This is a genomic window from Paraburkholderia sp. UYCP14C, from assembly GCF_004197395.1.
In the GTDB taxonomy this organism is placed as follows: domain Bacteria; phylum Pseudomonadota; class Gammaproteobacteria; order Burkholderiales; family Burkholderiaceae; genus Paraburkholderia.
In genome coordinates this window covers 1-45,866 of the sequence record NZ_SELS01000061.1, presented here as the reverse complement: position 1 = coordinate 45,866, position 45,866 = coordinate 1, and the positions used below count along the sequence as shown (strand labels likewise).

Genomic DNA, 45,866 nt, shown 5'->3' with positions numbered 1-45,866 from the left:
CGAAGCCCGTCAGGAAAGGCTGATGAAGCTGGCCGCCTGAGCTGCAAAAGCTTGTCCAGACAACCGGAGCCGATACACTCAAAAAATGGCATAAAGCCTGCTGCCCGCGAGGAAGGCCGGGCGCGCGGTCTTGCTCGACCCTGATCGTTCATCAATCGATGAGCCACGCTGGTGCTCCTTTGACTGTCGCGAAGAGGAGAAACAGCAGGGCGATCGCGAGAAGGGGGACACCATAGAGCGCCACCGGGAAAAACAGCGCGAGTTGGAGGATCGATCCGCCCGCGCCATACGACACGTTTGTGTCTCGAATGTTTTCGTAGATCAGCCAGACGACCGCCGCAAGGCCCATTGTCATGAGGACCACGCCGCCCGACGTCGGCTCATGATGCAGGAAGGCTATGCCCCACGCGATGTAGCCCCACCAGAGCAGATTGATGCCAATGGCCGCAAGCCAGAATCCGCGTGCGGTGAAAAAGCGGTAGCCGAACCGGCGCCGGCAGTGACGGCTGAAGAGCTGGATGCCCCTGGCAATTCCGGCGACAGTGCCAAGGATAATCGCAAGTTTTAGAAACTCCATGGAATGTTCTCCCGGATATTTAATGCGATCGTATTGCTTGCTTGCGCCGTTCAGTAGACCTGGCGGGTAGCAAGGGCGAGATGAAGTGGTCGTTCTTTTCAAGAATAGATGACCATGCCGCGACCGCAACAATCCCTATTTATGATCATTTTCTGAATCGTTGCTTGTCAATTTTCCTTGCCGGAGCTGAACTTTTATCAGCAACGAAACTGCTTGAACTTACCCCGAAAAACGAATCCTTAGCTGTGCGTTAAACTCAAATAAGGAGAGTCAAAAAGATGAGCAGACAACGCGGGCGCGCTACACGCTGAATTCAAGCTGGAAGCGGTTTGGCTGGTCAACGCCCGTTAGAGCGCTGCGAGGGTGGGCGCCCGCGACCGACGGACTGCGCAATCTGACGGGCCGTGTCGATGACGACGGCACCGCGCCGATCTGGGCGATCACGTCGACTGTGAGCGGCAATGGCGATCTGGAGCCGATTCGCGCAGTGCGCACGAAGCGTCATGCTCCAAATCGAGCGGCGCACCGATCGACTGAGCACCTAGGTTCGCGCCCTGCTCACGCGACGTCATTCCGACGTGGTGGCTTGTGCGTTGGCCAATAAATTGGCGAGGATCGCCTGGGCCATCCCCGCCAAAGGCACACACTACCAAGGCGAACAGGCTGTAGCAGCCTGACGCCGCCACGTCGCTCATATCGTCCGTACCAAGTCACTCCTGGTTTTGCGACGCGAGACACGTGAAGACATAAACGGCTCAACGGCCGGGCAAGTAACCTGTCAATGAAAACAGCACTCCGATGCTGCGGCTTTTTTGAGGCTTGTCCGGCGCGGCTCTCATCATGGGGCGGGAACAAGTTTCCATCACGACCCCGGATAGATTTACGCTAGCCCAATTTATGTCAACACCGACTCGCCTGCCAAGGTCAGGCTGACCATAGATTTTCGTTTGCCTCAAACATCGACCGCCGCTGTTCGCCAAAAGCCAACAGGTGGGACGGCTCCGTTTGTCCGGGCCGAACTAGGCGCGTAGCCAGATCGAACTTGCTAGCCAATAAATTCCTTGGAATCTCCGATTTATCCCATTCGATTCATGGACTTATCGGTATGGAATCACTGCTCTAGCATCCATTGGCACGCCGGTCGCATAAGGTGTCGCGAGCGCCCCTACCTCGATCGCCCAACAAGTTTTTGGCGATAACATGCGCAGCCCGATCATCAAAGCGCCGACCAACGTCAATGCTCCCGTGAACGTTGATCTGACGAACATCAACAAGACGGTGAACAAGTACAGCAGCTACGGCTACCCCGTGCTGTACTAATCGGCTTCCGGCAGCAAGAGGAAAGGGACGGGAGTTTGTTTCCTTCTACTGTCTCTGAGCCAGCCTTGGTCGACGCCGAGATGGCTCAGAGAGAGGTCCGCTTCTCCGGCGCGGCCTCTCTCCTTAGAGATGGGTCGGCCCACTTCGGTGGGCCTCTTTTTGGTGCGCCGAGCATGCGCAACAGCGTGGGGGTGCGAGTCCCCTGTCCAACCTGATGGTGGTGAAGGACTAGCGAAACGCAAGAGCGTCGTCGGGAGGCGGAGTCTGAAGGAAGCGTGTAGCAAAGCCACGACCTGACGAACAGAAACCAGATGCGAGGCCTATCTGGTCCCCAGCTGTAGAGGGGCTTCCCTTGTCGAACATGGCGATGTTGATTCTACTGAGACGCATGTCGCGGCATGGGATCATGGTCCATGGATTCCGGTCGACGTTCCGCGACTGGATCGCCGAATGCAAGGAATACCCGAATTCGCTAGCGGAAGAAGCTCTGGCGCACATCATCACTCCGCAGACGGTGGCGGCCTATCGGCGTCGCGACCAGCTTGAACGGCGGCGCCTGATGATGGAAGACTGGGGCGCGTACTGCGCCGGTGACAATCCGCATGCCGCCTCAATCAGGTCGGCAACCCCGCGGACGTTTGCAGCGTACGCTGACACCGTTTTCGTATCGACATCGTGTATAACGTTCTCGCTGAAACGTTGGTCCGCTTCGCTTGCCCCGCACAAGAGAAACGGGCCGTTTGTCACGGAATGGAAAGCCGTACTTCATCTAAGTATTGAGACGGGGAGGCAAAGAAAGGTGGCGGCGCGCATCGATAACAAAGACAATCCGACAATCGAGACAACCGCAGATGAACTGGCGGGCGTGTCGGTGCTGTGGTGATCCGGGACCGATTGGCATAACCCGATTCTGCGGCGGCCAACGTGGGACGGCCCGTGCGCAGGCGTAATGTGCGCTTCCGGGGGCAGACAAATGCTTTTGCGCGACGGACGCACGCATCGCGAGGAGAAGGAGAATGCTAATTCCCAAGTCTGACCGGCGAATCCGAAGTCAGTTCCTTCTGCATGCGTGGCTGCTCGCGGCCGTGGGCGTCGCAATGATGCTTGTCGGCATCTATTTCATTTTTGCGCGCCCCCCCTTGCTGCCCGAAGACGTGCGTTATTTGGCTGTGTCGACTGCGCAGTTGCAGGCTGCCGTGCCCCGCCTTATGCTGTGGCTCCGATGGGTCTTCACGGTTCTTGGTGGATACATTGCCGCCACGGGCGTTCTCTTCGTACACCTTGCTGCGGGTGCCTTCGCCGACAGAAAGCGATATGCAATTGTGGTGGCCGCGGTGGCCGGCGCTCTTTCGATCGGCATGATGAGCGTTGTCAATCTCATCATTGACTCGGATTCCAAGCAGGCCCTTCTGGTCCTCACTGCAATATGGGGTGTCGCGCTTGTCTGCGCGTGCCACCGGAAGGGGGCCGCCGTCCGTTGATTTGAGTGATTCGTTTCGGGAGCCGTCAAGATTCGGACGTTTACGTATGCCAACGATACCGTCGCGATGAAATCCCAGGCAAGACATGCAGAGTCGGCTAACTCGGCTCATTCGCGCTGTCACACTCAATCGCCCGAATTTTCTTACGCCTTACGCGCGCGATCGCGAAGCAAGACAAATTCGATACTTGAGGCAGAATTGGGATAGGGGCGGCCCTCGCGCCCCGACCCCTCCGACATACACGGACGCCCCCGTTTTGCAACGCCTTCGTGAACGATCGGCCGGCGGGTTGAGATTGCGGCCATACATCCGGACTGTTGAGGAGGCGACAGCAACGCCTCTGTCCCTGATGGAATCTGCTGATCGGGCTCTAATCACCACCTCGCGCTCGAAGCGCCTGTGGGAAGGCAGAGTATTCCGATCCCGGTCGAACCTATCTTGCCATCACGTCACGATTGCCCAAGCAACCTCCTGAGGGCCTTAACTGAACCCGATCGGATTACCCGGCGTCCGTGGACGGCGCGTAATCCGACCGGAACGCAGTGCCTTGCGTGAGCAGAGCCCAGGCAATGCGCGCGTTCCTGTTGGCGACTGCCACCACGGCGACGTTCTTGTGACGGCGCGTCAGCAGGCGTCGAAGCCAGCCCGAGAACGCATCATCCTTGTTGACGCAATATCGGACGACAGCCCGCGCTCCGTGCACCATCAACGTACGCAAGTAGGTATCGCCGCGCTTCGTGATGCCCAGCAGCGTTGGCTTGCCTCCACTCGAATGCTGTCGTGGTACGAGGCCTAGCCAGACCGCCGGTTGCCGGGCGTTGCTGAAGGATCTGGCGTCGCCGATTGACGCAACCAGGGCACTGGCTGTGATCGGACCGATGCCAGGAATCGCCGCCAGCCTGCGGCTGGCATCATTCGCGTGATGCCAGGCTTTGATCTGCGTCTCGAGCTCTTCGACCTTGAGCGACAAGCTACCTGGCTAGCACATCGTCGATGGATTCCGGGTTGAACTCGAAGACCACAGTCGGATCCGGCTGCGCCAGATTTTCATCCTTGTCGCAGTAGTCAAGTCTGGACAGTATGTGGCGAATCAGATTCAGGCGTGCCCGCTTCTTGTCATCGGCATGGATAATGTGCCATGGCGCAAGAGGTGTATGAGTGCGCAATAACATGGCGTTGCGGGCTTTGGAATAGGCCTTCCAGTATTTTACGGCGACTTCGTCGATCGGACTGATCTTCCATTGTTTGAGCGGGTCGTGTCTACGTGCCTCGAGGCGTCTCGACTGCTCGCGCCTTGTGATATCCAGGTAGTACTTGAGTAACCTGATGCCTGACTCGACCAGCATGGCCTCGAACTGCGGAACCGACCGCAAAAATTCCTCATGTTGTTCAGGGGTACAGAAGCCCATTACATGCTCCACGCCGGCCCGGTTGTACCAGCTCCGGTTGAAGAGTACGAGCTCCTCGGCGACGGGTAGATGCGGCACGTAGCGCTGGAAGTACCATGCGCCGAGATCTCGATCCGAGGGACGGCCAAGTGCCACGACCCGAGTCTCGCGTGGACTCAGGTGTTCGACGACACGCTTGATCGCCCCGTCCTTTCCGGCTGCGTCCCGGCCCTCGAGCAGAACGAGAATCTTGTCGCGACAGCCGATGAAGTGGCGCTGCAGCTTCACGAGTTCCACCTGCAAGAGGTGCAACTGCAGTTCGTATTCGTCGTGCGGGATGCTCTCTCGCGTGTGGGACGGACTATCTTCGTCGGAGTCAGACCGACGGGACGATGCAGTCACATGCACTTGCTTGCTGCTCATGACAACACACTCCAGTCGCGAGATGCAGGCGACCCGAGCCGGCGTGTCCCTGGTCCATCAGGGTTGCATCCGAGCGTGGGCTTTCGCGGCATTGCCGTGCAGACAGGAGCCTCATGCTTGGGGCTGGCCATTAGCCAACTGCGGGACGGCCGTGACGAGCTGTCTTCATTCACGACGTCAACATCCGTGATGGTGTCGATGCATGCCGCCGCCGGCAAACTTCTGCGGATCGCTGTTGAACTCCGCCCGTGACTCTTCAGACTCGAAGTAGTACGTGCGTCCATCGAATATCGAGGTAAGCGCGTGAGTGCGGTCGACAGAGTGTCCGTTGACCGGGTCGCGTGGAGAGCCTGCTTCTTGGGAAGGATGCTCGTGAGGTTCTCGACGATGTCCGCCCATGCCGCAACTCATGCCGCCGCGTCGCATCAGAACGAGGACGCCAAGTGCGAGCACGATCCACAACCAGTTTTGTGTTAGCCATGCCATCATGCTTCTCCACGATATAACACGTTGCAAACCCAGGCGAAAAGCGTCCCCACGGCAAATCCCCACACCACGAACACGACAAACGGGTAGACAAACATACTCAGTGAGAAAGGCACGCCGGTATCGAGCTTGCGGAAGTCGAGGCCGTGAAACAGTGCATTCAGGAAGTCAATACCGAGCGCGGGCCACGTCGCATATAGCGCGGCACAGACCGTGTAGCCGGTCGCGAGGGTCAACGCAAGGGCAACCCCCAATTTCCAGTATGGCTTCATGTTCATGATCGGCTCCAGCACAGTCTGCGGCGCATCAATTAGGGCGCAGATTGCCTTCATTACACCCACATCGTAGCGCCGCAGAACGGGCATAGATTGATTGAGATCAAGTGGCAATACAGACGAAATCGTTGGCCTCCAAGACACTTCTTTGAGCTACGTCAAGTGATGCTGATGCTGCGGCTTGCAGCATCGAGAGCATGGCGGTGGCAATCGTGCATCGCCGGATAGGCAGCCCGGGCAGCGTGGCGTGATCGGCAGGACATGGGCGCCCGGCGCAGTATTGGGAGTCGGCATTTGCGCGACAGGGACGGTACAAAATGCGAAATATCGGGTTCATCGTGACAATGCTGGCGCTGCTGACCCTTTCTGGCTGTGGCTATAACCGCATCCAGGCGGAGGATGAACAGGTCAAGGCAAGCTGGTCGGAAGTCGTCAACCAGTACCAGCGCCGTGCGGATCTCGTGCCGAACCTGGTCAACACGGTGAAAGGCTACGCCCAGCAGGAGCGGGACGTATTGACACGCGTCACCGAGGCGCGCGCGCGGGTGGGCGCGATACAGGTGACTCCGGAGGTGCTCGACAATCCGGAAGAGTTCGCGAAGTTTCAGGCCGCACAGGCGCAGTTGACCACCTCGCTTTCGCGCCTTCTGGTTGTCTCCGAAAATTATCCTCAGCTGAAGTCCGACGCCAACTTCAGGGATCTGCAGGCGCAGCTGGAAGGTACCGAAAACCGCATTGCCGTCGCGCGGAACCGGTACATCAAGGCTGTCCAGGAATACAACACAAGCGTTCGCTCGTTTCCGGATGACCTCACCGCCATGGCGTTTGGGTATAAGGAGAAACCGAATTTCTCCGTCGCCAACGAAGCGGAAATCGCCAGACCTCCACGCGTCGAGTTCGGCACGACGCAAGAGGGGCGTCCGGCGGCTGCGGGAGCCACCAATTGAACGTGCTGGAGAAAGTCTCATTGGCGCTGATTGCAGCGTTCGCGCTATGCGTGACGTTGCAGGCATGCGCTGAGGTCGTGGTACCGCCTTTGACGGCGCGTGTGACGGACCAGACGGGCACGCTCACCGCTGGGCAGGTGGGCGAGCTGGAGCAGACGCTGCAGGCTTTCGAGAACAGAAAAGGCACCCAGATCGCAGTGCTGATCGTTTCGACGACCGGCGAAGAGACGATTGAGCAGTACTCGCTGAGGGTCGTTGAGCAATGGAAACTCGGACGCAAGCAAGTGGACGACGGAGCGCTTCTCATCGTGGCGAAGGACGACCGTGCCTTACGCATCGAGGTCGGCTATGGTCTTGAGGGTGCGCTCAACGATGCCACCAGTAACCGGATCATCCGCGAAATCATCGTGCCGCGATTCAAGCAAGGCAATTTCTATGACGGTATTGCGGCGGGCGTGGACCAGATGATCCGGGTCGCCGACGGTGAACCGTTGCCGCCCCCGCAGACCCGTGCACGCGGTGGCTCTCCGGACGTCTGGAAGCTCGCCCCGGTGATTTTCATGCTCGCGGTCGCGCTTGCCGGTGTTCTGCGTTCTGCCTTCGGCAGATTGCCAGGCTCGGTGATCGCGGGTGGCGGGGCGGCACTGATCGCATGGCTGCTGGTCACCGGGATTGCCGTAGTCGTGGCTGCAGGCGTGATCGCATTCCTGTTCACGCTCTTTGGCACTGGCATGGGCGCATACGTCGGGACGTATGGCATCGGCCACCATCGCGGCGGCTTTGGAAGAGGCGGGCGCGGAGGGTTTGGCGGCGGCGGTGGCAGCTTCGGTGGCGGCGGCGCATCGGGCAGGTGGTGAGCATGGACATCAGGCGAATCGTCAGGCACCTCGTTACGACCCACTGGATGGTCGGGCGTGCGTTTCCGCCCCACACTCGCGCAGCAATCGGGCAGGCAATCAAGGCCTGCGATGCCGGTCACGCCGGCGCAGTCTGCTTTGCGGTTGAAGGCGCGCTTCACAGCGCAGCGCTCTTGCGCGGGCAGTCCGCACGCGAACGCGCGATCGAAGTGTTCTCGCAATTGCGGGTCTGGGATACCGGGCACAACAACGGCGTGCTGATCTACGTGCTGCTCGCCGATCACGCTGTCGAAATCGTTGCGGACCGGGGCGTCCACGAAAAGGTCGGGGAACCCGGGTGGCGGGCGATCTGCATATCAATGGAGGTCGCGTTTCGCCACGGCGCCTATCGCGACGGCGCGGTGAAAGGGATACAGGCAGTGGCTCAACACCTGACGAAACACTATCCGGTCATTGGACCGAATCGCGACGAACTGCCTGACGCGCCGGTGATCCTGTAGCCCCGTGCACGTGTCGGTCCGGGACGTCTGTACACGCTGCGGCGCCGGATCCATGGTGCTTGACATGGATCAACAGTGGCGTTTCGCGTGCGCGTAACCTGGGATGGACGAAGCCGGACGCACTCAAATCCCACAACCTGTGGAGACGACAATGGAACATGGCAACCACGATCACAAGGCGAGCGGCTTCGGGTTGCCGCGCGCCAACATCGTGCTGATCGGGTTCATCGCAATCGGCGGCTTTTATCTGGTGACGGAACATCGCGCGCATCTTTTGGGCTGGCTACCATTTCTGCTTATCCTCGCGTGTCCCCTGATGCACCTGTTCATGCATCACGGGCATGAACATGGAGATTCGGGTGAGTCCATCGACAAAGACGAAGCGGGACAGAACCGGAATACCGGTACCCATCATCATTGACGACAGTGTTCGCTCCTGGAGTTCCACATGCACGACAATCCTCCCGCCTACGGCCTGTGGTTGCTGGTTATCGTCAATTCGGCCTTTTTCATCTTCTTTGCCTTTACCTTCTTCAAGCCGAAGACCAAACGGGACTGGCGCTCGCTCGGCGCGTTCTCGGCTTTCATCGTGGCGCTCTTTACAGAGATGTATGGATTTCCGCTGACGATTTACCTGCTGTCGGGCTGGTTGCAAACGCGCTATCCACAGGTCGACTGGTTCTCCCACGACGCGGGGCACCTGCTCGAAGAGATGGTCGGCTGGCGAGCCAACCCGCACTTTGGCCCGTTTCATCTGTTGAGCTTTGTATTCATCGGTGGCGGCTTCTGGCTCATTGCAGCCGGCTGGCAAGTGCTGTACCGCGCGCAACGCACTCATGTCATCGCCACGACGGGTATCTATGCCTGGATGCGCCACCCGCAATATGTAGGCTTCGTGCTGGTCATGTTCGGCTTCCTGCTGCAATGGCCGACGCTGCTCACGCTCGCCATGTTTCCTGTGCTCGTATTCATGTACACGCGGCTCGCGCGTGCGGAGGAACGGGAATCCATCGCTGAGTTTGGTGACGCTTACCGTCGCTATATGGACGAGGTGCCGGCTTTCATCCCCCGCTTCGGCACGCATCACGGCGGCCCCACACGTGGTCCGGCCGGGAGGAACTGAAAAGGAGCCGGATCATGGAATTCAAACGCGAACACCAGATCAATCTCCTCTATGTTCTCGCCGCGATGATCGGGGTGCTGGTAATCCAGAGCCTGATATCTCAACCCGATCACGTCCGGACGATCCCGTACAGCGAGTTTCAGCAGCTTGCGAGCCGGGGCAAGGTGATGGACCTCGTTGTTGGCCCCACCCGGATCACGGGGAGCTACAAGGACGCGCCAAAGGGCGCGCCGCAACACTTTTCGACGCTGCGGGTCGATCCCGCGCTTGCGCAATCGTTGTCCAGCGAGAAGCTGACGTTCTCCGGCGAGCCGGAGCCGGGCATGTGGCCGACCATACTCGGCTGGCTGATGCCCACCATTGGCTTTGTGCTCGTGTGGATGTTCCTGATCCGCCCGATGTCGATGGGTCCCGGCGCGGACGGCATGATGTCGATCGGCAAGAGCAAGGCAAAGATCTACGTCGAGAAGGACACCAGCGTAACATTCGCGGACGTCGCCGGTGTGGATGAGGCGAAGGAGGAGCTCAGGGAGGTCGTGTCGTTTCTCAAGGATCCCCGCAGCTATGGCCGCCTGGGCGCGCGCGTGCCCAAAGGCGTGTTGCTGGTTGGTCCCCCGGGCACCGGGAAGACGCTGCTGGCGCGCGCGGTGGCGGGTGAGGCGGGCGTGGCATTCTTTTCGATTTCCGGCTCCGAGTTTGTCGAGATGTTCGTTGGTGTAGGAGCCGCGCGCGTGCGTGATCTGTTCGACCAGGCACACAAACATGCGCCGGCCATCGTATTTATCGACGAATTAGACTCTCTTGGCCGCGCACGGGGAAGCATGTTTCCGGGCGGCGGCGGTCACGATGAGAAGGAACAGACGCTGAACCAGTTGCTTGCCGAACTCGACGGCTTTGACCCTTCCGTCGGCGTCGTGCTGCTCGCGGCGACCAACCGGCCCGAGATTCTCGACCCCGCACTGCTGCGGGCAGGCCGGTTTGACCGGCAGGTGCTTGTCGACCGGCCGGACAAGAAGGGGCGTTCTGAAATCCTCGAAGTCCACCTGAAGAAGATCAAGCTCGCGTCCGGCGTGCCGGTCGCAGACATCGCCGCGCTCACGCCAGGTTTCTCAGGCGCCGATCTGGCGAACCTGGTCAACGAGGCGGCGATCCTGGCGACCCGCCGCAACGCCAACAGCGTATCGCTGGAGGACTTCACGCAGGCCATCGAGCGGATCGTAGCTGGCCTCGAGAAGCGCAACCGGCTGCTGATCCCGCACGAACGTGAGGTGGTGGCGCACCACGAGATGGGACACGCGCTGGTCGCGATGGCACTGCCCGGTGTTGATCCGGTCCAGAAAATATCGATCATCCCGCGGGGCATTGCCGCCCTTGGCTACACAATGCAACGCCCGATCGAGGATCGTTTCCTGATGGACCGGGGCGAACTGATGAACCGCATGATTGTGCTGCTTGGCGGTCGGGCGGCGGAACGGCTGGTCTTCGCGGAAGTATCAACGGGGGCCGCCGACGATCTCGCCAAAGCGACAGGCATCGCGCGAAGCATGGTGGCGCGTTTCGGCATGGATCCCACGCTCGGGCAGGTTACCTACGAGCCGGAGACCAGCTCAGCGCTCGGCATGTCCACCGACGCGGAGTGGCGTCCGCGCCAGTATGGCGAACAGACGGCAACGGCCATTGATATGGCAGTGCGCGAGCTGATCGACACCGCTTTCGAGCGAGCCTTGTCGATCCTGCAGGCGAACCGTGTATTGCTTGACGAGGCGGCAAAGGATCTGCTCGCGAAAGAGACCCTGTCCGGCGACGATCTTCAGGCGCTGGCGGCAAGGCTAGGCGGCAAAGGCGCAGTCGTGGCAGCACTTCAATTCGGCGCGTCTGACGCTGTCGAAGCCAGTAGCGGGGCAACCGCTGGATGACGACGGGACAGGGGGCAATCAGATGAAGGCGCTCATCTTCCTGATGGCGTTGCTGGCAACGGCAGTCGCCGCTGGTCAGGGCAATGCGGGCCAGCACCTGTTGATCGGCGATACCGACGTGTACTACGGCCTCACTTCATCGGCAGCGGTCGGCGCTCACGACGCATCTCACCCAGAGGCATCGATGCACGGAGGAGTGTCAGGAAACCGGCACAAGTATCATCTCGTCGTCGCGCTTTTCGATCATTTGACACAGGAGCGCATTTCGGACGCCAGCGTGACCGCAGCAGTCCGGGAGATCGGCTTGGGCGAAACGCGCCGCAAACTCGAGCCGATGGGCAGCGGGGACACGATCAGCTATGGAGCGTACTTCGAAATGAGCGGCGCCGGCCCCTATCGTGTCAAGCTCAATGTGCGCCGGCCGGACCGGCCTGGAACGGTCTCGGGCGAGTTCGAATACCGGTTGCAGTAGATTGCCGGCGCAGTAACTGACGATACGGCACAGCACAAGCATGCACATGGCACGGCACGCAGCGGTTCGCTGCCGCGCGCCAGCGCGGGTAGCACAACTGGGGAGAATGGGCCTTGAGCAGGCAGCAGAGCCGATACGGCGGACCATCTTCTGATCGCGGCGTCGCAACTGCGCGAAGGCAATCGTTCGTGAGCGCGAGGCCCATCCAGCGGACACTGCGATGGCAGGTATTTTGCCCCCTGCTGCTCGCCATGTTCTCGATTGCCGTGGGGTATGGCTTCCTGTTGCCAATTCTGCCGCCGTACTGGTACGGATCGCGGCAACGGCGGATCCAGCAACCTTGTCGCGGCACACCGGTCTGCTCACTGGGACCTATACGCTGTCGCTTTTTCGGCCTGTAGAGGCGCCGTCAGGGGCGTAACGCGTCGAAACGTGACCGGTGCCGTGTGAGTGCGTCGTCAGCATCCGTGATGCCGTGCATGCTCGGAGGAAGAGTCTTGCGGTTTCACGTATTGACTTGGGTTCGCCAGGAATTTTTCGTGGCACGACGCGGAACAGAAATGGTAGGTCTGCTCATGAACGACCTCCGTTGCTGCCGCTTTTTCCGTATCGATCTGCATGCCGCAGACCGGATCAGTGGTTCTCTTCTTCGCTAGCTCCTTTCGCTTCAGTCGATTTCCGATGCCTTTGAAGACTCTTTGATGACGGGGGGCATGCAAATGACCTGACTAACTGTGGCGTCAAAGCGGGTGCGACTGTTTGATCTGGGCTAACGATTTGCGTCAGGGCAGTGAGAACGAAAGCACGGCAAGGTATCCAGGATATGCTCCGTCGCGACTGCACTGCTCACGCCCGTTATCCGAATCTGGCCGCTAGCCTGTACCGATCCGGCACGCAGGCTTCCTCGAACTGGCGGCTTCGCCCGGTCAGACAACCAGGTGGTCCTCGGTTGCGGCTCGCGGCGCGTAGTGTTCCCTCAATGCATCACTGCTGCTCACGTCACCTGACAGCGGTCAGTATTGAGCGTGCCCACTGAAAAACTCATCCCGCCGGCGCGTCCCCTCCATGTCAAACCGTTGCCTGCTGCAGATCGAGCGACGCAACGCATTCGTCTACGCTTAGCTCGTGGAGCGTATCGGGTGGCATCACCTCGTCGGCGGCGCGCTGCAGGGCCCGCAGCGCCTTGGGTTTGAGCCGCACGAAAAGCAGCCTCAAGCTGCGCGACGCGCACTCGGCGGCAAAGATGCGCAGCGCTTCGATTGCCGAGCCGTCCACGTCCGGCGTTTCCTCGAGACTCATCATCACCGTCTGCACTGCCGGGTCCTCGCGCAGCAGCGCCCGCACCTGCCCCAGCACGCGCTCCGTATTGGCAAAGAAAAGCGGAACTTCCGGCCGCACGATCAAGAGCCCCGGCAACGGGCGCGCATCCGCATGCGCGGCGATATCAACGAAATCGTGGCTGTCGCGCAGCCGACCCAGCACACTCACGTTTGGTTCCGAGAGCTTGCGCAGCGTGAGCAGCAGGCTCACGCCGATTGCGGCAAGCAACCCGTGCAGCACGCCGAGCACGAGCACGGCCGTGAGCGCGGCGATCACCACGAGCCGGTCGCGACGCCACGTCCAGTAAGGCTTGAACACCGACGGGTGCAGCGAATGGCTCACGGCGAATATCACGACTGCGGCCAGCACCGGTTCGGGCGTGCGGGCAAGTTGCGGCAGCAATAGCAGCACGATCACCGCCACGACGAGCGCGGCGAACACGCCCGCGAGCCGGGTCTGCGCGCCCGCTGCCTCGTTGGCCGACGTCGCCGAGTAGCCTGCGCCCACGGGCATGCCGTGCAGTAGTCCGGAGACGAAGTTCGCGCAGCCGAGCGCAAGCAGGTCGCGATTGGCGGACACGGTGTCGCCATGCTTGAGCGCGAAGTTGCGAATCGATCCGTAGGATTCCGCATAGAGAATCAGCATCAGCGCGACGCCGAGCTCGGCGGTCTGCATCCACTCCGCGCGGCCAATTGCCGGCAAGTCGAACGAAAGGCTCTGCAAATTGATTTCGCCGACCCCGGCAATTCCGTAGCGATGCCAGTCCACCCAGTAGCTCACGACGATGCTGAGCACGATGACGACGAGCGTGGCAGGTATGCGCGAGCGGCGGCCGAGCACGAACAGGACGGCGAGGGCCACCGCGCCCACGGCGATGCTATACGGATTCCAGTGCGCCGCCTGCCCGATGAGGTCCGCGAGCATGCGCGGCGGATGGCTGTTTTTCGCGGGCACGGCAGCGATCTTCGGCAGTTCCTTGACGATGATGGTGATCGCGAGACCGAACGCAAATCCGCGCAGCACGGGCCGCGCGATGAAATCGGACATACCACCGAGCCTGGCCGCACCCGCGAGCATGAACAATACGCCGGTTGTCGCGACGAGCGCCGCGGCCAGCGCGAGCTGCGTGGCCACCACGTTCGAGGTCGGCTCCGAGAACACCGTGGCGGCGAGTACCGCCGCCGACGATGAGGTTGCCGACACGATCGCAAACCGGCTCGTGCCGACGAGCGCATAGACGAGCAAGCCCGCGAGCAACGCAATGAGGCCCGCCTGAGGTGGCAGGTTCGCGATACCCGCATAGGCAACCGCCTCGGGCAACACAAGGCCTGCAATCGAAAGGCCCGCGAGCACGTCGCGCCTCACGCTTTCTGCTCGCGTCAGCGGATATTTGTTGAGCGCGGCGAATTGCTCGGGATGCTGCAGATCGGCTGTTGAGCGTTGTGGCCTGATGAACATGATCGATCGAAGCAAAATCAAAGGATGCGATGCGCGAACGGATCGGCGGTGCCCGAGGCGACTCGCGAAGCCGCGCGCGCTATTGCGCGGCCATCGTGCCCGACCAGGCCGACAAATAGCGCGCCTTCGCCAGGTGCGCATGAGCGAGCGCCTCGCCGAGGTGTTTGCCAATCAGCTCACGCGGCACGAGCGGACGCAGGAAGTCGGACCACAGGAAGTCGGCGAACGGCGTCGGCTTGACGGCAATGAGATGGATGTCCGCGTTCACTGGAGAGCTCTCTTGTATGCTGATCGTAAGCAATCCACCGCATGGCCCGCACCGGTTGCGCGGCTACGGCATGGCAGTCGCGTGGCAATTGCATGACAACTTTGCAGCAACTGTCGCAACGATACAAGGGTTCGGATCGTCGTGGGCGCATGGCCGTCTTTGACAAACGAGTCCGTCAATCAGCGGGAGCGAAGCTTCGCCCAGTGCGTCGCCTATAACGTTGCGAAGCCTGCGCGCAGCGATTGCCAAGATTCCGGAGTGGTGAACGAACCTCGCGATCGTCGAGGCGTTCCGGGAGGCGGGCTATCCAACTCCCGACACGCTGATCGTGCGGCGTAATGTGTAAGGGGCGGTCTGGCGCCGGCGCTGAGCGGAGACTCGAACAATCCGCAATGGCGTCTGCCGGGCATGCGCGACGCTGCTCTATGACATCGACCGAAAGGTGCGGAAACTGACCGCTCGACACCCCTTTGCAGGTGTTGCGGTGTCTGCGCGATGCTATGCCTTCGCTACCGAAGTTTCACGTGCCGGTGTCGCGATGGAGCCAAACAACAGGAAGAAAGCCTGCTCCTCAGCTGCATCACGTTGCCCGCGCGCCGTCAAAATCGTTTCAGAAACCTGCTGGATGAAGGCCCTTTCCTTGCATAGAAATGGGTTGTCGGGGGGCAGCGGCGTGCGGCGTTCTTCCAGCAGTCTGGCGAGCACGGCAATGCCGTTCATCCACGGGCTGAACATCTCCGAGAACACGTAACGACTGGTTCGCATCGGATGCATCCACTTCAGCATCTCTGCGCTCCACGGATTGGAGAGGGTACGCACGAGCGGACTGATGAACATTCGGTAGGCGCTCTCGTTCAGCTCGGAGAGCTGGCGCACCCGGTCGAACGCTTCGCGAGGTGTGCCGAAGTCCAGATCCCGGACCTGCCGTTCCTCGAAGCGCACGGAGTATTGCGGTCGACGGCAATCCAGGTTTCCCGTCGGATTGTCGATCTTCATCTCATAGAGGCCCGGTGCCAGAGATTCGATCTCCTCGAGACTTTCAAAAATCGCGGTGCTCGAGGCGTGCGACGCTCGCCGATACGAAGAGCCCGAGATGGCCGGCATGAGGGTCCGTCAGGTAGACGATCCGCTGCCCGGCCGCCTTGAGATCATTCGTGTTCCGGTATACCGCCGGAATTCACCCGAGCGCCTGCTGCGGCGGCGTGATGTTGTCACCCCATGAAGCGAAGATGACGAGCGGATTGCGGATGCGTCGCAGGTCGGCGACGCAGTCTTCGCAAATCCGGACTTTTCCCTCTTCCAGCCGGTTGCCGATGAACAGATTCTCGACGATGGCGAGGATTTCCTCCCGGCTCAGGAAGTAGAAACCGTTCCACCAGCGCTCGAATTCAAGAAAGCGCTCGCGCTCAGTGTCGATATGGGTGAACAGGTTTGCGTATTTGTCCCACACCGCTTCCGGTTTCTGGTTTTCGAAGTTTGCCGCGAGCCATGCGCCGTCGAAGCGGCCGTCATCCAGATCGGCAAGCAGGTGTGTGAGCCATGCGCCGCCGACCAGCCCGCCGGCAACGCGCATCGGATTCACGCCGGACTCACCTGCCCAGTAGGAAAGCGGTGAGCCGTTGAGCACCGCTGGGCCGACAAGCCCTTCGCAGTCGGCTGAAAGCAGCGTGATAGCCCAGCCGGCCTGGCAGTTGCCATACAGGACCGGCGGCTTGCCCGGGTGCCGTCGTGCGACTTCCTCGATGAATCGCCGCAACGCGTGCAGCACGTCGGCGAGTGTCTGGCCCGGACAGGGCTCGGGAAAGAAGATGACGAAGTAGACTGCATGGCCTTCATGCATCGCCATGCCCACTTCGGACTCGCGCTTGAAGCCGCCAATGCCAGGGCCGTGTCCCGCGCGTGGATCGACGACGATGACAGGTGGCTTTGAGTCATCGAAGCACGCGTCGAAGCAGACGTCGTCGGCACGCGTGATTCGAAGCAGCGCGTAATTCGCCGGGCGTTCGAAACGGCGCGCATCGAGCAGCAGCTCGTAGTCGAAGTCGAGGAGCGGCGGCTTGCCCGCGCGCTCGTGCCCGATCATGTTGTCAGCGCGCTGCCGCAACGCGTTCCAGAACAGCACGCTGCGTTCCGCGACGTCGCGCATATAGTCCAGCGCATCCTGCAGGGCGTTGTTGGTTTCCGCTACTTCCAACGGCTCAGACCGAGCAGCCATGGCAGACTCGCGCGGCGCAGGCGTCATCTTGCTGTGCTTCGAAAGTGCGGTGGACCGCACGGGCACATTCACCTCGGTTTCAGGCATCGATCCGTTCTCCATTCCTTGGGAGTGGTAGTGTGGCACCTGGCAGAGGGGCGCCTGCAGTGGTCCGGCACCTTGCATCGGCACAACAGCCTCACCGTAGCAATTGTGCGTTCGGCGCGCTTGATGTGGATCAAGCCGACGGCGAAAGCGCAGCGCATGATCAACAGGACCATCACGTCAGTGTGAGGCCCTTGGCCGCCCTCCTCATGGTATCGACTGCAAACATCGTCGTGACCGTTGAGCGCACCGCGCCGCTTGACCACGCGGGCGTCGAAATTTGTGAGCACAAGGGTGTCGGTCACCCTGATACGTTGTGCGACGGCGCTGTGGAAGCGGCGGCTCGCGCGCTGGGTCGTGCTTACCTTGACGATTACAAAGCCGTGCAGCACTTCAACCTGGACAAGGCGCTCCTGGTTGGCGGCCTGAGCGAGCCTCGTTTCGGCGGCGGCCGTATCACCCGGCGCATGAAGCTGTTTGTCTCGGGGCCTGTGACCACCCTCGTGTCTGGGTCACCGGAGACGGTGATCCGGCAGGCTGTGAGCGACCATTTTGCCGGGACGCTGAAGCTCGAAGATGGTCTGATCGACGTGGTTCCGATGCTGCGACCGGGCGCGCCCTGTCTGCAGCGGGTCAACGCTTGTGCGGGCATGCCGCTGGCCAACGACACATCATTTGGAGTGGGCTATGCCCCGTTGTCGGACCTCGAACAACGGGTGCTGAAAGCGGCGGAATTACTCAAGTCCGATGTGCTGCGCACAACGTTTCCTGCGCTGGGCTTCGACTACAAGATCATGGGTCACCGCATCGGGGAGCTGATGCGTCTCACGATCGCACTGGCTTTCGTGGACCGTTATGTGGTCGATGCAGCCAGCTATTTTTCGCAGAAGTCGGCAGTGGAGACGTTTCTTGCCAGTCATCTCGGCGAAGCCTGCACCGTCCGGTGTAACGCGCTTGATGAGCCGCATGCCCGAGAGGAGAGCGGACTGTATCTGACGGTCACCGGCCTGAGTGCCGAGCAGGGCGACGACGGCGAAGTGGGGCGCGGCAATCGCATCAACGGGCTAATTACGCCTGGGCGGCCGATGTCGCTCGAAGCAGTTGCGGGCAAGAATCCGGCCTCTCACGTCGGAAAACTCTATAACGTGCTCGCGCATCGGCTCGCGCAATCCATCTTCGATGATCTGGACGGCGCGATGACGGTGACAGTCCGGTTGCTGTCGGCGATTGGCAGCCGGATCGACGAGCCACAGCTGGCTGCAGTCGACGTCTGCGCGTCCGATCGCCTGTCCGACGCACAGCGCCATCGCATACGGGAACGCGTTGCACATGGACTGGCCGGACTGCCCGCACTGACCCGGGAGATGATCGACGGCAGCGTGCCGGTCTGCTGAGCGGCTGCCCGTTCGCGGCCGGCGGTCACAACGCTCATTGAGCGGGGGCCGGCGGATTTTGCTGCTGCATCATTTGCTCCATCATCATCTGCATCATGTCCATGCGGTTTTCCATCATGTTCATGCGCTCGTTCGCGCCCGAGCCGCGCTTGCCGCTCTGAGCGCGATTGGTGGTGCCTCCCATCCCTTGCTGTCCCATCATGCCCATCATCATCGGGCCGCCCATCCCGTGCATCGACTGCATCGCGTCCTGCATGGTACGCATGTGTTCGTCCAGCAGCCGCTGGCGCGCTGCGGGATCCTTTGTGTGGCGGATTTCATCCATCTGCGCGAGCATCTTCTGCATCTGCCGGCGTGCTTCTTCAAGTCGGTCGGCGGATTGCGCAGCCGGTGCCGGTGGCGCGCCGGCGGAACTCTTCGGTGCGGATGCACCCGATTGCGCCGCTGACGCCGGGTGATGCGAGTCGTCGGCCTGCACATTGGCTGCCATGGCCAGTGCCGTGCTCACCGCGAACAGGGACAAGGCGGTTCTCATTTTCATGATGTCTGCTCCAGTCAATGGGGATTCCATTTTGCGAAATGCGTGCGGCGCACCAGTTGACCAGGATCAACCACGACGCAACATGAATGCTCCCGGCAGCATGAAGTCCGTGCAACGCGGGCTTCAGGTCGCAGGTGACGATCGCGGAGGCGGTTCGGTTGCGCGCGGGTGCCGCATCGGGCCACCGTGATGTGACGTCGCTTCGTCTGATCAACGAAGCGCGCAGTGCGTCATCCGTTAGGCTTACTGCTGACGCGGTGCGTATTGATCGACGCCGGAAGGCGCGACTGATACGCCATCGGTGACGAAGCTGCTATCGTATGACGTCAACTAGTGCGATGTCGGGAGCCTAAACATGCAACGTCGTGAGTTCATTAGATGTGCTGCGGCATGGACGGCCGCGACCGCACTGCCCATCTGGCCTGCATATGCTTTCGCAGCGAACCAGCCACAACTGCCAATTCCTCCCCTTGTGGAGCCCGACGCCCAGGGACAGATAAACCTGAACGTCCAGGCAGGAAAGTCCAGGATCAAGGGAGCGAATTTAACGGCGACGTGGGGATTCAACGGTGCATTATTGGGACCAGCATTGCGTTTGAAGCGCGGCAGCGGCACTACCATTCTGGTGCACAACCGATTGCCTGAGGCTGTCGCCGTACACTGGCATGGCGTCGAGGTTCCAGGCACCGCTGATGGGGGGCCGCAGGCGCCGATCGATCCGGGCAACACCGGCATGGCTCAGTTCGTCGTTGATCAGCCGGCTGCAACCTGCTGGTTTCATCCGCATACCCATCACGTGAGCGGACACCAGGTCGCGATGGGACTGGCTGGACTGATCGTGATCGAAGACGCCGAAAGCCGTGCCCTGAACGTGCCGAAGAAGTGGGGAGTGGATGATATTCCCGTCGTTTTGCAGGACAAAAGAATTAACAGCAAAGGGCAGATCGATTACAAACTGGATGTCATGAGTGCGGCAGTTGGCTGGTTTGGAAACGTGATGCTAACCAACGGCGTTGTCTACCCAAAGCACGTTGCCCCCCGTGGCTGGTTGCGCTTTCGTTTTCTGAATGGATGTAACGCTCGCTCGCTGAGATTGGCCATCAGTGACAGACGGTCTATGTACGTTATTGGCAGTGACGGCGGATTTCTCGGCGAACCAGTCAAAGTGGCGGAACTCCCGATATTGATGGGGGAGCGATTCGAGGTTCTGGTCGATGCAACCGATGGCAGGCCATTTGACATCGTGACGCTTCCCGTGCGCCAGATGGGGATGGTTTTGGCACCATTCGACAAGGAACTGCCTGTTGTAAGAATCGAGGCAGTAACAGAGTTGGGGGCCGGCAGGCTGCCGGATAAGCTGGTAGCCATTCCCGGCATTCCGTCAACCGAACAGATGTCGCAGCGGACACTTCAACTGTCAATGGACCCAAATCTCGATATGTTGGGCATGGACGCGTTAATGGAAAGATACGGTGAGCAAGCGATGGCCGGGATCGATATGGCGGGTCATGGCATGGCCATGCATGACATGGGCGATATGCCCTCCGCGAAAGATATCAACCTGCATTCTGCTAACTTCATCAATGGACAGTCATTTGACATGAGGAAGCCCATGTTTGACGTCAAGAGGGGGCAGTATGAAAGGTGGATTATTTCTGCGGAAGGAGATGCGATGTTGCATCCATTTCATATCCACGGAACCCAATTTCGGACCATCTCTGAGAATGGAAAACCTCCCGCAGATCACCGTCGTGGCTGGAAGGACACCGTGAATGTTGAAGGCGCGAGGAGTGAAGTTCTGGTGCGGTTTAACCAGTTGGCTCCGCCGGGAAGAGCGTATATGGCTCATTGCCATCTGCTGGAGCATGAAGACACGGGGATGATGACTTCATTTACTGTCAGTGCGTAGGAGTGTCGGCACTCGACAGCTTCGGAGCATCAGGAACTATCCCGTCGGCTGAAGACAGGGGGCCATCGCCGTCGCCCGGATACGCTGCCGAACGTCCGCTATTGGCGAGCACTTGACGAGGCGGTCGCGGGTCTGCTGCAACGTCACGGTCAAAACCGCAAGAGCCGTGCGCAGCGTCAGGATGCCACGGCAAACCCTGGCACCATTGAATATCATAAATTCGCCTGCGGCGATTGGACGCACCGGCGCGGCAAATCGGGTTCGCTGCGCCGGTTCAGGTTTTTCACGCTCGTACCGATGCGCTGTAACCCGCCTCCCGGATCGCGGAAACAAAGTCGTTTGCCGGACGCGTGGATTCGATTTGCACGGTTCGGGCTGCGATATCGATGTCGACTCTCGGCTGGGCGTCTACGTCTTTCACTGCCCTCGCGATGACTCCGGAGCAGTGTCCGCATGTCATATTGGGTACTTGCAGTTCCATGCTAAAACTCCATTTGTTGGTAAGACATTTACATTATCGACATTCCAACCGTGGCAAGGTCAAGGCCCTTTCGACCGACGCGGCATGTTCCGAGCGCCAGACTACGTTCGGGGATTGCCAAGTCGCGGGACCAACGACCGTGTGCGCGGGAATTTCGGACGCAAAGTTCGTTCACTAGCTTAAAGTTCACGTAGACTGCTGAGCCGTGTCTCTCGACCATCCTATTCAACACGGTATGCGTATCAACCTTCAAAGTGTTTTCGCGGCCGCCGTCGTTTTTGCGGCAATCCAGTCCGCCATGGCGCAGACACCCAGGACAGTGCAACTGGAAGAGTTGACCTGGACCGAACTGCGCGATCAGATCCACGCTGGCAAGACCACGATCATCATCCCCATCGGAGGGACCGAGCAAAGCGGACCGTACGTCGCGCTCGGCAAGCACAATGCGCGCGTCAAGGTATTGTCGCAGCGCATCGCGGAACAACTCGGTAACGCGCTCGTCGCCCCCGTGATTGCCTACGTTCCCGAGGGCGGCTATGCACCGCCCACATCGCACATGCGCTTCCCCGGCACGATTACGGTGCCCGACGACGTATTCGAAAAGACTCTCGAGTCTGCCGCGAATAGTTTTAAGGTTCACGGTTTCACGAACATCGTTTTTCTCGGCGATCACGGCAGTTACCAGAACGACATCAAGCACGCGGTCGCGTATCTGAACAAGACGTGGGCCGGGTCGGGCGCGCGCGCGTTCGTCCCGCCGGAATATTACGCATCGAGTTCCGACGGCTACGCACAGATTCTGCGTCAGCGCGGCGTGCGTGACGACGAGATCGGCACGCACGCAGGACTGGCCGATACGTCATTGCTGCTGGCGGTCGCTCCGCAAATGGTGCGTGTCGAACGCTTGCGCGACGCGCCGAAACCCGGTGCGACCGATGGCGTGTATGGCGGCGATCCGCGCCGCTCGAGCGTCGAGCTCGGGCAGCTCGGCGTCGACGCGATTGTCTCGCGCACGGTCGGCGCGATCAGGGCGGAGGTCGGCAGCCGCTAACACCGCCGGTTAGTCGTCTTTGATCACCCGTTCATTCGATAACGAAAACTGCCATGAAATTGAATTCCAGCCGTTTGTCGCGCATCGCAACGGCGCTTGCCGCCGGGCTGGCCGGTTGCTGGGCTGCTAGCGCGGTATTTGCCGCATCCGCCGTTTCGACCGTGCCGGGAATGCCGCCCGTCGTGAATCCTGCCAACCTGTATGGCGAAGCGGATGCAGGTCATATGAGCCCGGCAGTCGCGGGTGCGCTGTCGCGCATCTATGTGCCGAATCTGCGTTCGAACGACGTGTACGTAATCGATCCGGCCACGTTCAAGGTCGTGGACAGGTTTCGTGTTGGCTATAGCCCGCAGCACATCGTTCCGTCCTGGGATCTGCAGACGCTGTGGGTCACCAACAACGCCGAAGGGCGTTCCGACGGCAGCCTGACGCCGATCGATCCGAAAACCGGCAAGCCCGGAAAAGAGGTGATGGTCGACGATCCGTATAACATGTATTTCACGCCGGACGGCAAGGAAGCGATTGTCGTCGCGGAAGCGCACGAGCGTCTCGACTTTCGCGATCCGCACACGATGGCGCTGAAATCGAGCCTGTCCGTGCCGGAGTGCAAGGGGATCAACCATGCCGACTTCTCGATCGACGGAAAATATGTACTGTTCACGTGCGAGTTCGGCGGCAGGATCGCGAAGATTGATCTCGTGAATCGTAAGGTCGTCGGCTATCTCGATCTGAGTAAAAAGGGCATGCCGCAGGACATCCGCATTTCGGCGGACGGCAAGGTGTTTTACGTCGCGGACATGAAGGCCGACGGCGTGTTCGTCGTGGACGGCGACAGCTTCACGAAGATCGAGTTCCTGAAGACAGGCGTGGGCGCACATGGCCTCTATCCGAGCCGCGATGGAACGAAGCTGTACGTCGCGAACCGTGGCTCCAATCTCATCCATGGGCCGCGGAATGGCAAGGGCAGCGTATCGGTGATCGACTTTGCGACGCGCAAGGTCGTCGCAACGTGGCCGATTCCCGGCGGCGGCAGCCCGGACATGGGTAACGTCAGCCCGGACGGCAAGACGTTATGGCTCTCTGGCCGGTTCGACGATGTCGTCTACGCGATCGACACGACGACCGGTGTCGGAAAATCCATCCCTGTCGGCATGGAGCCACACGGGATGACCGTCTGGCCGCAACCTGGGCGCTATTCGCTCGGTCATACCGGCAATATGCGCTGACCAGCGGCAATTCGGGTTACCTCCTCGATATCCCGAAAGACACCGGACCGGCACACCCATTGTCCTGACGCTGCTCCTTTTGCACGGCAAAGCGAGGCTGGCAGAAGAGCGCGTCGATTGCTGCATGCTCCATCGCTGGTGTTCGTCGCATCAGGGCGGCGACGTGCAGCGCATCCGTTCACTCGACAGTCGAGCGAGGGAATCGCAACGTGAACGTCGTGCCTTGATCGCTGCTCCGAACGTCAAGCGGCGCTGCGGTCACGAAAGAAAAGGCCAAGGTCGACGCGTTCGATTCGCGCATCATGACTGTCGCGCTGCCGAAACTTGCATCGGGCAAGTACACCGTCCAGTGGGCCGTGATGACCGCCGATTCTCATAAGACCAAAGGCACATATGCCTTCCAGGTGAAGTGATGAACGACGGGTTCCTCGGCATCCTGCGCCTCGTTGCGGTAGCCATACAGAACGTCGGCTTCGCCGTCATCGTCGGGACATTGCTCAGCAGCCAGTGGCTCGCTCGGGGCGAGTCTGACTAGCAAGTTGGAATTGGCAAACGTCTGCTCGCGACAGTGCGAATTGCATCCGTTGTCTCGCTGTCCGCGAGCGCACTGTCGTTCTGGGCGCACTGTGCATTGATGAGCGAGTCGACGCTATTCGAAGCTGGCCCCGCCGTATGGTCGATGGTCGTGGAAACCGGTTTTGGGCACGCATGGCTGGTCGGCGCTGCCTTCACCCTTTGTATCATCGCGTTGTCATTCCTGCGCTCAGGAAGCGACACCCGCTTCCCGCTGCTGATGTGGATTGCTTTGGCGGGTGCCGCTCTTGCTCGCAGTAATGGCGGGCATCCAGTGGATTCAGGGCTTTTCAGCCTGCCGGTCTGGGTGGATTGGCTGCATTTGCTGGCTATCAGCGCGTGGGTCGGCCTCGTGCTCGTGACAACCTACGTGGTGATGCCGCCGCTGATTCGTGTACCCGGCAGCGAACGCCGGAACGGCGCCTCGTTCGTGCATTCGCTCTCCGACGCGTCGACTTACGCATTGATTGTCCTGTTCAGTACGGGCGCTTACAACGGATGGCGTGGAGTCAACACACCTTCAAATCTGCTCGAGTCGACATATGGACAGATTTTCTTGCTCAAGCTCGCACTCGTCCTGGTTGCCGCTGCGCTCGGAGGACACAATCGCTTCTTCGAGATGCCAAAGTTGGTGTCCGCGTTGAAGAGTCCTTCCGCAGCCGCACCTTCGAGGCCGCTGCGCCGTTTTGCGACGGTGCTCCAGCTTGAGTCATTGGTGCTGGCCGGCGTGCTGATGGTGGCTGCCGTACTGGTCTCGAGTCCACTGCCAGGCTCGACGTAAGCCACTAGGACTTGCATGTCTGCTCGAGATTTGGAACCTTGGTGGCGGCTCGAAACAGGGTAGAAACTGGCTCCTTGTTTCCAGCACGCAGCTCCAGGACTTGACCTTCCCACTACGGGAAGGTCAACACTGGTTGCAGTGTGGCGGGTGTACCGCTTGGGAGAAAGTCATGAATATCGGCGAGGTCGCGAAATCTTCGGGCGTTTCTGCCAAGATGATTCGCCATTACGAGGAATCCGGGCTGATTCGTCCCGCGACGCGAACCGACTCGAACTATCGGGTCTACTCGGCGCGGGATGTCGAGGTTCTGCGATTCGTACGCAGGGCACGGCATCTCGGCTTCTCCACTAGGCAAATTTCCGCATTGCTGGCACTTTGGGAAGACCGCGAACGGCCGAGCAGCGAGGTCAAGCACATGGTTACGCAGCACATCGGCGACCTGGACGAGCGCATCCGCGAACTCGTTGAGATGCGGGATACCCTCCAGTATCTGGCCGAGCACTGCAAGGGAGACTCGCGCCCGGACTGCCCGATTCTGGCGGAACTGGCTGGCCAACCGCATTGCAGTTGATCCAGGACAGGGTTTAGGTCACAGAAACCATGTACGAATGAACCAACCGTAAATGGAGTTGGGAAATAACTCGAAATCAAGGATATGACGTGCGGCCGCTGTGCAGGCGTCGTGACGAAGGCCATCAAGATTGTCGATGCAAACGCGCAGGTCGATATCGACCTGACCATCAGGGTTGTTCGCGTTTTATCGGAGCATGCACCGGGCGATTTCATCCCGGTCATCCAGCAGGCCGGATATAGCCCTACCGAACTTGGCTGACTTGCCGGGTCTCACCAGCCCGGTTACGGCGACGCAAATGCGTGCGTCTTCAATGCGAACCGGATCGGGCCGAGCCCTGCTGTGAGTCGAAAGTAGCCTATGCGGGTATCAAGGGAGCGTCAAGATGGACAGTCAAGGCAGCAAAGACCGGTCTTATCAACAACGGAATTCCGGGCACTCGTCGTCGGACGCGCATCACTCGCACGGTGCAGATGAGCACGACGCGTGCACTGGGCACGAGCACGGCGCGCATGTCCATCACGGAGAAAGCAACCACGCACATACGGGTGCCGGAGAACCACTTCGAGACCCGGTCTGCGGGATGAAAGTGACAAACGACTCCAGCTTTCATTGCGAACACGGCGGCAAGGAATACTACTTCTGCAGCGACGCATGTTTGGCCAAGTTTCAGGCTGTCCCGGAGAAGTACGTCGGGGCCCCATCAGCCGAGCATGCACCACCAGCACCTGTGGGCACAATCTATACGTGCCCGATGCACCCGGAAATACGCCAGGACCATCCAGGCCAGTGCCCCAAGTGCGGCATGACGCTGGAACCGATTCTGCCCAGCATCGACGAAGGCGAAAATCCGGAGCTGATCGATTTTCGGCGTCGCTTCTGGTGGACGCTGCCGCTGACTGCGGTCGTCTTCGTACTGGCGATGTTTGGCCACCGGCTTCGATTGATGTCTGCGGTGACCGGAAGCTGGGTTGAGTTTCTCGTTTCCACCCCCGTCATCCTGTGGGCCGGTTTCCCGTTTTTTGAACGGTGCGTGCGCTCGTTCCTCAACCGTAGTCCTAACATGTGGACACTCATCGGGCTCGGTACAGGCGCCGCCTACATTTACAGCGTCGTCGCCACCATCTTCCCGGGCGTATTTCCTGAGACGTACAGCGCACACGGCCGGGTCAGTGTCTATTTCGAAGCTGCGGCAGTCATCATTTCGCTGACGCTTCTCGGGCAGCTCCTCGAACTGAAGGCTCGCTCTCAAACGTCTGCCGCCATCAAGGCGCTTCTCGGGCTTGCGCCTAAGACCGCCCGACGCATCAACCCGGATAGCTCGGAAGAGGATGTCCCGTTGTCCCATGTGCACGTAGGAGACCTGCTTCGAGTGCGACCGGGCGAGAAAGTCCCGGTGGATGGCGTAGTGACCGAGGGCGCAAGCTCGCTCGATGAATCCATGATTACGGGGGAACCCATTCCCGTGACGAAGCGCGTTGGCGACCACGTCATCGGCGCGACGATGAATGCGAGCGGCAGTCTGGTCATCCGGCCCGAAAAGGTTGGCTCGCAAACCGTGCTGTCGCAAATCGTGCAGATGGTCGCTCAGGCACAACGGTCCAGGGCACCCATGCAGCGGATGGCTGACAAGGTTGCCGGCGTGTTCGTCCTTGTCGTCGTCGGCATCGCGCTGCTGACGTTCCTGCTATGGGGGCTGTTTGGGCCAGAACCCAGCTGGGTATTCGGTCTCATTAATGCGGTCGCGGTGCTGATTATCGCGTGCCCTTGCGCGCTTGGACTCGCCACGCCAATGTCCATCATGGTCGCCAGTGGCAAAGGCGCATCAAACGGCGTTCTCTTTCGCGATGCAGCCGCGATTGAAAATCTGCGCAAGGTCGACGTACTGATTGTCGACAAGACAGGAACACTTACCGAAGGTCGTCCCTCCTTCGAGCGGGCTGCGGGTACAAATGGCTACACGGCCGAAGAGGTACTTCGACTGGCAGCGAGTGTTGACCAGGGCAGCGAGCATCCACTTGCCGCGGCGATTGTCGCGGCCGCCCGCGCGAAGAACCTGGCCCTGGAGCGCGCCGAGGACTTCGAATCCGCGACAGGTATAGGTGTGCGAGCGCTGGTTGCCGGCCGCAAGCTGGCATTGGGCAACACGGCGCTGATGCAGACTGACTCCGTGTCGGTCGAGCCGCTCGCCAGCGAGGCGGACAGCATGCGAGCACAAGGGGCAAGCGTCATGTATCTGGCTGTCGACGGTCGTCTGGCAGGGTTGTTGGCCGTCGCCGACCCGATCAAGGCGACGACGCCGGAAGCACTCGCGAGGTTGAAGGAGAACGGCATTCGTGTCGTGATGGCAACCGGCGACGGTGTCGTGACGGCAAGGGCCGTTGCCCGCAAGCTCGGTATCGACGAATTCCATGGCGAGGTCAAGCCGGCCGACAAACTCGATCTGGTGACGAGGCTTCAACAGGCCCGGCATGTCGTGGCGATGGCCGGAGACGGCATCAACGACGCGCCGGCGCTCGCGAAGGCCGATGTCGGCGTTGCCATGGGAACCGGCACGGATGTGGCGATGAGCAGTGCGCAGGTCACCCTCGTCAAAGGTGACTTGCGCGGCATCGTTCGTGCGCGGGAGCTGTCCGAGGCAACCGTTGCAAATATGAAGCAGAACCTTGGCTTCGCGTTCGTTTATAACGCGCTTGGCGTTCCTCTCGCTGCCGGGGTGCTATTCCCGTTTACCGGGTTGGTACTGTCGCCGATGATTGCAGCGCTTGCCATGAGCCTGAGTTCCGCTTCAGTGGTTTCTAACGCGCTCAGGCTGCGTAACGCACGCATTTAGAGTTGATCTTGCCGGAGACGGTGTGCATCCCCGGGCGATGCGTGATTGCGCGACCATCATGCTTCGCTGCTGCCCGGCCTGCGTGGGCGGCCAGTTGTGCCGGTTTCAGCGTGATCTCGCGCGATGTGCGTCGACACCCGAGCACGCCGCGCGGCAATCAGGCTCTGGTCTGGCTGGACTTCCCGGAACCCTGTAGCGGCCAGCCGATGAATGCGAGCACCCATAGTCCCACCAGGTTCAGCAGTGGTACTACTGCCAGGACTGCCCACAACGGGGAGAGGCCGATCCGTGACAGAATCCTCGCGATTGGGTAGACGAAGACTAGCGCCAATATCAGACAGACGATCCAGTTTGCGGCTACGTATCCGGCCATGCCGGACCAGTGAGTCATCACGATGCACCTCCTCGGCTGTGATCGACACCCATCTACAATGAGGGAAGCCACCTCATTCGACAACCGGGCGTCTGTGAACCCTGCTCATCGGACAAGCGCCGTCCGCGCGACGGTGTTGCCCGACTATACCGGGCACCTGACGCGCTTACCGGCCGGAAGCTGACGGTTTCTACTGCTGGCGGATCTGTTTCATCATAATCACGACCACCCAGCACATGTATCGACTGCACGGCCTGCGGCATTGTGCTCGTGTCCTCGCACGTTCATCTCGGAAACGAGTGCCACACACGGGACCAGTAAGGCGAGCCGGTTTTCGTGCATCTGCTCCGATCGGGGCGAATCGAAAGTGGATGCACGCAGCGATCGAGCAGGATCATCAGTGCTCCGGAAAGGACGGCCACTGCAGCACGTGCGCACTGCGTGCGCCTATGCTTCAGCGGGCTACGCCAACATCTTTTCCGCGAAGTCATCCGGCCGACAACTGCAATTGCGTAAAACGCGGCCGCGATCACGGGATCCAATGCGGACCATCGCCGCTTGCCAGCTTTCGCCACGGGCCAGCGGCGTCGATCGTTCCGGCACCCAGCACTGATACGCCGGCACTGTTGTCGATTCACAGAGCACATGTCCAGCGTTTGATTCTCCCGGTAGGATCGGTCATAGACCGCCTGTCTGCGATGTCGTTCATCGTTCTTCGGCTTCCTGCACGACGAGCGGCGGTAGCGGGCAGTTGAGCGTATCGCAGATGGCGCGGAGCAGCTCGGCTTCGCGGACGGTGACCTGCTGGTTCGCCAGAATGCAGGCCGCGCAGGCGGCGACGATCCGGCGCTTGATGGCCGGGACCGCTTGATTCAGCGTTTGCAGGGCCGCGTCGAACCCGGCGAGGGAGCATTCTTCGCGAGGCTGCAAACGGTGGGCGTGTTCGCCGCCGATGTAGCGGCGCATGCCCGTATCGAAAGCCCGGGCGGCCTGGTCGGTTTCCGGCTGGCCTTCCCGGGCCAATAGCGCCAACACCGTTGCCACCGGGTGCGCCAGGCTCTGCAGGGAACTGCGCACTGGACGCGCCGGGCGCTGCCGTAGAAATTGGGCGTCGAGATGGCGATGCAGCACACAGCGAAGCGTGTACTCGAACAAGCTTAGCCGCTGGTCGGCGATCATGAGCATCTCGACCTGGGCGCGGAATGCTTGATGCTGCCGCGGCGACATCTGCCGCAGTGCTGGCAGGGCCAGGTCCAGGAGGGGCAGCCGGTGGGTGTCCGGCAGAGCCTGGACAGGGGCGACCAGCCTCAGGGTTTCGGCGTAGTCCTGCGGCTCAGCGCCGGCCTTCAGCCGGGTCAGTTGGAGTTCTCGCAGGTCTGCCCCCGGGTCCATGAGAAGGGCGTATACCACCGCGCGTGCACTGAACGGCTCCTGGGCGGCGACCCGGAGCACGTCTGGCATACCGTCGTGTAGCCCCTGGGCATAGCTAATCAGTTCCGGATCGATGTGGCCGACCCGGGATGCGGTTTCGTCGGCGAGCCCCAGGACCGGCACCGGCACCTGCGGAAGCCCCGGTAACGTCGGAAGCCCGCCGAACGGCGGGACGTGGTGGCGTCGGGGGCCTTCAAGTTCTTCCCGATCGACACCTAGCGGCCGCACCTCCGGAAACTGGCCGTCGAACTGGGGATTGATGCGGCGGATGCGCTCGACGAGGGGCGGGTGGGTAGCTAGCAGTCCGGCGAGTCCTCCGCCAGCGAAGGCGTTGGCGAAAAACATGTGACCAGCCTCTGCGGCTTGGGGGTTGCCGATGCGTGACCCCTCGGCCAGCCCGCCGATCTTCTTAAGCGCCCCGCCGATTCCGTCGGGATTGCGCGTGAACTGGACGGCACTGGCGTCGGCCAGGTACTCGCGCTGCCGCGACACTGCCGCCATGATCAGCCGACCGAAGAACGCTCCCACGAGGCCCAGCACAAACACGCCCAAGCCCAGCAGCACCATGCCGGCCTGGGAATTCTGCCGTCCCGACGAGCGTCCTCTGGATGCGAACATGATGCTGCGGCCGATGATGGACAACACCATGATGCCGAAGATCAGGCCGATCAGCCGGATGTTCAGCCGCATGTCGCCGTTGAGGATGTGGCTGAACTCGTGGGCCACCACGCCCTGGAGCTCGTCGCGGGTCAGGTAATTGAGGCAGCCCTGCGAAACGGCGATCACGGCATCGCCCGGGGCGTAGCCGGCCGCGAAGGCATTGATCCCGGGCTCATCCAGAATATAAACGGGGGGCACCGGCACTCCCGCAGCGAGGGCTATCTCTTCGACGACATTGAGCAGCCGCTTCTGCCGCGCGTCGGTGGTCGTGCCAGGCACTTCCACGCCGCCCAACATCAGGGCGACGGCCTGGCCACCGGAAGCGAGCTGGGTCACCTTGAATGCGCTGGCACCGCCGACCACAAGGCCCACCCCCAGCGCCGCGACCAGGAGCATCTCCGGCTGCCACCAGGACACCGGCGCGTGGGCGCCATACGTGCTGAGCGCCACCAGCAGCCCGTAGACCAGGGCGATCAGCATCAGGATCGCCAGGACGAAATAGACCACCAACTGAAAGGTCTTGCGTCGGGCCGAATCCTGCTGCTGAAAGAAATTGGTGGTCACGGTCAGAGCGGCTTGGGGAGCATGAGACGCACAGAGCGATGGAGGTCCCGGTTTACCGGAACGACACCTTGGGCGCTGCGCGCTCTGTCTCTGCGGTTTCTAGCAGCGTCGCCTCCTTGAAGCCGAACATGCCGGCCACCGTAACCGCCGGGAAGACCTCGCGCCGGATGTTGTACTCGGTGGCGGCGTCGTTGAACGCTTGCCGGGCGAAGCCGATCTTGTTCTCGGTCGAGGTCAGCTCTTCCTGCAAGGCGAGCATGTTCTGGTTGGCTTTGAGGTCCGGGTATGCCTCGGACAGGGCAAAGAGCCGGCCCAGGGTGCCACCCAGCTGAGCCTCGGCCTGGTTAAACCCCTTAATGGCCGCCGGGTCGCTGGGGTTGGCGGCGACTTTCTGCTCGGCAGCCATCGCGCTGTTGCGGGCCTTGATGACGGCGTCGAGCGTCTCCCTCTCGTGGCCCATGTAGCCCTTGACCGCTTCGACCAGGTTCGGAATCAGGTCGTAGCGGCGCTTGAGCTGCACATCGATCTGGGCGAAGGCGTTCTCGAAGCGTTTCCGGGCGACCACCAGCCCGTTGTAGATGCCCATTAGCCAGAGCGCTAGCAGCAGTCCGATGCCCAGGAGCACGAGCAGGGTGATGATGACGGGACTCATTGGCCGTAACCTCCGACGAGAGCACTGCTGGTTTGGACCGTCACATGACTATGGAAACAGGATAAATGAAATGGCGTTCAATTCAATCAATTCGGGATGCCGATATAAGTAAAACGGCGCTGATTTATGCGCACTGCATCAATTCCTTTCCTTCCATGATTGTCTCTTCCTTAGTTATCGTCGATGGGGCTAACTGGTAATGAACGCGAGCTGACGATCTGTGCTGACTTGGTGAGCTGGAAAGGAAATTTGACGAGACAAACGGCCCATTCTTCCAGATGGCTCATGACCTTGGCTCAGTAACGAACAACTTGAGTCAATGCGCCGGACAAGCTGCTTGACGCTATCAACCATCACTTCCGCCATGCGTGCCGCGACGAAATTCATCGCACCCTTCACGAAACCAAAAGCGACGACGAACGCTACCAACAGCATGAACGATCCGCGCGGCACGACGAATTGGGACTCTGCCAGCGCCGTAACCACATTTCGCATCATGCTAATGGACATGCCGACCAGCAGCACCTGAAGCAGCTACTGCCCGGCGGACTTTATGCAAAGATGCAAAGCATCGCCGAGCGCATCAAGAGAATGGGACGCACTCACGAGCATGATCTTATGACCGCAGCGCTGATGTTCGCGCAGGCGCTGCATCATCTCCGGCCGGATCAGGGCAGGCACCAGATGCGGATGTTCGCTGATCGACGTGAGCCAGGCATGCACGGACTCTCTCCTTACTCGCAGAGGTCCGGCGCAGGGTTCGCCGTCGGTCGTGAGCCGGCCTTCCCCGCGGGTGCGCCAGCGCATACGAGCCACACGCGTCCGTCCCACTGCCGGAAAAGCGCGCCTGCTGCGTCGTCGCGCGTCACGCTGCGCGCGCCGGGGAAACGTTGGCCAAACGCGCTGGCCGGTGACGTGAAATCGTCGTCGACCGACGGGACGGAGAACGTCCATGACCAGGCTGCTGCCTCACGCTCGCGCGTGAGCGTGCCAACCCAGACGGGAACATTGCCGCGATCGCCCGGCCGTTCAACGTCGTAGCCGCCCAGCCATAGCCGCAGCACCGTCAGCTCGTCCGGCAACGCCGCGTCCCTCTTGACGAATGTCATCGCCGGCGAAGCGCCGTCATGGAACCTGAGGGCAACCGCACCGGGCGCTGCCCACGGTAGCCAGGGCGGTCCACTGCGCGCCGGCTGCCAGCCGGCAGCCTCCAGGGCGCTCCCGATCGCCGCGGAGGAGCCTGCCCACTGAACGTTGAACGGCTCGTCGATCCGGCCTACCACCGCGACCCGCCCCGCGGGCAGCGTACGCCACCCGTCCGAGCGCCATTGCGCGGCCGTCATCCGCCCGACATGGCGAGCCGGTGCGTAGAGCGCCACGTCCGCGTTGAGCTGCCGGACGATGTGCAGTGTGGCGCCTGCCAGCAGCGTGATTACGACAGTCCTCGTGAGGCGCTTCGACGCGATGGGCTGATTTTTCTGGAGCGAGTACGCGATGGCCAGCACCGCGATCCAGGCGAGGCCCAGGCTCAGGCCCGCGACGACGTCCGACACCCAGTGCACGCCCAGATAGAGACGTGAGACCGCGATCAGCGTCACGGCGATCGTTGCGGTGAGGAGAATCGCGACACGCGTCCGATGCCGCTGGCCTTCGCAAAGGAGAAACGCGAGGAACCCGTAAGCGACCATGGCCAGCGTCGCGTGAGCGCTTGGAAACGAGAAGCTCTCGATGCCTGCAGCAAACGGATTCGGCCGTGCGCGTTGCAGCACGAGCTTGAGCAGCTTGACGATGACCTCTGCACCACCCACCGCGGCGAGCCAGTAAAGCGCGGTACGCCAGAGCCGATGCCAGATCAGCCAGGCGAGCACGACCAGCACGACGGGGACCACCACCGCGGCGTCGCCCAGCTCGGACAGCCCGGTCATCACGCTGTCGGGCCACGACGGCCGGAGGTCCTGCAGCACGCGCCAGACTATCAGGTCGGCCTGCAGGAGCGGATCCCGCGAAATCACGTCTTCCAGCACGCCGAGGAAGAGCCACGTGCTGCCGGCGAGCAGCATCAGGGTCGCCGTGACGGAAATGACGTGCCGCCGCCACAGGGACAGCAACGCGGGCAGGAACGGCCCGGCGGGCGCCGTATCGCCGCGCGGCGGTGGACGTTCACCCACGCGGGATCGGGGCGTGAGCGCGTGCATGCCCGCACAGGCCAGGATTGCGATGCCGGCCGCGCCCAGCCATATCCGCACCGGTAGCACATCGATCGCAAAGAAGGTCCGCAACTGGGCAACGACGACGATGACAGCGAACGCGGCAGCCATCCCGGCGACCATTGCGAGCCGCGAGGTGTTCAGGGGGCGTGCGAGCCGGGCGAGAATCCACAGGGCAATGGCGCATAGCGTTACCGTCGCCGCAGTGCGGGCCTGATCGAGCGTGCCGTGCAGATAGCTGAGCGAGATCGCGTAAGCCGCAAACGTTGCGATGGCAGCCAGCACGCCGGCGGGCACCGTGAAGCGCAGCACGCGCTCGACAAAGCCGCTTTTTGCGCGCTCGGCGCTGGCCTCGAGCGACAGGAAGAAGGCCGGGATGCCAATGGTCAGCGAACCGACCAGCGTCAGATGGCGAGGCAGAAACGGAAAGGCGAGATCGGCGATGCCCACTGCGAAAGCGAGCAGCATCGCATAGACCGTTTTCGTCACGAACAGGTTGGCCACGCGCTCGATGTTGCCGATGACCCGGCGGCCTTCGTTCACGATCGCGGGCAGGCTCGCGAAGCGGTTGTCGGTCAGCACAGCTTGGGCAACGGCCGCCGCGGCGCTGCTGCCCCCGCCCATGGCGATACCGATGTCGGCTTCCTTGAGCGCAAGCAGGTCATTAACGCCGTCGCCAACCATCGCGACCACATGGCCGCGGCTGCGCAACGCGGCCACCATTGCCGCCTTCTGTTGTGGAGAGACGCGGCCGAACACGCACTCCCGCTCCATCAGTTCGCCGGACAGGTCCGCGCCGTCGGGGAGCGTGCGCGCATCGACGCCCGCCTGTGCGGACGTCATGCCAACGCGTCGTGCAACTTCGGCTACCGTCTCCGGGTGATCGCCTGAGATCACCTTCAGCGACACGCCCTGAGCGGTGAACCAGGCCACGGTGCCGGGCGCATCGTCGCGGATGCGCTCCGCGAGCAGCACCAGCGCGACTGGCGTCAGCGTGCCCGGCAACGTGTCATCAGCGAGCGGCAGGTCTGAACGGGCGAGCAGCAGCACCCTGCGACCTTCGCGTACGTGGCGGGAGACGGTGCTGCGCAGGTCGTCGGCCATCGCGGTGCCTGCGAGTACGACATCGGGCGCGCCAAGCACCCAGACGCCGTGTTCGCCGAACGATGCGCCCGCCCACTTTCGGGCAGAGGAAAATGGCACGGTGTTCGTAGCATGCCATCCCGGCGGCGCCGTGCAGTTTAGTGCGATGGCGCGCAGTGTCGCGTTCGGCGCGGGTTCGCCAAGTGCCAGCGCCGCGAGCGCATCGTGCGCGTCCCTCACGCCGGCAAGCACTTCGATCCGTTCGAGAACCGGCTCGCCCTGTGTCAGGGTTCCCGTCTTGTCGATACACACCACGTCGACGCGCGCGAGCGTCTCGATGGCCGGCAGCTCCTGCATCAGTGTGCCGCGCCGCGCGAGCCGCATCGCACCGACCGCGAGTGCAACGCTCGTGAGCAGCACGAGTCCTTCCGGCACCATGCCGACGACCCCGCCTGCGGAAAACAGCAGTGCCTCGGCCAGGGACATTTGTCGAAGCAACTGGGTCGCCACGAGCAGCACCGACAGCGGTGCGATGGCCCACCCGATGTAACGCAGGATACGGTTGATGCCGGCCGCGAGCTCCGAACGCGAAGGCTCGAAACGTCGTGCCTGTGTCGCGAGCCGGTGCACCCAGGCCTGCTGTCCGACTGCCGTTGCCCGATACCAGCCCTGTCCCGCGACGACAAAGCTGCCAGACAGCAACGGCATCCCGCACGTCTTGTCCTGGGGTTCGGATTCGCCGGTGAGCAGCGACTCGTCGACCTGCAGCCCGGACGAAGCAACAACGACCCCGTCGACCACGATGTGTTCGCCGCGCTCGACCCCGATCAGATCGTCTTTCACGATGTCGGCGACGTCGATCTCGATCGTCTGCCCGTCGCGGCGTACGCGCGCGCGTGGCTGGTGCAGCAGTGCGAGACGATCGAGCGTGCGCTTCGCACGCCATTCCTGAACGATGCCGATGAGCGAGTTCGCGACGAGCACGCCACCGAACAGCGCGTCCTGCCACGGTCCGGCGATGAGCACCACGGCGCACAGCGAACCGAGCAGCGCGTTGAAGCGCGTGAACACATTGGCGCGCACGATGTCGGCAAGGCTGCGGCTGGTGCGGCGCCTGATCCGGTTGAAGTCGCCACGCTGCCTGCGCACGGTCACCTCGGGCGATTTCAGGCCGTCGGGGAGTGTTGTCATCGCCTGCTGTCCGGTCACGGGCTACCTCCGTTGCGACTCACGTGGCCGCAGGGCCGGGTTCGGCCAGCACATCACGCTCGAAGCGTCCATAACGCAGCGCGAGCGTGGGCAGCACGATGAGGTTGAGTGCTGTCGACGTGATGAGGCCGCCTAGGATCACGATCGCCATCGGCCCCTCGATCTCGTTGCCCGCCGCGCCGCTCGTCACCGCAAGTGGTAGCAGCGCCAGGGCGGTCACGAGCGCGGTCATCAGGATGGGCACTAGCCGCTCCGATGCACCGCGCACGGCCGTGTCCGGCCCCCACGCCAGACCGTCGACGTGCACGAGATGCTCATAGTGGCTGATCAGCATGATCGAATTGCGCAGCGAGATGCCAAAGAGCGTCACGAAGCCCACCATGCCGCCCAGCGACAGGTTGCCGCCCGTCAGCGCCACGCTCAGTACGCCCCCCACCAGCGCGAACGGCAGGTTGGCCATCACCAGCAGCACGCCCCGGCGGCTTTTCATGGCAAGGAACAGCAGCAGCGCGATGCCGACGAGTGACATGGCGCCGTACGCAAACAGGTCGCGCTGCGACTGCGCACGCGCTTCGCTTTCGCCAGCGAACACGGCGTACGTTCCTTGCGGCATGACGATTTCGCGACTCACGCGCGCCTCGGCCTCTTTCACGAAGTCGCTCACCGTGCGGCTGCCGAGATTGACGGACACCGTCTGCATGCGCCGCCCGCCGTCGTGGGTGATCTGGTAGCGGCCGGGGACCTGGCTGATCGTCGCAAGTTGGCGCAACGGGACGGCAAGGCCGTCCGGGTTGCGCAGCATCAGCGCGCCGATGCCGGCCAGCGTGCCACGCGCGGCGGGGGCCAGCACAACCGTGACGTCATAGGTGCGGCTGCCCTGGTAGATCTGGGAGACCGTCGTGCCCTGGTACGCCGCCTGGATCGCGTCGAGCACCTCTACCGGCCTGAAGCCCCAGTGGCTCAACTGGTCAGGCTTGAGCTTCACTTCCAGTTCCGGAATGCCCGGGGGCGATTCCACCCGCACGCTCGCTGCACCGCGGATCGTCCCGAGAAGGCGCGCAATCTCCTGCGCCTTGCGGTCGATCACGTCGAGGTTGTCGCCGAATACGTTGACAACCACCGGAGCCGTGACGCCCGAAATCGTCTCGTCGATACGCTCGACCAGAAACGTGTTGACCGAGGTGGTCAGTCCAGGAAAGCGCGCGAGCGCCTGCTGGATGCGATAGAGCGTCCAGCTTTGACCGGACGCGCTCATCGGTTCCAGATCGACCTCGAACTCGGAGAGCTGCACGCCGGCCGGGTCGACGACTTCATTGGCGCGGCCCGCGCGTTGCGCGACGAGGCGCACGCCGGGCACCTGCATCAGCGCCTGCGACACCGGGGTGCCAATGCGCATCGATTCGGCGAGCGACGTACCAGGCGTGAGGCCCATGTGCGCGATGTAGTGTCCCTCGCGCAGCTCAGGAATAAAGTTGCCGCTCATGAACGGCAGCGCCGCCAGTGCCGCGGCGCACATCAGTGCGACCGCGATCATGACCGTCTTCACACGCTGCTCAATCTTCATCAGCAGCGCGATGTACCGTATCTTGAGGCGCGCAATCAGTCGCGGCTCGTGCTCGGGCAAAGGGCCCTTTGCCAGCAGTGCAAGCGCCATCGCGGGCGTGAGCGTGAGCGCAACGCCGAGCGAGGCCAGCACGGCGAGGATGTACGCGATGCCGAGCGGGGCGAACAGCTTGCCGGCCACGCCCGAGAGGGTGAGCACTGGCAGGAAGATCAGCATCACGATGAAGGTGGCGAACACCACGGCACTGCGTACCTCGAGCGAGGCGCGCAGCACGACGCGAAACGCGGGCAGCGGTGCCGGCAGTTTCCGGTTCTGCCGCAGCCGCCGGTAGATGTTTTCGACATCGATGATCGCGTCGTCGACCACTTCGCCGAGCGCGATCGCGAGGCCACCGAGCGTCATCGTGTTCAGGCTCACCCCGAATGCCGTCAGGACGATGATGGCGATGAGCAGCGACAGCGGGATCGCGACGGCGGAGATGACCGCGGTGCGCACATTGAGCAGGAACAGGAACAGCACCGCGACCACCAGCACCGCGCCCACGAGCAGAGCCGTGCGTAGGTGGCCGACCGATGCTTCAATGAAACTGCCCGGCCGGAACACGTTCGCGTTGACGTCGACTCCCTGCTTCGCGAGGACTGGCCTGAGCGCGCCAAGCGTCTTCTCGATGTCTTTTGTGACCGCGAGCGTGTTCGTGCCGTACTGGCTTTCGAGCACCAGCATCACGCCCGGCTGGCCCATCACCGAGGCCGCGCCCACCGCGGGCGCGCTGCCCCAGTCGACGGTTGCGACGTCCCCCAGACGGACGGCTGCGCCGTTGCTCCAGTGCAGCACGATACCGGCGAGCTTCTCCGGTGTGGTGATCTGGCCGTCGGCGTTGACGGCGATACGCTGGTTGTCGTTCTCGATGAATCCGGCACCCCGCACGCCCGTGGACACACGTGCCGCAGCAATCACGTCCTGGATCGAGAGCCCGTAACGCATTAGCTTCGCGGGGTCCACCTGGATCTGCAGCTGCCGCGTGTCGCCACCGAACACGATCACATCCGCCACGCCTGGTACGCTCAGCAGCTGCGGCCTGACGGTCCACTGCGCGACGTCGTAGAGGTCCATCAGCGAGCGCGTCTTCGACGTGAGGCCAATGGTGCGCACGACACTGGTCGTGGTCGTGAGCGGAAGGAGTCGCGGCGGCATGACGCCGGCCGGCAGCGTTGCCGCGAGCGCATTGACCCGCTCGGAGACCAGCTGCCGGATCTGCATCACGTTCGCGTGCGCGTCGAATACCAGCGTGATGGCGGACAGCCCCTGCATCGACCTCGAGCGCATCGACTGCAGCCCGACCACGCCGCCGAGGCCATTCTCGAGCGGCTGGGTCACGAGCGTCTCGACCTGTTCGCTGGTCAGGCCCGGGGCTTCGGTCTGGACGATGCTCATCGGCGGGGCGAACTCCGGGAACACGTCGAGCCTGGCGCGCGTCAGCGTAAAAAGACCGTAGCCAGCCGTGATGACGGCCAGCGCGTAGATGACGCCGCGAAAACGCAGCGAAAACCGGATGATTGCATTGAGCATGGGCAGTCGCGGGTTCGTGTAGTGCGCAGCGGGAGGACGGCTCAGTCGTCGCACTCGGGCGGATCCTTGCAGGCCGTCGCGATACCCTGCGGCTTCAGTTCCTCGGAGAGCAGCAGCTGGGCGCCCTGCGTCACGATCCGGTCGCCGGCATGAAACCCGGTGGTCACGATGAAGCCCTGATCGCTCTCGTTGCCAGCGGCCACATAGCGTCGCGTGAAGCGATCGGGGGCGGTCTGCACGTAGGCCCACGCCTCGCCGCCGTACCAGATGACGGCGCGCTCCGGAATGGCGAGCGCCGACGTGACCGGATCCGCTGATGGCAGGTCGACGCTGGTATGGGTGCCGACCGGCAGCGCACGGTCGGCGGCGTAGAACCAGGGGTTGCCCTGCACGGATGGATCGGCAAGGGGCGAGGCAGAGAGCTTCTGCGTTGGCACTGCCTCGCCGCCCGGCGCATTGATGGTGATGCGCGCAGGCGCGGGGTCGCGGTCGTCCGCAGGCAGCGTCACGCGCAGCACGGCGCCCCGTCCCGACAGCAGGCGCTGGAACAGTCCGGAAGCCGGCGTCGTCGCGGCGTCGGTGAGTGCGTCGCCAAACTGCTGGCGCATCGTCGCGGTGAGCCCGCTGACCGTGGCTGTGGCCGACTGCAACTTCGCCTGATCGCCCTGCATGGCTGCGCGCGCATCCTGGAGGCTTTTCTGGGAGACGTTGCGGTCATCCTCGAACAGCACGCGGCTGCGCTCGTACTGCACATGCGAGTTGCCGGCCTGCGCCGTCATGGTGTCAAGATCAGCCCGTGCAGCAGCCAGCCGGCCGCGCAGGTCAAGGAGCGGCTGCAGGTCGATGACCGTCGCATAGGCGCTGCGCGCCGGCCGGACGGCCGTTGCGGCGAGTGGCGAGACCTCGATGTGGCTTGCGCGCTGCACCTCGGGGGCGAGGACGACCACGGTTTCGCCATTGACCGTCTGTACCGCAGGCTGAGGCGCCGTCTGTGCAGTCGCTGGCGATGCCGACGGGTTCGGGTAGAGCGTCTGATAGATGTACCAGCCCGCGCCGGCCGCCAGTGCGATCGTGACGGTGGAGAGGAGGAGCAACCGGTATTTCATCGGGATTCCTGTTGGGTCAGGGATTCATTGGCCGCACCGGAGGCAAGGGGCCGTTGCATGGCATCTTCAAGCGCACCGGCCGCCTGTTGCGCGGCCACCACTGCGTCCAGGTGTGCGATCGCATTTGCTTCATAGTCGGCGCTCGCCTGCGTGAAGGTCAGGCGGTCCGTGTTGCCTGCGGCGAAGCCTGCCGCCTGACTGTCGAGCTGACGCCGTGCGGTTGCGAGGTGGCGCGCCGAAAGCTGCACCGCGTCGAGACCGGCGCGGTAACGCGCGAGTGCATGATCCAGATCACCCAGGATCGTGTCCTGCAGTGCTGTCGTGCGTGCGGCGGCCTCCCTGCGCTTCGCCTCGGCCTGCGCGGTGCCGCCCTGGTTCTGGTCGAAGATGGGCAGCGTGATGCCGGCGAGTCCAAATCCGATCTTGTGCGTGCCCGTGTCGTACGTGTAGCCGGGGCCGAGATGGATGTCCGGATACTGCTTCGCCACCTCGAGCTGCAGTGCCGACTCCGCTGCAGCGTAGTCGGCGAGCGACGCAAGCAGGTCCGCGCGATGCAGGATCGCGTCGCGCTGTGCGTCGGCCGCCGGCGGCGCAGGGGGCACCGTGCCGAACCCGCCGGGATCGAACTCGATGCCATTGAGAGCGGCAACCGGCACGCCGATCGCCGCTGCGAGCTGTGCCCGTGCGTCCTGCTCCGCGCTGCGGGATGCAGCCAGATCGGCCTCGGCCTGCGTGGCTGCGAGGACCGCCGCATTGACGTCCGGTCCCGAGTTTTCGCCCACCGCCCGACGCTTCGTGACCATCTGGACGATCTGCTGCGCGGCGCCGGCCTTGCGGGACAGGAACGCGCTGCGCTCGCGCGCCGCGTACAGCGCAAGCAGCGCATCGCGGACCTGCGCGCGAACTTTCCAGGCCTCGTTACCGATGGCAAGGCGCGCCGCTTCCGACAGGTGCGATGCCTGGTCGACGCGGTAGCCGCGCTTGTGCGCGGTCTCGATCGGGATATCGAGCGAAGGCCCCCAGGTGAAGGGCGCTCCTGGCCCCGGGTTCGGCGTGTTGTACTGGAACGGCAACTGCAGGACAGGATTGGGAATCGAGTTGGCGACGTCGATACCGGCTTTGGCCGTGCCCCATTGGGCACGGGCAAGGTCGAGCGCGGGGCTGTAGTAGAAGGCCGCCAGGGTGAGCAACTCGCGGTTCCAGCGGGCAGGTGGCCAGGGCGCGAAGTCGCGGCCTGTCGCGCGCACCACGTAGGCACGAAACTCCTCGCTCGCCAGCGAGCGCTGCTCGAATTCCTGGGCAAGCTGGGCGGCGGCGATCGGCTCGGGGCGGTAGGTCGTACAGCCTGCCACCCCGGCGAAGGCAACGAAGGCAATCAATGACGCGAGGCGCATTCTGGCATTCCATTGGACGTTCTGCCGCCCACCCGGGCAGCTTCCGGGGCGGATGCTACGCCACTGATTGTGAAGTTTTCGTCAAGAAGGCGCCCCCGGCCAATGCCCGGGGGGCGTGTTTGCTGGGCAAATGAGTGCTTGGGGAAAATGGCAGAGGATGCGGCAAAGAGCGCAGCGAAGAGCGATTTCATCGCCGACTTCTTCACAAGGCGGGCGGGTATCCGTTGCGCAAACGCACGGCACAGCCCATGAGTCCATGCTATGCGATGGCTTACGAAGGTTTCTTCGGTAAACCATCCGGTTCCCTTGGAGTCTGCTCAGGTCCGGTTCGCAGCCGGCAGGCGAAGCGACATGCAGGTACCCCGGCCAGGCTCGCTGCTGATCTCTATTGACCACCCGTAGCGGTTGCAAAGCTTCTTGACGATCGACAGGCCGATCCCGACGCCAGGGGTCGGGGTGCGTGGCGATCCTGCCTGGTAGAACCGGTCAAAGACGTGCGGAAGTGCATGTGCTGGAATACCCGGCCCCGTGTCCTCGATGTACAGCCAGTCGTTGACATAGCGAAACTGAAGATGTCCGCGGTCGGTGTACCGTACGGCGTTCTCAATAAGGTTGGATAGCACGATCGCAAGCGCTGACCGGTTCGCCATTACGGAAAGTTCACGGCCCACGTCGATGACAGTATCGAGTCCCTTTTGCGCGAGCCGGTCGGCGAAAGGTGCCAGCGCGGTTTCGATCATGTTCGCGATCGCCACCGGCTCGACACTGCGCGTCGAATCCTCCCTGGCGAGCATGAGCAGCGCGTTGACGAGTTCGCGCATATTGTCGGCCGCACGCTCAATCTGATAGAGCCGCGCGCGCGACTTCCCGCTGATTGCCGTATCCTGCTCAAGCAGTTCGCAGCTCGTCTTGATCGTCGTGAGCGGCGTGCGCAGCTCGTGGCTGACATTGCCCGTGAACTCCTTCTCGCGTTCGATCATGTCGGCCATGCGCCGGTGGTAGTCGTTGAAAGCCTCCACGAGTCCGACGAGTTCTGTCTCGTCATACTTCCCGGGCTGGATCGGTGCCGATTCTCCGGGCCGAAACGTCTTCACCTGCCGCGCGAGGCCCGCCACCTGCCGCACCAGCAGGCCCGACAGCCCGAAGGACAGCCAGATCGTGAGGAGCGCGAAGACGCCCGTGCCCGCCATCAGGGCATTGATGACCTCCTTGAAATGCTGTTCGTAAATGCTGAAGTTGTAGATCCGGTACAGGCGTGCCGTGCCGAGCCGCGCTATAGCGACGTGAATCTCCCGTCCGTCGATGATGATCTCGTGCGTGCCGAAAGACAGGTCCCTGACCGTGGCGGGCAGGGCTATTGTCCGGTGGTCCGCGCCCGATACATAGCCATTCACCCGGATATCGAAAGGTGGCAGCAAGGACGGATTGGCTTCGTAGCTTTTGAGCACGCTCGCCATGTCGTCGCCAATGAGCGCCGCAATCAGCCTTTCTTCCTGTGCCTCGGCGAGTGTTCGCACGCCCAGTGCCTGGGCGAGCAACAGCGCAATGGTCAGCACCGAGAAGAAAAGCGCGACCTTGAAGCGCAGGCTATTTCGCATCATGACCGTTCGCCATGAGTCGGTAGCCGACACCATGGATGGTCTCGACAAGACTGGCCTCGCCCGGCTCACCAAGTGCGCGGCGCAGGGTGTAAATGTGCGTGCGCAGCGTGTCGCTGTCGGGCAGTTCCTCGCCCCAGACTTCGGACTCGAGCTCGGTGCGACTGAACGTGCGGTGGGGCGACTGCATCAGGACACGCAGTAGCTGAAGACACTTGGGGGGAAGCTTGACCGGACGCCCGGCGCGTTCGACGGTCATCCTCGACAGGTCGAGCCGCACGTCTGCAAACCGGAGATCCATGGTGGCGACCCGGCCTCGGTAGCGCTTGATGAGGGCGCCAAGACGTGCATCAACTTCCTTTAGGGAGAACGGCTTGACCAGATAATCATCGGCGCCGTGCGCGAAACCCTCGAGCTTGTCGTCAAGCGCGTCCCTCGCGGTCAGCATCAGCACCGGTGTGTCCCGCCCCGCCTCCTCACGCAGCCTGCGACAGAGCGTGAGTCCGTCCATGCCCGGCCGACAGATCGAGCAGGATGGCGTCCCATGAGCCGGCGAGCGCCATTTGCAGCCCCGCGTTGCCACTGGGAGCAACATCAACCTCATAGCCGCTGCCCTCAAGATAGTCGTAGAGGTTTGCGGCGATCGCGGAATCGTCTTCGACAATAAGCACCTTCATGGAGATCCGTTCGTCACGCGGGGGCCGGAAGAGAGCTGATGCTACCGCAGAATTTCGTGCGCCGCGGTTGTCGAGGATCTCCTCGTTGGCATCACCGCCGGCGGCCGATCCATCGTGCTACGCGTCGTTGGTAAGAGCGGTACTGATCTCCGAAACGTTGCCTTAGCGCGCGTTCCTCGGGAATGATCTGGACGACCGTGATGACGATTGCGAACAGCGGGGGAACAAGCCATGGACTCGCGCTTCCTAGCCAGACCGCCCAGCCGATCAGGAGCAACTCCAATCCCAGGTACATCGGATTGCGGCTAATGCGAAATACCCCGTCCGTTACAAGACGCGAGGCCTTGCCCGGGTCCATCGGATCGGTGGTCGTTCGCACCTTCCGAAAACGGACGATGGCTGCCGCCGCAGTGGCGAGTCCGGCCACAGCCGGGAGGCTACCGAATCGGTTCCACGGCGGGACGATCCAGTGAGTGAGCGGGAGCCAGCGGTGCAGTGCCCACATGAGGGCGGCCGCGGCCAGCATCACGATTGGTGGCGGAATGCGGGGCTTCATCAGGGCAACCTTCGAGTTTTGTCTGCCACTATAACTCCACGCATGAGACGCACTATCGGTGCGTACGAGTCACCAGGGAAATGATCAACGACAGTCGCGCATGGCAATCGCGACGATAGCGCCAGAGATGAAGGTGACCACGGCGATTGCCAGAATGGCGTAGGCAAAACCAAAGCGATCCGCGATGACGCCTGCTGAAAGTGCGCCAATCGCGTACCCGAGGTCTCGCCAGAACCGGTACACGCTTAGTGTCGCGCCCGCCAGTTCGGCTCTGAAGCTTGAGCGTGTTGCTCCATTGCTGCGCATGCTTGCGATTTCTCCACTCGGATTCCTGCGCGGATGAATGCTTCAACCCTTAACGGGTTTTGCCTTTTGCATGAAATGCACGCCCGAGGCGATCGTCGCGCTCAGCCGTACGACGCATCGCGTAGCGTCGAGACATACGCGTGTCCGGTGATTGGCGAGGTCCGCGTGCGTGATATCGACACGGCGATGATCGTGCGGATTCTCCCCGATCAGGACGAAGAAGGCGGAGACAGCGCGCCGCGTTTGCTGCCGCATCAAGGCGATTCTCGATGCGGAAACGGTGTTAGGTTACCGCACGGGCAGCAACCCGGCGCGCTGTGTTGACCATCTGCAACTGGTGTTACCACGCTCGAAAAAGCGCGCACAGAATAAACATCACGCGGCACTTTCTTGGGAAGAACTGCCAGCCTTTGTCCATGACCTGGAGCAACGTCCCCGGCGTGCCGC

Annotated in this window: 34 protein-coding genes and 8 pseudogenes; 19 read left to right on the top strand and 23 right to left on the bottom strand. The window is 62.1% G+C overall.

Annotated elements, in window-relative coordinates; all coding sequences use genetic code 11:
- Positions 1-151 precede the first annotated feature (151 nt).
- Positions 152-577 (bottom strand): hypothetical protein, encoded by a 426-nt coding sequence (locus EVC45_RS35900; RefSeq protein WP_129962876.1) that lies wholly within the window; start codon positions 575-577, stop codon positions 152-154.
- A 485-nt stretch (positions 578-1,062) separates the two neighbouring features.
- Here EVC45_RS35900 and EVC45_RS47135 point away from each other — a divergent pair.
- The 3 genes and pseudogenes from EVC45_RS47135 to EVC45_RS35890 form a co-directional block, all read left to right on the top strand.
- Positions 1,063-1,254 (top strand): annotated as a pseudogene (locus EVC45_RS47135) (IS110 family transposase); the annotation flags it as partial.
- Between the two features lie 964 nt (positions 1,255-2,218).
- A pseudogene (locus EVC45_RS35895) lies at positions 2,219-2,522 on the top strand (integrase); the annotation flags it as partial.
- Between the two features lie 391 nt (positions 2,523-2,913).
- Positions 2,914-3,378 carry a hypothetical protein gene (locus EVC45_RS35890; protein ID WP_129962875.1) on the top strand — a complete coding sequence of 155 codons (465 nt, stop codon included), beginning with the start codon at positions 2,914-2,916 and terminating at the stop codon, positions 3,376-3,378.
- A gap of 499 nt (positions 3,379-3,877) precedes the next feature.
- Here the strand turns inward: EVC45_RS35890 and EVC45_RS35885 are convergent.
- From EVC45_RS35885 to EVC45_RS35870, 4 genes and pseudogenes are all read right to left on the bottom strand, one after another.
- Positions 3,878-4,348 (bottom strand): annotated as a pseudogene (locus EVC45_RS35885) (IS110 family transposase); the annotation flags it as partial.
- 1 nt (position 4,349) lies between these two features.
- On the bottom strand, positions 4,350-5,189 hold the full coding sequence (ppk2, locus tag EVC45_RS35880) for a polyphosphate kinase 2 (RefSeq protein ID WP_129962873.1): 840 nt from the start codon (positions 5,187-5,189) through the stop codon (positions 4,350-4,352).
- Positions 5,190-5,366: 177 nt separating this feature from the next.
- Positions 5,367-5,678 (bottom strand): YHS domain-containing protein, encoded by a 312-nt coding sequence (locus EVC45_RS35875; RefSeq protein WP_248295391.1) that lies wholly within the window; start codon positions 5,676-5,678, stop codon positions 5,367-5,369.
- The gene (locus tag EVC45_RS35870; protein WP_129962872.1) at positions 5,675-5,953 is read right to left on the bottom strand and encodes a DUF5676 family membrane protein; all 279 of its coding nucleotides are present in this window, start codon (positions 5,951-5,953) and stop codon (positions 5,675-5,677) included. The genes EVC45_RS35875 and EVC45_RS35870 overlap by 4 nt, the downstream gene beginning before the upstream one ends.
- Before the next feature lie 314 nt (positions 5,954-6,267).
- Between EVC45_RS35870 and EVC45_RS35865 the strand changes: the two genes are divergently transcribed.
- From EVC45_RS35865 to EVC45_RS35835, 7 genes are all read left to right on the top strand, one after another.
- Positions 6,268-6,897, top strand: a complete 630-nt coding sequence (locus EVC45_RS35865; RefSeq protein ID WP_129962871.1) for a LemA family protein — start codon at positions 6,268-6,270, stop codon at positions 6,895-6,897.
- Positions 6,894-7,754: a YgcG family protein gene (locus EVC45_RS35860; RefSeq protein ID WP_129962870.1), complete on the top strand. Its 861-nt coding sequence runs from the start codon at positions 6,894-6,896 to the stop codon at positions 7,752-7,754. Before EVC45_RS35865 ends, EVC45_RS35860 begins: the two co-directional genes overlap by 4 nt.
- Positions 7,755-7,756: 2 nt before the next feature.
- Positions 7,757-8,254, top strand: coding sequence for a TPM domain-containing protein (locus tag EVC45_RS35855; RefSeq protein ID WP_129962869.1), 498 nt, complete (start codon positions 7,757-7,759; stop codon positions 8,252-8,254).
- 151 nt (positions 8,255-8,405) lie between these two features.
- Positions 8,406-8,675, top strand: a complete 270-nt coding sequence (locus tag EVC45_RS35850; RefSeq protein ID WP_129962868.1) for a DUF2933 domain-containing protein — start codon at positions 8,406-8,408, stop codon at positions 8,673-8,675.
- A gap of 27 nt (positions 8,676-8,702) precedes the next feature.
- Positions 8,703-9,377, top strand: a complete 675-nt coding sequence (locus tag EVC45_RS35845) for an isoprenylcysteine carboxylmethyltransferase family protein (protein ID WP_129962867.1) — start codon at positions 8,703-8,705, stop codon at positions 9,375-9,377.
- Positions 9,378-9,391: 14 nt separating this feature from the next.
- Positions 9,392-11,293 (top strand): ATP-dependent zinc metalloprotease FtsH, encoded by a 1,902-nt coding sequence (gene ftsH, locus EVC45_RS35840; protein WP_129962866.1) that lies wholly within the window; start codon positions 9,392-9,394, stop codon positions 11,291-11,293.
- A gap of 22 nt (positions 11,294-11,315) precedes the next feature.
- On the top strand, positions 11,316-11,765 hold the full coding sequence (locus EVC45_RS35835) for a hypothetical protein (RefSeq protein WP_129962865.1): 450 nt from the start codon (positions 11,316-11,318) through the stop codon (positions 11,763-11,765).
- 458 nt (positions 11,766-12,223) lie between these two features.
- Here the strand turns inward: EVC45_RS35835 and EVC45_RS48040 are convergent, their stop codons facing one another.
- The 4 genes and pseudogenes from EVC45_RS48040 to EVC45_RS35810 all read right to left on the bottom strand — a co-directional run bounded on the left by EVC45_RS48040 (position 12,224) and on the right by EVC45_RS35810 (position 16,894).
- Entirely contained in the window at positions 12,224-12,484 is a 261-nt protein-coding gene (locus EVC45_RS48040) for a YHS domain-containing protein (RefSeq protein WP_373683110.1), read from the bottom strand.
- A 349-nt stretch (positions 12,485-12,833) separates the two neighbouring features.
- The gene (locus tag EVC45_RS35820) at positions 12,834-14,543 is read right to left on the bottom strand and encodes a SulP family inorganic anion transporter (protein ID WP_129962863.1); all 1,710 of its coding nucleotides are present in this window, start codon (positions 14,541-14,543) and stop codon (positions 12,834-12,836) included.
- Between the two features lie 79 nt (positions 14,544-14,622).
- A complete protein-coding gene (locus tag EVC45_RS35815; protein WP_129962862.1) occupies positions 14,623-14,811 on the bottom strand; it encodes a hypothetical protein in 189 nt (62 codons plus the stop codon).
- A gap of 498 nt (positions 14,812-15,309) precedes the next feature.
- Positions 15,310-16,894: pseudogene (locus EVC45_RS35810) on the bottom strand (DUF3141 domain-containing protein).
- Between the two features lie 344 nt (positions 16,895-17,238).
- Here EVC45_RS35810 and EVC45_RS35805 point away from each other — a divergent pair.
- Entirely contained in the window at positions 17,239-18,504 is a 1,266-nt protein-coding gene (locus EVC45_RS35805; protein WP_248295390.1) for a methionine adenosyltransferase, read from the top strand.
- A gap of 34 nt (positions 18,505-18,538) precedes the next feature.
- Here the strand turns inward: EVC45_RS35805 and EVC45_RS35800 are convergent, their stop codons facing one another.
- Positions 18,539-19,045 (bottom strand): hypothetical protein, encoded by a 507-nt coding sequence (locus EVC45_RS35800; RefSeq protein WP_248295389.1) that lies wholly within the window; start codon positions 19,043-19,045, stop codon positions 18,539-18,541.
- Positions 19,046-19,400: 355 nt separating this feature from the next.
- On the opposite strand from EVC45_RS35800, the gene cueO reads away from it, so the two are divergent.
- Positions 19,401-20,954 (top strand): multicopper oxidase CueO, encoded by a 1,554-nt coding sequence (cueO, locus tag EVC45_RS35795; RefSeq protein ID WP_129962861.1) that lies wholly within the window; start codon positions 19,401-19,403, stop codon positions 20,952-20,954.
- A 283-nt stretch (positions 20,955-21,237) separates the two neighbouring features.
- Here the strand turns inward: cueO and EVC45_RS35790 are convergent, their stop codons facing one another.
- Positions 21,238-21,435: a heavy-metal-associated domain-containing protein gene (locus EVC45_RS35790; protein WP_129962860.1), complete on the bottom strand. Its 198-nt coding sequence runs from the start codon at positions 21,433-21,435 to the stop codon at positions 21,238-21,240.
- 235 nt (positions 21,436-21,670) lie between these two features.
- On the opposite strand from EVC45_RS35790, the gene EVC45_RS35785 reads away from it, so the two are divergent.
- The 7 genes and pseudogenes from EVC45_RS35785 to EVC45_RS35755 all read left to right on the top strand — a co-directional run bounded on the left by EVC45_RS35785 (position 21,671) and on the right by EVC45_RS35755 (position 28,470).
- Positions 21,671-22,486 carry a creatininase family protein gene (locus EVC45_RS35785; RefSeq protein WP_129962859.1) on the top strand — a complete coding sequence of 272 codons (816 nt, stop codon included), beginning with the start codon at positions 21,671-21,673 and terminating at the stop codon, positions 22,484-22,486.
- 53 nt (positions 22,487-22,539) lie between these two features.
- On the top strand, positions 22,540-23,712 hold the full coding sequence (locus EVC45_RS35780) for a YncE family protein (RefSeq protein WP_129962858.1): 1,173 nt from the start codon (positions 22,540-22,542) through the stop codon (positions 23,710-23,712).
- A gap of 242 nt (positions 23,713-23,954) precedes the next feature.
- Positions 23,955-24,125 (top strand): annotated as a pseudogene (locus EVC45_RS35775) (copper resistance protein CopC); the annotation flags it as partial.
- Positions 24,125-25,066, top strand: a pseudogene (locus EVC45_RS35770) (copper resistance D family protein). The pseudogenes EVC45_RS35775 and EVC45_RS35770, both read left to right, overlap by 1 nt.
- A gap of 169 nt (positions 25,067-25,235) precedes the next feature.
- Entirely contained in the window at positions 25,236-25,637 is a 402-nt protein-coding gene (gene cueR / locus EVC45_RS35765; protein ID WP_129962856.1) for a Cu(I)-responsive transcriptional regulator, read from the top strand.
- 111 nt (positions 25,638-25,748) lie between these two features.
- Positions 25,749-25,898 carry a copper chaperone gene (locus tag EVC45_RS35760; protein ID WP_248295388.1) on the top strand — a complete coding sequence of 50 codons (150 nt, stop codon included), beginning with the start codon at positions 25,749-25,751 and terminating at the stop codon, positions 25,896-25,898.
- A 124-nt stretch (positions 25,899-26,022) separates the two neighbouring features.
- Positions 26,023-28,470 carry a heavy metal translocating P-type ATPase gene (locus EVC45_RS35755; protein WP_129962854.1) on the top strand — a complete coding sequence of 816 codons (2,448 nt, stop codon included), beginning with the start codon at positions 26,023-26,025 and terminating at the stop codon, positions 28,468-28,470.
- Between the two features lie 1,078 nt (positions 28,471-29,548).
- On the opposite strand, the gene EVC45_RS35745 is transcribed toward EVC45_RS35755, so the two are convergent.
- From EVC45_RS35745 to EVC45_RS35690, 12 genes and pseudogenes are all read right to left on the bottom strand, one after another.
- Positions 29,549-31,498: a M48 family metallopeptidase gene (locus EVC45_RS35745; RefSeq protein ID WP_129962852.1), complete on the bottom strand. Its 1,950-nt coding sequence runs from the start codon at positions 31,496-31,498 to the stop codon at positions 29,549-29,551.
- Between the two features lie 52 nt (positions 31,499-31,550).
- The gene (locus EVC45_RS35740; RefSeq protein WP_129962851.1) at positions 31,551-32,150 is read right to left on the bottom strand and encodes a LemA family protein; all 600 of its coding nucleotides are present in this window, start codon (positions 32,148-32,150) and stop codon (positions 31,551-31,553) included.
- Between the two features lie 189 nt (positions 32,151-32,339).
- Positions 32,340-32,675, bottom strand: coding sequence for a hypothetical protein (locus tag EVC45_RS47130; RefSeq protein WP_248295386.1), 336 nt, complete (start codon positions 32,673-32,675; stop codon positions 32,340-32,342).
- Positions 32,676-32,684: 9 nt separating this feature from the next.
- Entirely contained in the window at positions 32,685-32,873 is a 189-nt protein-coding gene (locus EVC45_RS35730) for a hypothetical protein (RefSeq protein WP_129962850.1), read from the bottom strand.
- Between the two features lie 11 nt (positions 32,874-32,884).
- Positions 32,885-36,631: an HAD-IC family P-type ATPase gene (locus EVC45_RS35725; RefSeq protein ID WP_129962849.1), complete on the bottom strand. Its 3,747-nt coding sequence runs from the start codon at positions 36,629-36,631 to the stop codon at positions 32,885-32,887.
- Between the two features lie 37 nt (positions 36,632-36,668).
- The gene (locus EVC45_RS35720) at positions 36,669-39,782 is read right to left on the bottom strand and encodes an efflux RND transporter permease subunit (protein ID WP_129962848.1); all 3,114 of its coding nucleotides are present in this window, start codon (positions 39,780-39,782) and stop codon (positions 36,669-36,671) included.
- A gap of 41 nt (positions 39,783-39,823) precedes the next feature.
- Positions 39,824-40,888, bottom strand: a complete 1,065-nt coding sequence (locus tag EVC45_RS35715; RefSeq protein WP_129962847.1) for an efflux RND transporter periplasmic adaptor subunit — start codon at positions 40,886-40,888, stop codon at positions 39,824-39,826.
- Positions 40,885-42,282 (bottom strand): TolC family protein, encoded by a 1,398-nt coding sequence (locus EVC45_RS35710; RefSeq protein ID WP_129962846.1) that lies wholly within the window; start codon positions 42,280-42,282, stop codon positions 40,885-40,887. The genes EVC45_RS35715 and EVC45_RS35710 overlap by 4 nt, the downstream gene beginning before the upstream one ends.
- 317 nt (positions 42,283-42,599) lie before the next feature.
- Positions 42,600-43,880, bottom strand: a complete 1,281-nt coding sequence (locus EVC45_RS35705) for a HAMP domain-containing sensor histidine kinase (RefSeq protein WP_129962877.1) — start codon at positions 43,878-43,880, stop codon at positions 42,600-42,602.
- Positions 43,870-44,557: pseudogene (locus EVC45_RS35700) on the bottom strand (response regulator transcription factor). Before EVC45_RS35700 ends, EVC45_RS35705 begins: the two are co-directional and overlap by 11 nt.
- Before the next feature lie 91 nt (positions 44,558-44,648).
- Entirely contained in the window at positions 44,649-45,113 is a 465-nt protein-coding gene (locus EVC45_RS35695; RefSeq protein ID WP_129962845.1) for an isoprenylcysteine carboxylmethyltransferase family protein, read from the bottom strand.
- An 84-nt stretch (positions 45,114-45,197) separates the two neighbouring features.
- Positions 45,198-45,397 (bottom strand): annotated as a pseudogene (locus EVC45_RS35690) (MFS transporter); the annotation flags it as partial.
- Positions 45,398-45,866 lie beyond the last annotated feature (469 nt).

Coding starts and splice junctions, on each gene's coding strand:
- EVC45_RS35720 (WP_129962848.1), bottom strand. CDS start 39,782: ATGCTCAATGCAATCATCCGGTTTTCGCTGCGTTTTCGCGGCGTCATC.
- EVC45_RS35705 (WP_129962877.1), bottom strand. CDS start 43,880: ATGCGAAATAGCCTGCGCTTCAAGGTCGCGCTTTTCTTCTCGGTGCTG.
- EVC45_RS35855 (WP_129962869.1), top strand. CDS start 7,757: ATGGACATCAGGCGAATCGTCAGGCACCTCGTTACGACCCACTGGATG.
- EVC45_RS35780 (WP_129962858.1), top strand. CDS start 22,540: ATGAAATTGAATTCCAGCCGTTTGTCGCGCATCGCAACGGCGCTTGCC.
- EVC45_RS35755 (WP_129962854.1), top strand. CDS start 26,023: ATGGACAGTCAAGGCAGCAAAGACCGGTCTTATCAACAACGGAATTCC.
- EVC45_RS35740 (WP_129962851.1), bottom strand. CDS start 32,150: ATGAGTCCCGTCATCATCACCCTGCTCGTGCTCCTGGGCATCGGACTG.
- EVC45_RS35890 (WP_129962875.1), top strand. CDS start 2,914: ATGCTAATTCCCAAGTCTGACCGGCGAATCCGAAGTCAGTTCCTTCTG.
- EVC45_RS35695 (WP_129962845.1), bottom strand. CDS start 45,113: ATGAAGCCCCGCATTCCGCCACCAATCGTGATGCTGGCCGCGGCCGCC.
- EVC45_RS35725 (WP_129962849.1), bottom strand. CDS start 36,631: ATGACAACACTCCCCGACGGCCTGAAATCGCCCGAGGTGACCGTGCGC.
- EVC45_RS35790 (WP_129962860.1), bottom strand. CDS start 21,435: ATGGAACTGCAAGTACCCAATATGACATGCGGACACTGCTCCGGAGTC.
- EVC45_RS35865 (WP_129962871.1), top strand. CDS start 6,268: ATGCGAAATATCGGGTTCATCGTGACAATGCTGGCGCTGCTGACCCTT.
- EVC45_RS35715 (WP_129962847.1), bottom strand. CDS start 40,888: ATGAAATACCGGTTGCTCCTCCTCTCCACCGTCACGATCGCACTGGCG.
- EVC45_RS35785 (WP_129962859.1), top strand. CDS start 21,671: ATGCGTATCAACCTTCAAAGTGTTTTCGCGGCCGCCGTCGTTTTTGCG.
- cueR (WP_129962856.1), top strand. CDS start 25,236: ATGAATATCGGCGAGGTCGCGAAATCTTCGGGCGTTTCTGCCAAGATG.
- EVC45_RS35875 (WP_248295391.1), bottom strand. CDS start 5,678: ATGATGGCATGGCTAACACAAAACTGGTTGTGGATCGTGCTCGCACTT.
- ppk2 (WP_129962873.1), bottom strand. CDS start 5,189: ATGAGCAGCAAGCAAGTGCATGTGACTGCATCGTCCCGTCGGTCTGAC.
- EVC45_RS35900 (WP_129962876.1), bottom strand. CDS start 577: ATGGAGTTTCTAAAACTTGCGATTATCCTTGGCACTGTCGCCGGAATT.
- EVC45_RS35710 (WP_129962846.1), bottom strand. CDS start 42,282: ATGCGCCTCGCGTCATTGATTGCCTTCGTTGCCTTCGCCGGGGTGGCA.
- EVC45_RS35850 (WP_129962868.1), top strand. CDS start 8,406: ATGGAACATGGCAACCACGATCACAAGGCGAGCGGCTTCGGGTTGCCG.
- EVC45_RS35870 (WP_129962872.1), bottom strand. CDS start 5,953: ATGAACATGAAGCCATACTGGAAATTGGGGGTTGCCCTTGCGTTGACC.
- cueO (WP_129962861.1), top strand. CDS start 19,401: ATGCAACGTCGTGAGTTCATTAGATGTGCTGCGGCATGGACGGCCGCG.
- EVC45_RS35800 (WP_248295389.1), bottom strand. CDS start 19,045: ATGAAAATGAGAACCGCCTTGTCCCTGTTCGCGGTGAGCACGGCACTG.
- EVC45_RS35835 (WP_129962865.1), top strand. CDS start 11,316: ATGAAGGCGCTCATCTTCCTGATGGCGTTGCTGGCAACGGCAGTCGCC.
- ftsH (WP_129962866.1), top strand. CDS start 9,392: ATGGAATTCAAACGCGAACACCAGATCAATCTCCTCTATGTTCTCGCC.
- EVC45_RS35845 (WP_129962867.1), top strand. CDS start 8,703: ATGCACGACAATCCTCCCGCCTACGGCCTGTGGTTGCTGGTTATCGTC.
- EVC45_RS35820 (WP_129962863.1), bottom strand. CDS start 14,543: ATGTTCATCAGGCCACAACGCTCAACAGCCGATCTGCAGCATCCCGAG.